Origin of the sequence: Kibdelosporangium persicum, assembly GCF_013280595.1 — a bacterium.
GTDB lineage: Bacteria > Actinomycetota > Actinomycetes > Mycobacteriales > Pseudonocardiaceae > Kibdelosporangium > Kibdelosporangium persicum.
This window is the reverse complement of sequence record NZ_JAAATY010000043.1, coordinates 1-56,686: the sequence shown is the minus strand read 5'-3', so window position 1 is coordinate 56,686 and position 56,686 is coordinate 1. Positions and strand designations below refer to the sequence as shown.

57 protein-coding genes, 1 tRNA gene and 1 pseudogene (1 of these 59 cut by a window edge) are annotated in these 56,686 nt (G+C 66.6%); 33 read left to right on the top strand and 26 right to left on the bottom strand.

All coding sequences use genetic code 11. The annotated features are described in order from the left end of the window. The 3 genes in view from GC106_RS42530 to GC106_RS42520 are tightly spaced (each overlapping or abutting the next) and all read left to right on the top strand, a layout consistent with a single transcriptional unit that may run on beyond the window. Window positions 1–166, top strand: partial view of a class I SAM-dependent methyltransferase gene (locus GC106_RS42530; RefSeq protein ID WP_312873338.1) — the final stretch only. The gene continues 437 nt to the left of window position 1, outside the view; the window shows 166 of its 603 coding nt (coding positions 438–603); the start codon falls outside the window, past its left edge; it ends in the stop codon at window positions 164–166. After that, window positions 163–1,227 (top strand): molybdopterin-dependent oxidoreductase, encoded by a 1,065-nt coding sequence (locus GC106_RS42525; RefSeq protein ID WP_173141868.1) that lies wholly within the window; start codon window positions 163–165, stop codon window positions 1,225–1,227. The genes GC106_RS42530 and GC106_RS42525 overlap by 4 nt, the downstream gene beginning before the upstream one ends. Next, on the top strand, window positions 1,224–1,616 hold the full coding sequence (locus tag GC106_RS42520) for a hypothetical protein (RefSeq protein WP_312873337.1): 393 nt from the start codon (window positions 1,224–1,226) through the stop codon (window positions 1,614–1,616). The genes GC106_RS42525 and GC106_RS42520 overlap by 4 nt, the downstream gene beginning before the upstream one ends. A 317-nt stretch (window positions 1,617–1,933) precedes the next feature. Here GC106_RS42520 and GC106_RS42515 read toward each other — a convergent pair whose 3' ends face one another. The 3 genes from GC106_RS42515 to GC106_RS42505 all read right to left on the bottom strand — a co-directional run bounded on the left by GC106_RS42515 (window position 1,934) and on the right by GC106_RS42505 (window position 5,338). Continuing rightward, window positions 1,934–3,355, bottom strand: coding sequence for a S1C family serine protease (locus GC106_RS42515; protein WP_173141866.1), 1,422 nt, complete (start codon window positions 3,353–3,355; stop codon window positions 1,934–1,936). 82 nt (window positions 3,356–3,437) lie between these two features. Beyond that, window positions 3,438–4,529: a galactose-1-phosphate uridylyltransferase gene (galT, locus tag GC106_RS42510; RefSeq protein WP_173141865.1), complete on the bottom strand. Its 1,092-nt coding sequence runs from the start codon at window positions 4,527–4,529 to the stop codon at window positions 3,438–3,440. Continuing rightward, on the bottom strand, window positions 4,526–5,338 hold the full coding sequence (locus GC106_RS42505; protein WP_173141898.1) for a DeoR/GlpR family DNA-binding transcription regulator: 813 nt from the start codon (window positions 5,336–5,338) through the stop codon (window positions 4,526–4,528). Before GC106_RS42505 ends, galT begins: the two co-directional genes overlap by 4 nt. Window positions 5,339–5,626: 288 nt before the next feature. Here GC106_RS42505 and GC106_RS42500 point away from each other — a divergent pair, with 288 nt between their 5' ends. Genes GC106_RS42500 through GC106_RS42490 form a run of 3 tightly spaced genes read left to right on the top strand, consistent with a single transcriptional unit; the run spans window position 5,627 to window position 8,801 of the window. Continuing rightward, window positions 5,627–6,931: an ABC transporter substrate-binding protein gene (locus GC106_RS42500; RefSeq protein ID WP_173141864.1), complete on the top strand. Its 1,305-nt coding sequence runs from the start codon at window positions 5,627–5,629 to the stop codon at window positions 6,929–6,931. Then, the gene (locus tag GC106_RS42495) at window positions 6,931–7,881 is read left to right on the top strand and encodes a carbohydrate ABC transporter permease (protein WP_173141863.1); all 951 of its coding nucleotides are present in this window, start codon (window positions 6,931–6,933) and stop codon (window positions 7,879–7,881) included. Before GC106_RS42500 ends, GC106_RS42495 begins: the two co-directional genes overlap by 1 nt. Further along, window positions 7,878–8,801 carry a carbohydrate ABC transporter permease gene (locus tag GC106_RS42490; protein WP_312873335.1) on the top strand — a complete coding sequence of 308 codons (924 nt, stop codon included), beginning with the start codon at window positions 7,878–7,880 and terminating at the stop codon, window positions 8,799–8,801. Before GC106_RS42495 ends, GC106_RS42490 begins: the two co-directional genes overlap by 4 nt. Window positions 8,802–8,865: 64 nt before the next feature. On the opposite strand, the gene GC106_RS42485 is transcribed toward GC106_RS42490, so the two are convergent. Next, the gene (locus tag GC106_RS42485) at window positions 8,866–9,774 is read right to left on the bottom strand and encodes a serine hydrolase (RefSeq protein ID WP_173141862.1); all 909 of its coding nucleotides are present in this window, start codon (window positions 9,772–9,774) and stop codon (window positions 8,866–8,868) included. 173 nt (window positions 9,775–9,947) lie between these two features. Here GC106_RS42485 and GC106_RS42480 point away from each other — a divergent pair, with 173 nt between their 5' ends. Continuing rightward, window positions 9,948–11,399, top strand: coding sequence for an aminotransferase class V-fold PLP-dependent enzyme (locus GC106_RS42480; protein WP_217281643.1), 1,452 nt, complete (start codon window positions 9,948–9,950; stop codon window positions 11,397–11,399). Window positions 11,400–11,415: 16 nt separating this feature from the next. Here GC106_RS42480 and GC106_RS42475 read toward each other — a convergent pair whose 3' ends face one another. The 7 genes from GC106_RS42475 to GC106_RS42445 all read right to left on the bottom strand — a co-directional run bounded on the left by GC106_RS42475 (window position 11,416) and on the right by GC106_RS42445 (window position 17,812). Further along, window positions 11,416–12,219 (bottom strand): ABC transporter permease, encoded by an 804-nt coding sequence (locus tag GC106_RS42475; RefSeq protein WP_173141861.1) that lies wholly within the window; start codon window positions 12,217–12,219, stop codon window positions 11,416–11,418. Further along, window positions 12,216–12,356, bottom strand: a complete 141-nt coding sequence (locus tag GC106_RS42470) for a hypothetical protein (protein WP_173141860.1) — start codon at window positions 12,354–12,356, stop codon at window positions 12,216–12,218. Before GC106_RS42470 ends, GC106_RS42475 begins: the two co-directional genes overlap by 4 nt. Further along, entirely contained in the window at window positions 12,353–13,312 is a 960-nt protein-coding gene (locus GC106_RS42465; protein WP_173141859.1) for an ATP-binding cassette domain-containing protein, read from the bottom strand. Before GC106_RS42465 ends, GC106_RS42470 begins: the two co-directional genes overlap by 4 nt. 114 nt (window positions 13,313–13,426) lie before the next feature. Continuing rightward, a complete protein-coding gene (locus GC106_RS42460) occupies window positions 13,427–15,034 on the bottom strand; it encodes a hypothetical protein (protein ID WP_173141858.1) in 1,608 nt (535 codons plus the stop codon). 19 nt (window positions 15,035–15,053) lie between these two features. After that, complete coding sequence (locus GC106_RS42455) at window positions 15,054–16,457, bottom strand: sensor histidine kinase (RefSeq protein ID WP_312873333.1); 1,404 nt, start codon at window positions 16,455–16,457, stop codon at window positions 15,054–15,056. Then, window positions 16,454–17,152: a response regulator transcription factor gene (locus tag GC106_RS42450; RefSeq protein ID WP_173141857.1), complete on the bottom strand. Its 699-nt coding sequence runs from the start codon at window positions 17,150–17,152 to the stop codon at window positions 16,454–16,456. Before GC106_RS42450 ends, GC106_RS42455 begins: the two co-directional genes overlap by 4 nt. A gap of 48 nt (window positions 17,153–17,200) precedes the next feature. After that, complete coding sequence (locus tag GC106_RS42445) at window positions 17,201–17,812, bottom strand: trimeric intracellular cation channel family protein (RefSeq protein ID WP_173141856.1); 612 nt, start codon at window positions 17,810–17,812, stop codon at window positions 17,201–17,203. A gap of 74 nt (window positions 17,813–17,886) precedes the next feature. Here GC106_RS42445 and GC106_RS42440 point away from each other — a divergent pair, with 74 nt between their 5' ends. Both GC106_RS42440 and GC106_RS42435 read left to right on the top strand, forming a co-directional pair. Further along, window positions 17,887–18,873, top strand: a complete 987-nt coding sequence (locus GC106_RS42440; RefSeq protein ID WP_312873332.1) for an SGNH/GDSL hydrolase family protein — start codon at window positions 17,887–17,889, stop codon at window positions 18,871–18,873. Window positions 18,874–18,888: 15 nt separating this feature from the next. Further along, window positions 18,889–19,533 carry a histidine phosphatase family protein gene (locus tag GC106_RS42435; RefSeq protein ID WP_173141855.1) on the top strand — a complete coding sequence of 215 codons (645 nt, stop codon included), beginning with the start codon at window positions 18,889–18,891 and terminating at the stop codon, window positions 19,531–19,533. Here GC106_RS42435 and mrf read toward each other — a convergent pair. Further along, window positions 19,523–20,650 (bottom strand): ribosome hibernation factor-recruiting GTPase MRF, encoded by a 1,128-nt coding sequence (gene mrf, locus GC106_RS42430; RefSeq protein WP_173141854.1) that lies wholly within the window; start codon window positions 20,648–20,650, stop codon window positions 19,523–19,525. The two genes, GC106_RS42435 and mrf, sit on opposite strands and share 11 nt — an antisense overlap. A gap of 65 nt (window positions 20,651–20,715) precedes the next feature. On the opposite strand from mrf, the gene rpmB reads away from it, so the two are divergent. The 3 genes from rpmB to GC106_RS42415 all read left to right on the top strand — a co-directional run bounded on the left by rpmB (window position 20,716) and on the right by GC106_RS42415 (window position 22,950). Beyond that, window positions 20,716–20,952: a 50S ribosomal protein L28 gene (gene rpmB, locus GC106_RS42425; RefSeq protein WP_173141853.1), complete on the top strand. Its 237-nt coding sequence runs from the start codon at window positions 20,716–20,718 to the stop codon at window positions 20,950–20,952. Further along, window positions 20,952–21,116: a 50S ribosomal protein L33 gene (gene rpmG / locus GC106_RS42420; RefSeq protein ID WP_173141852.1), complete on the top strand. Its 165-nt coding sequence runs from the start codon at window positions 20,952–20,954 to the stop codon at window positions 21,114–21,116. The genes rpmB and rpmG overlap by 1 nt, the downstream gene beginning before the upstream one ends. 325 nt (window positions 21,117–21,441) lie before the next feature. Continuing rightward, complete coding sequence (locus GC106_RS42415; RefSeq protein WP_246368078.1) at window positions 21,442–22,950, top strand: GGDEF domain-containing protein; 1,509 nt, start codon at window positions 21,442–21,444, stop codon at window positions 22,948–22,950. Here the strand turns inward: GC106_RS42415 and GC106_RS42410 are convergent. After that, window positions 22,926–23,573, bottom strand: a complete 648-nt coding sequence (locus GC106_RS42410; protein WP_173141851.1) for a response regulator — start codon at window positions 23,571–23,573, stop codon at window positions 22,926–22,928. The two genes, GC106_RS42415 and GC106_RS42410, sit on opposite strands and share 25 nt — an antisense overlap. 228 nt (window positions 23,574–23,801) lie before the next feature. Between GC106_RS42410 and GC106_RS42405 the strand changes: the two genes are divergently transcribed. From GC106_RS42405 to GC106_RS42395, 3 genes are all read left to right on the top strand, one after another. Then, entirely contained in the window at window positions 23,802–27,023 is a 3,222-nt protein-coding gene (locus GC106_RS42405) for a penicillin acylase family protein (RefSeq protein ID WP_173141892.1), read from the top strand. 59 nt (window positions 27,024–27,082) lie between these two features. Then, window positions 27,083–27,155, top strand: a tRNA-Arg gene (locus GC106_RS42400). A gap of 138 nt (window positions 27,156–27,293) precedes the next feature. After that, window positions 27,294–28,865, top strand: coding sequence for a tyrosine-type recombinase/integrase (locus GC106_RS42395; RefSeq protein ID WP_173141850.1), 1,572 nt, complete (start codon window positions 27,294–27,296; stop codon window positions 28,863–28,865). Here the strand turns inward: GC106_RS42395 and GC106_RS42390 are convergent. Further along, a complete protein-coding gene (locus GC106_RS42390) occupies window positions 28,834–29,340 on the bottom strand; it encodes an NUDIX hydrolase (protein WP_217281642.1) in 507 nt (168 codons plus the stop codon). The two genes, GC106_RS42395 and GC106_RS42390, sit on opposite strands and share 32 nt — an antisense overlap. A 468-nt stretch (window positions 29,341–29,808) precedes the next feature. Here GC106_RS42390 and GC106_RS42385 point away from each other — a divergent pair, with 468 nt between their 5' ends. Beyond that, a complete protein-coding gene (locus GC106_RS42385) occupies window positions 29,809–30,180 on the top strand; it encodes a hypothetical protein (protein WP_173141848.1) in 372 nt (123 codons plus the stop codon). Window positions 30,181–30,197: 17 nt separating this feature from the next. Beyond that, window positions 30,198–30,686: a hypothetical protein gene (locus GC106_RS42380; RefSeq protein WP_173141847.1), complete on the top strand. Its 489-nt coding sequence runs from the start codon at window positions 30,198–30,200 to the stop codon at window positions 30,684–30,686. A gap of 83 nt (window positions 30,687–30,769) precedes the next feature. Here GC106_RS42380 and GC106_RS42375 read toward each other — a convergent pair whose 3' ends face one another. From GC106_RS42375 to GC106_RS42355, 5 genes are read right to left on the bottom strand one after another with little or no spacing between them, the layout of a single operon-like run. After that, window positions 30,770–32,992 (bottom strand): cell division protein FtsK, encoded by a 2,223-nt coding sequence (locus GC106_RS42375; RefSeq protein ID WP_246368076.1) that lies wholly within the window; start codon window positions 32,990–32,992, stop codon window positions 30,770–30,772. After that, window positions 32,989–33,858, bottom strand: coding sequence for a hypothetical protein (locus GC106_RS42370; RefSeq protein ID WP_246368074.1), 870 nt, complete (start codon window positions 33,856–33,858; stop codon window positions 32,989–32,991). Before GC106_RS42370 ends, GC106_RS42375 begins: the two co-directional genes overlap by 4 nt. Then, window positions 33,855–34,187: a hypothetical protein gene (locus tag GC106_RS42365; RefSeq protein WP_173141846.1), complete on the bottom strand. Its 333-nt coding sequence runs from the start codon at window positions 34,185–34,187 to the stop codon at window positions 33,855–33,857. The genes GC106_RS42370 and GC106_RS42365 overlap by 4 nt, the downstream gene beginning before the upstream one ends. Further along, entirely contained in the window at window positions 34,184–34,552 is a 369-nt protein-coding gene (locus GC106_RS42360) for a WhiB family transcriptional regulator (RefSeq protein WP_173141845.1), read from the bottom strand. Before GC106_RS42360 ends, GC106_RS42365 begins: the two co-directional genes overlap by 4 nt. Then, complete coding sequence (locus GC106_RS42355) at window positions 34,552–34,830, bottom strand: helix-turn-helix domain-containing protein (protein WP_173141844.1); 279 nt, start codon at window positions 34,828–34,830, stop codon at window positions 34,552–34,554. Before GC106_RS42355 ends, GC106_RS42360 begins: the two co-directional genes overlap by 1 nt. A 168-nt stretch (window positions 34,831–34,998) precedes the next feature. On the opposite strand from GC106_RS42355, the gene GC106_RS42350 reads away from it, so the two are divergent. The 3 genes from GC106_RS42350 to GC106_RS42340 all read left to right on the top strand — a co-directional run bounded on the left by GC106_RS42350 (window position 34,999) and on the right by GC106_RS42340 (window position 36,603). After that, a complete protein-coding gene (locus tag GC106_RS42350; protein ID WP_173141843.1) occupies window positions 34,999–35,385 on the top strand; it encodes an XRE family transcriptional regulator in 387 nt (128 codons plus the stop codon). Between the two features lie 299 nt (window positions 35,386–35,684). Next, window positions 35,685–36,194: an NUDIX hydrolase gene (locus tag GC106_RS42345; protein ID WP_217281641.1), complete on the top strand. Its 510-nt coding sequence runs from the start codon at window positions 35,685–35,687 to the stop codon at window positions 36,192–36,194. Next, window positions 36,187–36,603, top strand: coding sequence for an NUDIX hydrolase (locus GC106_RS42340; RefSeq protein ID WP_173141841.1), 417 nt, complete (start codon window positions 36,187–36,189; stop codon window positions 36,601–36,603). The genes GC106_RS42345 and GC106_RS42340 overlap by 8 nt, the downstream gene beginning before the upstream one ends. Window positions 36,604–36,649: 46 nt before the next feature. On the opposite strand, the gene GC106_RS42335 is transcribed toward GC106_RS42340, so the two are convergent. The 4 genes from GC106_RS42335 to GC106_RS42320 form a co-directional block, all read right to left on the bottom strand. Continuing rightward, entirely contained in the window at window positions 36,650–36,958 is a 309-nt protein-coding gene (locus GC106_RS42335; RefSeq protein ID WP_217281640.1) for a hypothetical protein, read from the bottom strand. Between the two features lie 43 nt (window positions 36,959–37,001). After that, complete coding sequence (locus GC106_RS42330) at window positions 37,002–37,511, bottom strand: nucleoside-diphosphate kinase (protein ID WP_173141839.1); 510 nt, start codon at window positions 37,509–37,511, stop codon at window positions 37,002–37,004. A 61-nt stretch (window positions 37,512–37,572) separates the two neighbouring features. Beyond that, window positions 37,573–39,363 carry an AIPR family protein gene (locus GC106_RS49590; RefSeq protein ID WP_173141838.1) on the bottom strand — a complete coding sequence of 597 codons (1,791 nt, stop codon included), beginning with the start codon at window positions 39,361–39,363 and terminating at the stop codon, window positions 37,573–37,575. 485 nt (window positions 39,364–39,848) lie between these two features. Further along, window positions 39,849–40,844: a hypothetical protein gene (locus tag GC106_RS42320; protein ID WP_173141837.1), complete on the bottom strand. Its 996-nt coding sequence runs from the start codon at window positions 40,842–40,844 to the stop codon at window positions 39,849–39,851. Between the two features lie 129 nt (window positions 40,845–40,973). Here GC106_RS42320 and GC106_RS42315 point away from each other — a divergent pair, with 129 nt between their 5' ends. Both GC106_RS42315 and GC106_RS42310 read left to right on the top strand, forming a co-directional pair. Beyond that, complete coding sequence (locus GC106_RS42315; RefSeq protein WP_173141836.1) at window positions 40,974–42,107, top strand: sensor histidine kinase; 1,134 nt, start codon at window positions 40,974–40,976, stop codon at window positions 42,105–42,107. Next, window positions 42,104–42,760, top strand: coding sequence for a response regulator (locus GC106_RS42310; protein ID WP_173141835.1), 657 nt, complete (start codon window positions 42,104–42,106; stop codon window positions 42,758–42,760). The genes GC106_RS42315 and GC106_RS42310 overlap by 4 nt, the downstream gene beginning before the upstream one ends. A gap of 99 nt (window positions 42,761–42,859) precedes the next feature. Here GC106_RS42310 and GC106_RS47235 read toward each other — a convergent pair whose 3' ends face one another. Next, window positions 42,860–43,741 carry a helix-turn-helix transcriptional regulator gene (locus GC106_RS47235; protein ID WP_217281639.1) on the bottom strand — a complete coding sequence of 294 codons (882 nt, stop codon included), beginning with the start codon at window positions 43,739–43,741 and terminating at the stop codon, window positions 42,860–42,862. Between GC106_RS47235 and GC106_RS42300 the strand changes: the two genes are divergently transcribed. The 8 genes and pseudogenes from GC106_RS42300 to GC106_RS42265 all read left to right on the top strand — a co-directional run bounded on the left by GC106_RS42300 (window position 43,696) and on the right by GC106_RS42265 (window position 50,900). After that, window positions 43,696–45,267, top strand: a complete 1,572-nt coding sequence (locus tag GC106_RS42300) for an MFS transporter (protein ID WP_312873328.1) — start codon at window positions 43,696–43,698, stop codon at window positions 45,265–45,267. The genes GC106_RS47235 and GC106_RS42300 overlap by 46 nt on opposite strands. Window positions 45,268–45,369: 102 nt before the next feature. Beyond that, window positions 45,370–45,705, top strand: coding sequence for an EthD domain-containing protein (locus GC106_RS42295; protein WP_246368088.1), 336 nt, complete (start codon window positions 45,370–45,372; stop codon window positions 45,703–45,705). Window positions 45,706–45,966: 261 nt separating this feature from the next. Further along, window positions 45,967–46,044, top strand: a pseudogene (locus GC106_RS49090) (NUDIX domain-containing protein); the annotation flags it as partial. Between the two features lie 117 nt (window positions 46,045–46,161). Beyond that, window positions 46,162–47,052, top strand: a complete 891-nt coding sequence (locus tag GC106_RS42285; RefSeq protein ID WP_246368072.1) for a carboxymuconolactone decarboxylase family protein — start codon at window positions 46,162–46,164, stop codon at window positions 47,050–47,052. Window positions 47,053–47,086: 34 nt separating this feature from the next. After that, the gene (locus GC106_RS42280) at window positions 47,087–47,476 is read left to right on the top strand and encodes a MerR family transcriptional regulator (RefSeq protein WP_173141831.1); all 390 of its coding nucleotides are present in this window, start codon (window positions 47,087–47,089) and stop codon (window positions 47,474–47,476) included. A 284-nt stretch (window positions 47,477–47,760) separates the two neighbouring features. After that, the gene (locus GC106_RS42275) at window positions 47,761–48,885 is read left to right on the top strand and encodes a hypothetical protein (protein WP_173141830.1); all 1,125 of its coding nucleotides are present in this window, start codon (window positions 47,761–47,763) and stop codon (window positions 48,883–48,885) included. A gap of 24 nt (window positions 48,886–48,909) precedes the next feature. Further along, on the top strand, window positions 48,910–50,085 hold the full coding sequence (locus tag GC106_RS42270; RefSeq protein WP_173141829.1) for a DUF5624 domain-containing protein: 1,176 nt from the start codon (window positions 48,910–48,912) through the stop codon (window positions 50,083–50,085). Window positions 50,086–50,375: 290 nt separating this feature from the next. Continuing rightward, window positions 50,376–50,900, top strand: a complete 525-nt coding sequence (locus GC106_RS42265; protein ID WP_173141828.1) for a hypothetical protein — start codon at window positions 50,376–50,378, stop codon at window positions 50,898–50,900. Window positions 50,901–50,954: 54 nt separating this feature from the next. On the opposite strand, the gene GC106_RS42260 is transcribed toward GC106_RS42265, so the two are convergent. Further along, window positions 50,955–51,533, bottom strand: a complete 579-nt coding sequence (locus tag GC106_RS42260; RefSeq protein WP_173141827.1) for a TetR/AcrR family transcriptional regulator — start codon at window positions 51,531–51,533, stop codon at window positions 50,955–50,957. Between the two features lie 81 nt (window positions 51,534–51,614). Between GC106_RS42260 and GC106_RS42255 the strand changes: the two genes are divergently transcribed. After that, the gene (locus tag GC106_RS42255; protein WP_173141826.1) at window positions 51,615–52,496 is read left to right on the top strand and encodes an SDR family oxidoreductase; all 882 of its coding nucleotides are present in this window, start codon (window positions 51,615–51,617) and stop codon (window positions 52,494–52,496) included. A gap of 53 nt (window positions 52,497–52,549) precedes the next feature. Here GC106_RS42255 and GC106_RS42250 read toward each other — a convergent pair whose 3' ends face one another. Continuing rightward, window positions 52,550–53,446 carry an aldo/keto reductase family oxidoreductase gene (locus tag GC106_RS42250; protein ID WP_281368779.1) on the bottom strand — a complete coding sequence of 299 codons (897 nt, stop codon included), beginning with the start codon at window positions 53,444–53,446 and terminating at the stop codon, window positions 52,550–52,552. Between the two features lie 97 nt (window positions 53,447–53,543). On the opposite strand from GC106_RS42250, the gene GC106_RS42245 reads away from it, so the two are divergent. After that, window positions 53,544–54,407: a LysR family transcriptional regulator gene (locus tag GC106_RS42245; RefSeq protein WP_312873325.1), complete on the top strand. Its 864-nt coding sequence runs from the start codon at window positions 53,544–53,546 to the stop codon at window positions 54,405–54,407. Window positions 54,408–55,284: 877 nt separating this feature from the next. Beyond that, entirely contained in the window at window positions 55,285–56,667 is a 1,383-nt protein-coding gene (locus GC106_RS42240) for an IS1380 family transposase (protein WP_312872492.1), read from the top strand. The last annotated feature ends 19 nt before the right edge of the window (window positions 56,668–56,686 follow it).

Below are 56,686 nucleotides of genomic sequence, written 5' to 3'. Positions count from 1 at the left end.
GGGACTTCGCCGCCAGCAGGTCCGGGTGAACGGCTCGGGCACGTGGTTGCCGTGGGCATGGCTGGGCGCGGACGCCGTTGACGAAACGGCTGGTGCCGCTGGTTTCCGGCCGCGCTGGATAGCCGAAGGCGGCGACCGGTGGTTCACGGAGCTGGTGCCGCGATGAAGTTCACCAGTACGGCTCATCACGAGAAAGCCACGTCACGGATCGGGCTCTGGCTCGGGATCGCCTTCCTGGTCTGCTTCGTCACCGGGCTGGTCAGCCACGCCATCCAGCACCCGCCGTCGTGGTTCTTCTGGCCGTCCCGGCCCGTCAACCTCTACCGGGTCACGCAGGGCCTGCACGTCGTCTCCGGTGTCGCGGCCATCCCCTTGCTGCTGGCCAAACTGTGGTCGGTCTACCCGAAGCTGTTCGAACGTCCGCTGATCAAGTCGTTGCCGCACGCGCTGGAACGCGGCTCGATCCTGGTGTTGTCCGGGGCGGCGTTCTTCGAGCTGGTGACGGGCATCCTCAACGTCGGCCAGAACTACCTGTGGAGCTTCTACTTCCCGGACGCCCATTACGCGGTCGCCTGGGTCGCCGTGGGATCGATTCTGGTGCACATCGGCGTCAAACTGCCGATCATCCGCCGCGCGCTCCAGCGCGATCCGCTGCCGGATGCGTCACGCCGGGCTTTCCTGAGGACGACGTGGCTCGCTTCCGGCGCGGCGGTCGTCGCGACTGCCGGTGTGACAGTGCCTTTCCTGCGTGATGTGTCCGTGCTGGCGTGGCGGTCGAACAAGGCCCCACAGGGCGTTCCAGTGAACCGGACGGCCGTCGCGGCCGGTGTCGTCCGGGACCCGTCGTGGACGCTGGACGTGGCGGGGAAGCGGTTCACGCTGGCCGAGTTGACCGCGATGCGGCAGACCACTGCCGACCTGCCGATCGCCTGTGTCGAGGGGTGGAGTCAGTCGGCGAGCTGGACCGGTGTGCCGGTGGTGGACCTGCTGGCGGCCGCCGGTGCCGGCCCTGGTGTGTCCGTGAAGGTGCATTCGATGGAACAGAACGGGTTGTACCGGACGAGCGTGTTGCCCGGTGCGCACACTCGCGATCCGCTGACATTGCTGGCTTTGCGCTGCAACGGTGAAGTCCTGGACCTGGATCACGGGTATCCGTGCCGGATCATCGCCCCGAATCGGCCGGGCGTGCTGCAGACCAAATGGGTCAACCGGCTGGAGGTGCTGTGAGGACACGGCTTCTGCTCGGCGCGGCCGGGCTCGTGATGATCGTGTGGGGAGCTCTGCTGGCGATTCAGGTGCCGCAGATCGTCGAGTTCGGCGCGTGGTTCGTGGCCGGGCCGATCCTGCACGACTTCGCGCTGGCTCCGGTCGTGGGTCTGGTGGGCTTGGTGCTGAAGGGCCCGGTCAAAACCGGCGCCGTGGTCTCCGGGGTGCTGGTGCTGATCGCGGTTCCCTTGGTCTGGCAACCACAGGTGCCGGTCAACCCGGGTCTGCACGACCGGAACTACTGGCTTGACCTGGCGATCAGCATCGGTGTCGTGTGGCTGGTGGTCCTGGCCGCGTTCCTCGGCCGACGGATGCGCCGCCGGGCAGCGACCGGCGCGGGCCCTGAGTAGGCATCTCGGGGTGCCGGAAAGTACATCTCGGGGTGCAGGAGTGGTGGACACGGGGTGCAGGAGTGGTGGACACGGGGTGCAGGAGTGGTGGACATGCCGGAGCCGCACGACGACGGACGAGGGGAAATCCGTCGTGTGCGGCTCGGCATGTGCCGGCTCGGGGGCAGCGAGCCGGGGCCGATCTCCCCGAGAGAATCGGCGTTCCGGCCCACCCGACTGGGCCGGAGTTGTCCCTCCCCGCGAGGCCCGGGCTTGCCCTGCCCAAGCCGGGACCTGCGAGGAGAGCTGGTCTCGGTCGCCTGAAACGACCGAGCGTTCTAGTTGATCGGCACCGGCTGGCCGCCCAACGTGGCGGTCACCGTCTTGGTGCCGTTGCCGATGGTCAGCGTCACCTTGTCGCCCGGCGCCAAGGACCGGACCGCCGCGACGAGCGCGTCGGAGGTGTCGATGCGGCGGTCGTTCAGCTTGGTCACCACGTCGCCCGCGGCGATGCCGGCCGCCGCCGCGGCGCCGCCTGGCGTCACTTCGTTCACGCGGGCGCCGCCGTTCGGGTCCGTCTGCACGGACACGCCAAGCACGGTCTGCGTGGCCTTGCCGGTCTTGACGATCTCGTCCGCCGTGCGGCGGGCCTGATCGATCGGGATGGCGAAGCCGATGCCGACCGAACCGCCCTGCTGGCGGGAGGAGCTGCCCGGGCTGTAGATCGCCGAGTTGATGCCGACGACCTGCCCGGCCATGTTCACCAGCGGACCGCCGGAGTTGCCCGGGTTGATCGCGGCGTCGGTCTGAATCGCGTCCATCACCGTCGCTTCAGAGCCGTCGTCGCCGCCTGCCCTGGTCGGGCGGTGCAGCGAGCTGACGATCCCGGACGTCACCGTGCCGGACAGCTCGAACGGCGAGCCGATCGCCACCACAGCCTGGCCGACCTTGAGATCGTCGGAGCGGCCGAGCACGACCGGGGTCTTGCCGGAGGCCCCCTTGGCCTGCACGACCGCGAGGTCCGAGGACGGGTCACGGCCGACGACCGAAGCGTCCGCGATCTGCCCGTCCTGGAAGACGACCTTCAGCGTGCCGCCGTTCGCGGCCTCCTCGATCACGTGGTTGTTCGTCACGACCAGGCCGTCCTGCCTGATCACGAAGCCGGAGCCCTCACCGCTGCGGGTACGCAGCTGCACCACGCTCGGCAGGAGCTTGTTCGCGACGGCCTCGATCGTGCCGTCCGGCGCGTTGGTCGACGCCTGCGCGGCCGGCGGCGGCACGTCCAGCGCGGACGGCGCCGTGGCGGCGTTGTTCTCGGCGACCAGGTAGCCACCGAGAGCACCCGCGCCGCCACCGGTGAGCAGCGCCAGCACCGCGACCCCGGCGACGAGGCCGCTGGCGCGTCGTGGCGGCGATGCTTGACCCAGCGGTGGCGGCGTCGGGTACGTCTGCGTCGAGCTCGGCGGCACGTACACACCGGGCTGACCCTGGCCGGACACCGCCGAACCGAACAGCACCTGCTGCTGTTCCTGCGTGGGCTGCTGGTGCGCCACCCACGGGTCGGACTGCGCGGTCGTGCGCGATTCCTCCTGCGGAATCTCCCGCGTCGCCTCCTGCTGAGGCTGCCACTGTGAATGCTCCGCATCCTGGGCATCCGCCTGCTGAGCCTGGTCCTGCCGGGCAGGCTCCTGCGGACGCCAGTACGCGTCCTGCGGGTCCTGCCGCGGCGGCTCCTGCGGGCCGGGGGTGTTCTCGGTCATGACGCTTAGCTTGCCGTCAACTCCTGAGAACCGCCTGAGACGAACCTAGGACTTGCCCGCAGAATCTCGGCCGGCCCGGTTCTCACCCAGCACTGCGCAGGCGCTCGGCCACGGCCTCCGGGGTCACGTCGTTGATCCACACGGCCATTCCGGACTCCGACCCGGCCAGGTACTTCAGCTTGTCCTTGGTCCGCAGGACGGAGAACACCTCCAGGTGCAGCCACGCCAGGTCACGGCCTTCGCGCACCGGCGCCTGGTGCCAGGCTGCTATATAAGGAAGCGGACGGTCGTACAGCGAGTCCAGGTGCTTGAGCACACGGGAGTACAGGTCCGCGAAGTCGTCACGCTCGGCGGAGGTCAACGCGGGCAGGTCCGGGACCTGCCGATGCGGCACCACGTGCACCTCGACCGGCCACCGCGCGGCGGCGGGCACGAACGCCGTCCAGTACTCGGACGCCTCGACCACGCGGGTGCCCGCGGCACGTTCGGCGGCCAGCACGTCCCCCATCACCGGACGGCCGTGTTTGTCCAGATAAGACGAAGCGACCTCGAGCATGCGCTCGGTGCGCGGGGTGATGAACGGGTACCCGTAGATCTGGCCGTGCGGGTGGCTCAGCGTCACGCCGATCTCCTCGCCCCGGTTCTCGAACGGGAAGACCTGCGCCACGTACGGCAGGGCGGACATCGCCTCGGTGCGGTCGGCCCACACGTCCACGACCGTACGAATCCGGGGCACGCTCAGTTCACCGAACGAGCTGTTGTGGTCGGAGGTGAAGCACACGACCTCGCAGCGGCCGTCGCCCGGCGCGCGCGGGACCATCTCCATGCCATCCACAATGGACAAACCGTGGCCGTCCCCGTTGGTGTGCGAGAACGATGGGAAACGGTTCTCGAAGACCACCACGTCGTAGCTCGACTCGGGGATCTCGGTCGGCCGTCCCGGCGCGCTCGGGCACAGCGGGCACGTCTCGACCGGCGGCCTGTACGTCCGCGTCTGCCGGTGCGTGGCCATCGCCACCCACTCGTCGGTCAGCGGATCGCGCCGGATCTCCGAGCTCGGGTGGAACGGCGGCAGATCCCGGGTGTCGGCCGCGGTCCGGGCCGGCGCGTCCGGCGTGTCGTCGAAATACACGATCTCCCGGCCATCGGCCAGCCGGGTCACGGTGCGCCTCACGCGGTTTCCCCTCCGGTGGTGGACATCCCATCCTCGTCCACGTCGGCGATCATCAGCTCGCCGACGCGTTCGGCCAGGAACTCCCGGCCTTCCTCGCTCAACCCGTCGTCGGTGACCAGCACATCGGCGTCCTCGAGGTCCGCGATGGTGGAAATCCCGACCGTTCCCCACTTCGTGTGATCGGCCAGCACGACCAGACGGCCGCCCGCCTCCACGAGAGCGCGGTTGGTCTCGCTCTCGTTCAGGTTCGGCGTCGTGTAGCCAGGCCCTGCCGCCATCCCGTGCACACCGAGGAACACCATGTCCAAATGCAACGACCTCAACGTGTGCACGGCAACCGGACCCACCAAGGCGTCCGACGGCGTGCGGACGCCACCGGTCAGCACGACTGTCCTGTCCGAACGGCCGGTCCGCTGTAGGACGTCGGCGACCTGGATCGAGTTCGTGACCACGGTCAGCTCGGGCACGTCGTCGAGATAACGGGCGAAAGTCCACGTCGTCGTGCCCGCGGACAGCCCGATCGCGGTGCCGGGTTTGACCAGCGTCGCGGCGAGCGCGGAGATCGCTTCCTTCTGCGGCAGCTGCTGGACGGACTTGGCCTCGAACCCCGGTTCGTCGGTGCTGCGGCCGACGACCGCGGTCGCTCCGCCGTACACCTTCTCGACCAGGCCGCGGCGGGACAGAACCTCGAGGTCACGGCGCACGGTCATGTCCGACACGCCGAGCCGGTCGACCAGGTCGCTGACCCGGACCGCACCGGTCTTCTTGACTTCTTCGAGGATCATCGCCTGCCGCTGCCGCGCGAGCACCGCATACCCCTTCCAGCCCATGCCTGTCGCCCGTCACGACGACCGCACTCGCGGTGAGCATAGGCGACAACACAACATACTCAAACATCCAGTCCGGGCGAATCTGTTCGATGTGCCGCCCGACGAGCGGGTCACGTCGTATCGATTAAGCCCAGCTCCACCTCCTATTCTACTCGCCCCAGGGTCATCCGACCGGGTTAACAGGTCCGTAACGGGGCTTGACAGGACGTGTGACCGCTACAAGATTGTGAGCACTCTTGTTTGAGTCCGTGGGGTTTGGAGCGACATATGAACCGCATCGATGCGATGATCGGGCGCCGGACGGCCATGAAGGGCCTGTTCGCCACCATGGGTCTCGCGGCCGTCCCCGGTCTGGCCGCCTGTGGTGACTCCGGGTCCTCCGGTGGCGGTGGCGGCGGAACCGGGACCGTCAGCCTCGGCTCGAACTACTCCGACGCGGTGCCCAAGGGCGCGCTCGACGAGGTCATCAAGGCCTTCACGCAGTCCCAGGGCGTCCAGGTCAACATCAACACCAAGGACCACGAGGCGTTCCAGCAGCAGATCAACTCGTACCTGCAGGCCGGCGCGGACGACGTGTGGTCGTGGTTCGCCGGGTTCCGGCTGCGGTTCTTCGCGTCCAAGCAGCTGGTCGGCGACATCTCCGAGCTGTGGAAGTCGCTGGAGGGCAACTACACGCCGGCCCAGAAGGAAGCGTCGACCGGCGACGACGGCAAGCAGTACTTCGTGCCGTTCTACTCCTACCCGTGGGCGGTGTTCTACCGGCCGAGCATCTTCCAGCAGCGCGGCTACACCGTGCCGAAGACGTTCGACGAGTTCATCGCGCTGTCCACCAAGATGAAGGCGGACAACATCGTCCCGCTGGCCGCGGGCCAGAAGAACGGCTGGCCGCAGCTGGGCACGTTCGACCAGCTCAACTTCCGGACCAACGGCTACCAGTTCCACGTCGACCTGATGGCCGGCAAGGAGGACTGGGCGGGCCCGAAGGTGCGCGCCACCTTCGACAACTGGAAGCGGCTGATGGAGTTCTACCAGCCCAACTCGCTCGGCCGGGACTGGCAGGAGGCCGCGCAGTCGGTGCTCAAGGGCGAGGCCGGGATGATGGTGATCGGCTCGCAGCAGATCGGCCAGCAGTTCAGCGCCGGCGGCAAGCTCGACGACCTGGACTTCTTCGCGTTCCCGCAGATCGACGCGGCGCACGGCCAGGACACCATCGAGGCCCCGATCGACGGCTTCTGCCAGGCGGTCAAGCCGCGCGACAAGGCCAACGCCGACAAGCTGCTGACCTACATCTCCACCGCGCAGGCCCAGCAGACGTACCTCAAGTCGGACCCGACGAGCATCGCGGCGAGCAACAAGGCGGACTCCGCCTCGTACAACAAGCTCCAGCAGAAGTGCGTGCAGTTCGTCAACGAGGCCAAGCACATCACGCAGTTCCTCGACCGCGACACCGACCCGGGCTTCGCCAGTGAGGTCGCGATCAACAGCGTGAACGACTTCATCAAGAACCCCAACGACATCGACGGTCTCGTCCGCAAGATCGCCGACCAGGCCAAGCAGTACTTCCAGAAGTAATGACCGTTCTGCAGACATCCCGCACGGACCCGACGCCGCCCGCACGCAAGGGGCGGCGCCGGGCCACGGCGCTGTCCGGGACCGACCGGATCGTGCTGCTGCTCATGGTCGGCGTCCCCACGCTGCTGCACGTGGCGCTGGTGTGGGTGCCGACGTTGTCGTCCGTGCTGCTGTCGTTCACGTCGTGGGACGGCATCGGCGACCTCGACCAGATCACGTTCGTCGGCACGCGCAACTACGTCGACATCTTCACCGCGTACCCGCGGTTCTGGCCCGCGGTCCAGCACAACCTGATCTGGCTGGCGTTCCTGATCCTGCTGCCGACCAGCTTCGGCCTGCTGCTGGCGGTGCTGCTGGACCGGCAGCTGAAGTTCACCAGGATCTACCAGTCGGTCCTGTACCTGCCGGTGGTGCTGGCGCTGGCCATGGTCGGCTTCATCTGGCAGCTGATGTACGAGCCGAACCTCGGCCTCGTCAACAACGTGCTCGGGATCGCCCAGTCGAGCCCGGTCGACTGGCTCGGTGACTCGGACATCAACATCTACGCGGTGCTGATAGCCGCGGGGTGGAAGCACACCGGGTACGTGATGTTGTTGTACCTGGCCGGGTTGAAGTCGTTCGACCCGTCGCTCAAGGAGGCCGCGGCGCTCGACGGCGCCAACGGCTGGCAGACGTTCTGGAAGGTCACCTTCCCGGTGCTCAAGCCGATCAACGTGATCGTGCTGGTGATCACCGTGATCGAAGGGCTGCGCGCGTTCGACATCGTCTACGCGATCAACCGCGGCCGCAACGGGCTCGAACTGGTCTCCGTGCTGATCACCGACAACATCATCGGCGAGTCCAGCCGGATCGGCTGGGGCTCGGCGCTCGCGGTGATCCTGCTGGTCATCTCGCTCGGCTTCATCATCACCTACCTGGTCCAGGTGTTCCGTCGGGAGGAACGAACGTGACCACGACCTTGGACCGGCCGCCCGTGAACACCCCGGGCGCCGGCGAGCGGGAGAAGAAGACCGCGCGGCTGCGTGCCAGCCGGATCGCGCTGCACACGTTCCTGATCGCAGTGTGCCTCGTCTGGCTGGCTCCGTTGCTGTGGACGGTTTTCGCGTCGCTGCGGACCTATGAGGACACTGCGGCCAACGGTTACTTCTCGCTGCCCTCCGAGCTGACGCTGAGCAACTTCGGCAAGGCGTGGGAGACCGCCGACCTGCCGAACTACTTCTGGAACACGCTGGTCATCACCATCCCGGCGGTGATCGTCACGCTGCTGTTCAGCTCGTTCGTGGCGTTCGGCGTGACCCGGTTCAGCTTCAGGTTCAACCTCGCGCTGCTGATGCTGTTCACGGCGGGCAACCTGTTGCCGCAGCAGGTCATCATCACGCCGCTGTACCGGTTGTTCCGGCTGATCCCGGTGCCGGAGTGGATCAACTACAAGGAGACCCTGCTGGACACCCAGCTCGGGCTGATCCTGATCCACATCGCGTTCCAGATCGGGTTCTGCACGTTCGTGCTGAGCAACTACATGAAGACCATCCCGAACGAGCTGACCGAGGCCGCCAGGGTGGACGGAGCCGGGGTCCTGCGGCAGTACTGGCAGGTCATCCTGCCGCTGTGCCGCCCGGCGCTCGGCGCGTTGGCCACGCTCGAGTTCACCTGGATCTACAACGACTTCTTCTGGGCGATCGTGTTGATCCAGACCGGGGACAAGATGCCGATCACGTCGGCGCTGTCGAACCTGCGTGGGCAGTTCTTCACCGACTACAACCTGCTCGCCGCGGGTTCGCTACTGGTCGCGATCCCCTGCCTGGTGGTGTTTTTCGCGCTGCAACGGCAGTTCGTCGGCGGTCTGACCCTGGGTTCGACGAAGGGCTGACATCCGTGCGGCCAGGGACCCAACCCTCGTGAGTGTTTATCAGGGTTAGAACACCGATAAACACTCACGAGGGGGAGGTGGCGGGCATCGCGCCCATGACGGCCGCGGCGATCGCGGACACGTTGGCGCGGGCCACTCCGGACGACGATGCCTGGCTCGTCATGAGCACGACCACGTACCGGTCGCTGCCGTTGGCGACAACACCCGCGCTGTGCAGGTAAAGCTGGTTGCCGTAGTACATCCAGCCCTGCTTGGCGAATGCCTTGGGGGCCGCGTCGAGCAGGCCGTAGGACTGGTTGAACCCGTCCGCCGCGGCAGGCGGTGCGCCGCTGAGCGCGGTCACGATGACGTCGCGGTCAGCGGGGTCCATTTCGGTCATGATGTGCTGGTACAGCCGGGCATACCCGGCGGGCGAGACCTTGACCTCGCCCCACTGGCTGCGGTCGTCGGCGGTCGCGGTGGCGGCCATGCCGAGCGAGTCGGCCACGCGGGTCATCGCGTCGGCTCCGTCGAACTTGACCCACAGGACGTTCATCGCCTCGTCGTCACTGGGTCCGAGAGCGCGCGTGATCAAATCGTGGACCGCCGGGGTGATTTCGACGCCACGGTCGATCATGTCCACGACGAGCATCAGTTTGCTGAGCGAGGCCGAGTAGAACTGTTCCGTCCCGGTGACCGCGAGTTGCCCGGTCCGTAAGTCCAACACGGACACACCGAAGGTGACCCCCTTGGGTACGGCCGCATGCGCCGCGCCGACCATCGCGGCGGCGTAGTTCGTCGCCTGCGGTGCCTGCGCGAGCGCTTCCCTTGACGGCTCTGGTTCGGGTGACGGCCCGACCGTGACCAGCGGCGACGCCAGGTCGGCGCTTGCGGGGCCGGCCGGGGTAACCGACGTCGCCGAGGCAGGCGCCACCAGCACGATCGCGGCCACCAGGCAGCCGCCAAGGAGGGATCTTCGACCCAAGGGGGACACGAATCCACGCTAAGGACCCCGGCTGGGAATTGGGTTAGAACAACCTGTCGATTTAGTTTCGACCGTGCTCACAGGCCGTACGGTCACGTCACCCGCGGCACCCGGGTGACCATTTCTTGCCGTATTCCCGATTTCCATTGCTCGCCATGGAGGTCACGCGTTGACATGGAGTGGTGACCACCAGTCGGGAACCCCCTTCGAGCCGCCTGTACGACGAACCGGCGGCGTTTCTGATCGACTACCCCGAATACGCGGGAACACGTGTGCTGGACGATCTACGCGCCAGCGAGTACGCGTACCTCGACGAGCAAGACCACGTCTACCTGGACTACACCGGCGCGGGTCTGGCCGCCATCAGCCAGTGGCGAACACACGTGAATCGCCTGCGCGGCAACGTGTTCGGCAACCCGCACTCGGTGAACCCGAGTTCACGGGCCTCGACCGAGCTGGTGGAAAGCGCGCGGGCGCGCGTACTGCGGCATTTCAACGCGGCCCCGGACGATTACGTCGTCATCTTCACCGCTAACGCGACCGCGGCCGCGCGCATGGTCGGCGAAGCGTATCCGTTCTCCCGCAAGCGACGACTCCTGTTGACGTTCGACAACCACAGCTCCATCGTCGGTTTGCGCGAGTTCGCTCGGCGACGGCACGCTCGCACTGAGTACATCGCTTCGGTCCCACCTGAACTACGCGTGCCACGGGAATCGGTACGCATGGCCCTCGCTCGCGGTCAGGGACTGTTCGCCTACCCGGCACAGAGCAACTTCACCGGCGTACAGCACTCCCTCGACTGGGTCGGGATGGCACAGGACCAGGGCTACGACGTCCTGCTGGACTGCGCCGCGTTCCTGCCGACGAACGTGCTCGATCTCAGTGTGGTCCGGCCGCAGTTCGTGATCGCCAGCTGGTACAAGGTTTTCGGCTACCCGACCGGGGTCGGTGTGCTCGTCGCCCGCCGGGACGCCCTTGCCGAGTTGCAGCGGCCATGGTTCGCCGGCGGCACGATCCGGGCCGCGAGCGTGCAAGGCGACTGGCACACCATGGCGCCCGCCGAGACCGCGTTCGAGGACGGCACGGTGAACTTCCTCGCCATCCCGGACGTCGAAGCCGGTCTCGACTGGGTGGCCGGCATCGGCGTGCCGAACATCGGCCGCCGGGTGCGGTGCCTCACCGGCTGGTTCCTCGACCAGGCCACGTCCTTACGCCACACCAACGGCGAACCGATGGTCCGCCTCTACGGTCCCGGCTCCACTCATGCCCGTGGCGGCACGATCGCGTTCAACCTGCTCACTCCGGACGGCGACCTGGTCGACGAACGGCTGGTGGCGACCGAAAGCGCTCAGGCCGGGATCTCGTTGCGTACCGGATGTTTCTGCAACCCGGGCGCGGGTGAGAACGCGTTCGGCCTCGATCCACGCTTGCTGCGCGAGCTGGGCGACAGCCCCGCGATGACGGCGGACGACTACATCCGGTTCCTCGGAATGCCCACCGCGGGCGCGATTCGCGTGTCGCTCGGGCTCGCTTCGAACGTCCATGACGTGGACCGGTTCCTGGCCTTCGTCGAACGTACTTATCGTGACCGCAAACCTGACACGTCCAAGCTACCGCCTCGCGACTGGTGCTAGGCCGGCATCGCGCGGCCTATCTGCTCACCGCCTTTCGGTAGCGGTTGATGGCGAAGGGCACGAAGATCAGCAGGATGATCGCCGTCCAGGCGAGGGAGGCGAGGACGGGGTGCTGCAGGGGCCAGGCGTCGGGGGCGGGTAACTCGGGGTGGGTGTTGCCGAACAGGTCGCGGGCCGCCTGGGTGATGGCGGAGACCGGGTTCCACTCGGCTATCACCTTCAAGGGGCCCGGCAGGTTGTTCGACGGGACGAAGGTGTTGGCGATGAACGTCAACGGGAAGATCACCATGAAGCTGGCGTTGTTGAACACCTCGGGACTGCGGATCCACAGGCCGATCACGGCCATCATCCACGACAGCGCGTACGCGAAGAGCAGCAGCAAAGCGAAGCCTGCCAACGCTTCCGGCAAGGACGTGTGCACGCGCCAGCCGACCAGCAGGCCGGTGACCGACATGACCACGAGGCTGATCACGTTGTTCACGACATCGCTCGTGGTGCGCCCGATCAACACGGCCGACCGCGCCATCGGCAGCGAGCGGAACCGGTCGATGATGCCCTTCTGGATGTCCTCGGCCAGCCCCAGTCCGGTCCACGTCGCGCCGAAGACGGCGGTCTGCACGAAGATCCCGGCCATCAGGAACTCCCGGTAGGACACTCCGGGAATCGCGATCGAGCTGCCGAACACGTACGCGAACAGCAGCACGAACATGATCGGCGACAGCAGGGTGAACACCAGCAGGTCCGGGACCCGCTTGATCTTGATCAGGTTCCGTCGCGCGATGGTCATGCCATCGCTGAAGGCCAGCGCGATCGTGCTCATTTCCCCTCCTCCGCACCGAAGATCGCGGCCACCGGGCCACGAGGACCGCCGACCGGGAGCACGAGCCACTCCCCCCGAGCGTCACGAACAGCGAGTTCACTGCCGGGCACGACATCGACCACTACCGGCTCGTTCACTTGCCCTCCTCCTCGACCTCGGCCTCATGACCGGTCAGTGCGAGGAACACGTCGTCGAGCGTCGGCCGTCGCAGGCCGACGTCCTGCACTTTCACCGACAGCTCGGACAACCTGCCGAGCGCGTCCACGAGCACGGCCGAACCACCCGTCACCGGCACGGTGATCCGCCGGCTGCCCCGGTCGGTCTGGATCTCGCCGACCGCGATCGGGAGCAGTGCGCTCCGCGCGGTCTCCAGGTCGTTCGCGTCGGCCAGGACGAGTTCGACTCGTTCGCCGCCGACCTGGTCCTTCAACTCGTCCGCCGTTCCCAGCGCGATCACCTTGCCGTGGTCGATCACCGCGATCCGGTCGGCGAGACGTTCGGCCTCCTCCATGTACTGCGTGGTCAGCAGCAGTGTCGTGCCGCCCCGCACCAGGTCCTCGACCACGTCCCACAGGCCGAACCGGGCGCGCGGGTCCAGGCCGGTGGTCGGCTCGTCGAGGAAGAGCACCTTGCCGCTGCCGACAAGCGCTCCGGCCAGGTCCAGGCGGCGCCGCATACCGCCGGAGTAGCCCTTCACCGGCCGGTCGCCCGCCTCGACCAGGTCGAAGGACTCCAGCAGTTCACGTGCCCGCTCGCGGCTTCGCCGGGCGCCCAGGTGGTAGAGCCGCCCGACCATGTCGAGGTTCTCGAAGCCGGTCAGGTATTCGTCGACGGCCGCGTACTGCCCGGAGACTCCGATCTCCCGGCGTAACGCACGGGCGTCGGCGACGACGTCGAGCCCGGCGACGGTCGCCTTACCGCCGTCCGGCGGTAACAGTGTCGTGAAGACCCGTACGGCCGTTGTCTTGCCCGCCCCGTTGGGGCCGAGCAGGGCCATCACGGTGCCTTCTGCCACCTCCAGGTCCAGCCCGTCCAGCGCGACGATCGAGCCGTAGCGTTTGACCAGGCCTTCCGCGAGGATCGCTGGTGCCATATTCGCTCCCCAAGGCGTTTCGGTGTGACGCGGGCCATCCTGCACCCGGCCACCGACAGAAATCGCCGCGGTTTCGCCGCCCGGCCCGCTGTCCGGCCGCTGGACCTGGCCGGATCACCCTCGCGAGTGAAGTGTGGTGGCCTTGTGCGCCACCTTGCGGGCGTGCTTGGCCACCGCCTTGTCCGGGTGGTACTTGCCCAGCAGCGTCAGGGCCGCGATCACGTCCGGGTGCGGCAGCCGCCACATGGCGTCGAGGAGTTCCACCTCGTTCCCGGCGGGCAACAACGGCGCCACGACCTGCCCGATGTCGGGCACGCCCTGGTCGTCCGCCTCGACGAACAACGTCAGCCCGTCGAGGGTGATCCACCCGAGCTCGGCCAGCTCCAAATCGGTCTCGCCGAGCGCGTACTTGGCGTACGGCCGCAACGTGTCGACGTCCTGCACGGAACGCCAGACCTCCGGCACGTCGAGCTCGGTCACCACGCCAGTGGCCCAGACCCGGACCCGCGCCGGCCCATCCGCCGCGACAGCGAGGAGTTCCCGCGCGGCCGACGCCGGTTCACGCGACGACAGCCACGCGTCCTGCTCGGCGGCCATCTGCGGTCCGCTGAGGCCCACCGAGAGCGCGGCCAGGTCCGCGGCCGTCATCTCGGCCGCGGGCGGCAGCAACGGAACCTCGACCCCGTTGTGCTCGAAGTGCTCCCGCACAGCGCTCAGCGCGAGCGGCGTGTACCTGACGTTCTCGTCGGCCTGCTCGAAGGCGCCGAGCTCGGTCATCACCCGGATCAGGAAGTCCGCCGGATCACCGTGTTGTTCGACGTAGCCGGGCCACTCGTCCTCGGTCAGCTCGTGGATCAGCTCGCTGATCTCGGCCCGCGGCATGCCGACGTCCCGCGCCAGGAACAAAATGATCAGCAGGTTCGCCGGGACGTCCCCGAAGTCGATGGCCGAGCCGCGGAAGTCGGCCGCGCGGTCGAGGGCGAAGCCGAGGGCCGAGATGAACCCGGCCTGCCAGATGTCCGCGACGTGCTCGCCGTCCGGCCATTGATCGAAACCGCTGTCGAGCCGCGCGAACACACCGGACTGGGTCGTGGCGAACCCGGCGAACTCGGCCAGGTCCGCCAGCACCCTCAGGTCGAGCGGATCCTCGACGCCGAGCGCCGCGGCGGCCTCCGCCACGGCCTGCTCGGTCAGCTCGTCCTCGTCGTCGATCGGTTTGCCGTCGCCTGCCCACGCGGCGAGCTCGTGCGCCTTGGCCATCAGCTTGCTTCGCTTCGCGGCGGCAAGCAGTTCGTCCGCCGACGGCAGCCGCACGCCGGGCAGCCGGTCCGCCGGCAACCCGAGTTCCTCGAGCATCTCGGCCAGCCCGTGGCCGGCCGGCGCGTTCTCCCGGACGATCTCGATGAACTCCGGCACCACGTCTTCCAGCTCGGTCAGCAGCTCGCCGGTCGTCTCCGTGGTCTCCTCGATGAAGTCCACCAGGTCGCGCGCGGACTCGACGATCATCGCCGCGTCGAACTCGGTCGGGATCTCCACCCGCTGCGGATAAATATCCAGCAGAAGCTCGTCCAGGTCACCGGACTCGAACGCGCCCGGCGTCCGGTGCCCGAGGTGGTCACGGGCGAGCTCCAGCATCAGCCGTAGTTCGTCCCGGTTGACCGGCCTGCCCGCCGCCCACTTCTCGATCTCGTCGAGCTTCGCCTCGATCGCGTCGACCACCATGCCGCAGGAGACTAGTCGCTCACCCCGGCATACCCGGCAGCCGCAAGCTGAACAGCGCGCCGCCCTCCGGCGACCGGCCGGCGAGCACCTCGCCGCCGTGCCGCAACGCGGCCTGTTGCACGATCGCCAGGCCGAGCCCGGAACCGGGCAACGTCCGTGCTTCCTGCGAACGGTAGAAGCGGTCGAACACGCGCGGCAGGTCCTCGTCGGCGATGCCCGGCCCCTGGTCGGCCACTTCGAGCACGGCGAACCCGTCGCCCGCGGATCCCAGCCGCACCCGGACGATCCCGTCCGGCGGGCTGAACTTCACCGCGTTGTCCAGCAGGTTCAGCACCGCCCGTTCCAGCGTGCCCGCGTCACCGATCAACCGCCACGGCTGCAGGGAGACGTCGAACTGGATCTCCCCGGCCCGCCGTCGTGCCCGGTCGAGCGCCTGCTCGACGACCTCGACCAGCTCGACGGGTTCCCATACCGCCTGCGTGCCTTCTTCCCTGGCCAGCTCGACGAGGTCGCCGATCAGCGTGGTCAGCTCGTCGAGCTGGCCGCGCAGGTCGTCCTGGATCTCGGCTTTGTCCTCATCGGACAGTGTGGGCGCACCGGGCGCCTCGGAGGCCATCAGCAGTTCCAGGTTGGTACGCAAGGAAGTCAGCGGGGTCCGCAACTCGTGCCCGGCGTCCGCAACCAGACTGCGCTGGCGGTCACGAGCATCCGACACCGCGCCGAGCATGGTGTTGAAGCTGTGCGTCAGCCGGGCGAGCTCGTCGTCTCCGCTCACCTGGATCGGCCGCAGATCACCTGTTCTGGCAACACGTTCGGTCGCCCGGGTGAGCCGCTCCACCGGCCGCAGACCGGTTCTGGCGACGGCCGTTCCGGCGAGCGCCGCCACGACGACCCCGGCGCCACTGATCAGCACCAGCACCAAAGCCAAGTCGTTCAACAGTTGTTTGGTCGGCTGGAGACGTTGCGCGACGACCAGGGCCGCGGGCCGGTCGCCGACGGCGATCCGGATCGAGAACACCCGGCTGTCGGACCGCGGATCCGTGCGGAAGTGTTCCTCGCGCACACCCGCCGCGACCGAGCGTTCCTCGGCACCGTACGACGGCAACATGCCCGGTGGCTTGATCAGCTGCCTGCCGGACGCGTCGATGATCGTGAACTTCACGTCGCTCAACGCCTGCACCAGGGCGTCGACCGTGGTCTGGTTGGTGTCGCCGAAGTCCAGGCTCGGCGCGTTCAGCGCGTTGGTGGCCCGGTCCCGCAGGTTCTGGTCGACCTGGTCGTAGAGGTTCTGCTGGACGGTCAGGTACGCGCCGAACGAGACAAGCGCGACCGCCCCGGCCACACAGATGGCGGCCAGGAGGGTGACTCGACTTCTCAGCGATATGCGTTGCCGGCGCCTCGGTTCGTGCGGCGCGAAGATCACGGTGGCGTCTCCCGCAACACGTATCCGACGCCCCTGACCGTGTGGATCAACCGCGGTTCACCGGCCGCCTCGGTCTTGCGCCGCAGGTAGCCGATGTAGACCTCCAGCGCGTTGCCGGAGGTCGGGAAGTCGTAACCCCAGACCTCTTCCAGGATGCGGCTGCGCGTGAGCACCTGCTTCGGGTGCGTCAGCAGCAGCTCCAGCAGGGAGAACTCGGTACGGGTCAAGCTCATCGACCGGTCGCCGCGGCGGACCTCCCTGGTCCCGGGGTCCAGTTCGAGGTCGGCGAACCGCAGCGACGGCTCCTGCTTCTCGGCCGCGACCGCGTCGGCCTGGGTGCGCCGCAACAACGCGCGCAGCCGGGCGAGCAGTTCCTCCAGCGCGAAGGGCTTCGGCAGGTAGTCGTCCGCCCCCGCGTCAAGACCGGCCACCCGGTCGGACACCAGATCCCGCGCGGTCAGCACGAGGATCGGCAGGTCGTCACCGGTACCGCGGAGCTGGCGGCAGACTTCGAGGCCGTCCAGCCGGGGCATCATCACGTCGAGCACCATCGCGTCGGGCCGGTCGCCGCCTTTGATCGTGTCGAGTGCCTGCTGGCCGTCGCTCGCCGTCTCCACCTGGTATCCGTTGAACTGCAGCGACCGCCGAAGGGACTCACGTACAGCCCTGTCGTCGTCCACTACGAGTATGCGCATGCGGCCAGTGTGTCTGGTCGGACTGAGATATGCCTGAGAAAGCACTGATCAGGTGCCAATACCTCGCGCGATCGGCGCGTTCCACCTGCGCCAGAGCGCGATCAACCGGATGGTCACGATTAGGGCAGCGCCCACGACGGCCGTCGGGACGGCCGGCATGTCGAACCGTGCGCCGAGAACCACCACCACGCCGCCGGCCAACGCCGCGAGGGCGTAGATCTCCTTGCGCAGCACCATCGGGATCTCGCGAAGCAGCACGTCACGAAGGGCGCCGCCGCCGATGCCCGTGGTCATCCCGATCAGGCACGCGGTGTACGGCGGTACTCCGTGCGCGAGCGCGGTCGCGGTCCCCGACACGGTGAACAGTCCCAACCCGACGGCGTCCGCGAGCAACACGCCTCGCCGTAGCTTGGCGAACGCCGGGTGCATCCAGAACACCACAAGCGACGTGACGATCGGCACGAGCAGGTAGCGCCAGTCCCGCAGGGTGGCCGGCGGGTGGACGCCCAGCAGCACGTCGCGGATGATGCCACCGCCGAGCGCGGTGGTCACGCCCAGCACGGCCACGCCGAAAGCGTCCAGCCGCGCCCTCACTCCAGCGAGTGCACCCGAAACGGCGAACACCGCGATACCGACGAGGTCGAGAACTACCAAGAGCACGACACGAGAGTCTAAATAGCTTCGACCGGGCGACTGACCTGGACAAACACTACATCCGGTGCTGGAGTGTGACCGTGAGCACACTCCGCGTGACCATGGCGGTCCTGGTCGCCTCCGTGCTGGTGGCCCCGGCCGCGACAGCCGCCCCCGAAGCCCGCGCGTTCGAGAAGTACGTCGCGCTCGGCGACTCCTACACCGCCGGACCAGGCATCCCGTCGCCGAGGCTGGACCGGCTCATGTGCTTGACCTCGACCAACAACTACCCGGCGCTGCTGGCCGACAACCTCGGGCTGCGGTCGTACACCGACGCCAGCTGCAGCGGCGCGGAAACCAAACACATGCTCAAGGCGCAGCCGCCCTTGCCTTTGCTGCCGTTCGGTGGCAACCCGCCGCAGTTCAGTTTCCTGCGCACGGACACCGACCTGGTCACGATCGGCATCGGCGGCAACGACTTCGACGTGTTCAGCGACCTGACCACCATGTGCCCGGCCCTCCAGGCCCTGGACCCGGCCGGTTCGCCGTGCCGCACGTTCTACACGGCGGGCGGCGAGGACACGATGAAGCAGAAGGTGACCAAGACCGGTGAACGCGTCCGCGCGGTGCTAGCGGGCGTGCACGAACGGTCCCCGGACGCCAAGGTCCTGCTCGTCGGCTATCCGCGGATCGCGCCGCCGACCGGCACCTGCCCGGACGTGCTGCCGTTCGCCGACGGCGACCTGCGCTGGCTGGACGAGGTCGAACAGGCGTTGAACAGCGCGCTGAAGAGCGCCGCCGAAGCCGACGGGAACACGACGTTCGTCGACATGTACCCGGCTTCGCTCGGCCACGACGCGTGCGCCGGGCAGGACGCGTGGATCCAGGGCAAGGACAGCGACATTTCCGAAGCTATCCAGTATCACCCGTTCAAGTCCGGGATGGTCGGTGTGGCCAACGAGATCAGCAAGGTTCTCGGTGCGCGGACCGGTACGCACAAGCGGGACGTGCCGCGGTCGATCGACCGGGCCGTCGTCGGTGACGCGTCGACCGTGACCCTCCTCACCAGGTCGCGCCATGGGCGATGACGGCACGATGAAGGGGTGCGGATCATCCTGTTGCGGCACGCCGAGAGCCTCGGCAACGTCGACGAGCTCGCGTACTGCCGTATTCCCGACCACGCGTTGCCCCTGACCGCGAAGGGTGAGGAGCAGGCTCGTGCGGCCGGCCCGGTCGTGCGCGAGCTGCTCGGCACCGGGCCGGTGGCGGTTTATGTCAGTCCTTACGTGCGAACCCAGCGAACGCTGCGGCTGCTCGCGATCGACGACATGGTCACCCGGGTCGTCGCCGAACCGCGGTTACGGGAACAGGACTGGGGAAACCTGCAGGACCCGGTGGAGCAGGAGATCCAGAAGCTCAAGCGGCACGAGTTCGGGCACTTCTTCTACCGGCTGGCGCACGGTGAATCCGGTGCGGACGTGGACGACCGGGTGGCCGCGTTCCTCGCCGAACTCAAGGACCGGATGAAGGAGGACCCCGAGCACCCGACGACCGTGCTGCTGGTGACGCACGGACTGACCATGCGCTTGCTCTGCCGCCGGGTGTTCTCGTGGAGCATCGACCTGTTCGAGTCACTGTCCAATCCGAACCAGGTCGAACCACGCATCCTCACGCTGGACAACGGAACCTGGAGCATGGACCGCCCGTTCCCGCAATGGCGCCCGTCACCGGACGGGACTACTCAATAGCCACAAGGGGATCCGGGTAGCGCAGCCAGGCTTCCTCGCCTTCGGCCAGTTCCTCGTCGCTCAGCAGTGCCGCGTGCAGCGCGGCCGTGAGCTCGTCCGGATGCGCCTGGTGCGCGACGATCGTCAGCTCCTGCACCCGATCACCGAACCTGGGGTGCCACTCCAGTGATGCCTTGACGGTCCGCTGCGGGCACTCCGCGGACCAATCGTCCATTGTGGCCAGCCATGGTCCGCCCTGGCCGATCCGCAACGCACCGCCCGCGGATTCGAACCACAGTGCCACGTCCGGCTGGCTGGCGAGCCAGAATCGGCCGCGGACACGGACAACGCCTTCCAGCAGCACGCCGATCGCGTCGTGCAGCCGGTGCGGGTGGAACGGGCGCCGTTCGGTGAAGACCGTCAACGACACCCCGCAGTCGGATTCCAGCGGCGGTTGTCCGTGCAGGAGCGGATCGAACCAGCGGTCCACTCTGCCACGCCGCGCTTCCTCTGGCAGGTCACGCAACGCGTGCACCGCGTCCGTGAACGCGACCTTCTTCGCCAGCGGCGCGATTCGTTGCAGCACAGCCGACGTACGAGCGTCGGTCCACGCGTCGGCGCCGGCTCCGGTGAGCACGATCGCGTCGGCGAACTCCGCCTGACCGACGGCGACCTGCGCGACCGTCCGGTCATCCCCCTCGGCCACACCGAATCCGCGCTCGGCCAGTTCCTCGTCGCCGGTGGCGTCGGCCAGCCAGGTCGTCATGTCGACAACGGTGACCACACCGGTCACCCAGACCGGCAGCGCGCGGATCGCCCAGCAGACCGGTTCCGGCTCGATGGTCGGATCAAGGTGGACGATCACCCGGTGCACACCGTCCGATTCGGCCAGTTTCGCCAGCAACGGCAGCAAGTCCTCCCGCAGGGTGCAGGAGACGCAACCATGGGCCAGTTCCAGCCGGGTCACCTCCTCGCGTGCCGCCGACTTTTGCCTGCGCACAACGAAACCCTGGGCGATATCGCGCAGATCGTGGTGCACGACAACGCTGCCCGGCGCGGCGTGCATCAGTCTCGTGGCGACAGCCGACGCCTGCCGTCTCGGCAGTCCGGCGACGATGACCAGTCCGACCCGTGACATGACGCTCCCTTCTCCCGGCGGCATGCTATCTTAACTGAAAACGACTGTCATTTTCAGGAGGACGGATGTCGGCGATCTGCCAGCTCACCGGGCGCAGGCCGGGCTTCGGCAACCGGGTTTCGCACTCACACAAGCGATCCAAGCGGCGCTGGGACCCGAACGTGCAACGGCGTCGCTACTGGCTGCCGTCCGAGGGACGCACCATCACCCTCACGGTGTCCACCAAAGGCATCAGGACGATCGACCGCAAGGGCATCGAGGCCGTGGTCGCCGAACTGCGTCGCAAGGGGGTGCGTGTCTGATGGCCCGCAACGAGGTCCGGCCGATCGTGAAGCTCAGGTCCACCGCGGGCACCGGTTACACGTATGTGACCCGCAAGAACCGCCGCAACGATCCGGATCGGATGGTGCTGCGCAAGTACGACCCGGTCGCCCGACGGCATGTCGAATTCCGCGAGGAGCGGTGAGGTCGCGACCTCGGCATAGGAACGCGCCACGCGAAAATCTCCTGCCGCACGCGGGCTTGTCCACAGTAGATGGGAAGAACCCCGCCCCGGCACGGAAATTCCTCTGAAGACCGTGGCAAGTTCCGGCCAAGCCGGGCGACCGTCCGGACACCCCGCCAGCAGCCGGAGGTTGCCACCGCAATCAGAAACACCCCGGAGACGGCCTCGCCATTGGCCCCGTCGCCGCGCCGGCGTTAGTCCGAAAGAGTTATAGATCAAGCCCAATGGGCCGTGACGGTGCCGATCGCACGGCTTACCCGGGTAACCTCGCGTCGGGGTGCGTGCGATGGGGCTACAGGTTGCCGAGGCCGGGTTGGACCACGACGAGCAGGACAAGGCTGGCGAGATTCTCCAGGAGATCCAGGAGATCCGCCTGTTACTGAACACTGACCGGCACGCGGAGGCGACCGCCCGTTTCGAGAAGTCCCTCGAGGTCATGCCCACCGACGTGGACACGTGGTCACGGGCCGCGATCCTGACCGGACGGGCGGTCATCGCGTGGCGGCTGCGCCAGATCCCGCTCGCGCTCGAACTGGCCGCCGAGGGCTGGACCGACATCGACAGCGAGGCGCCGTCCGGTTCCCGCGCCGCCGCCGCGATCGGCCTGCTCGGCTACCTGCTCAACGGCATCGGCCACATGCGAGCCGCACTGCCGATGCTGCGCCAGGCCGTCAAGACGGCACGCCAGAGCGGTGACTCGTTCGAACTGGCCGTCGCGTTGCAACGGCTCGGCGGGACGCTCAACTTCGAGGCGATGGACCGGCCGCCCGCCGAGGCGCTGCCCATGTTCACCGAGTCGCGCAGTGTCCTGGCCGAGGGCCTGACACTGCAAGCCACCGCCCGGACCCGGCGGACGCTGCTCGCCGCGTACGGCGCGGCGCTGGTCGGATGCGGAGAGTTGAGCGACGGCGAGAAAGCCGGGCAGGCGACGCTCGACGCGGGACTGTCCGACGGCGACCGGTGGAGCATCGGCGTCGGCAACTGGGTGCTGTCCAGAGTGCGCAGCCAGCAGGACCGGCTCGTGGAAGCGCGGACGCACGCGAGCGACGCGGTCGCGCAGGCGGAGATGATCAATGACATCTCGCTGCTGCAACGGTTCTCCGCGGACCTCGCGGACATCTGCGCACGGCTCGACGACTCCGCCGGAGAGGCGGCCGCGCTGCGGTGCAACGTCAACGCCCGTACCGCGGCGATGGCGACCATGCAGGAAGGCCTCGGCCAAGCACTGGAACAACGACGTTTCGCCATCCAGGCGCAGCGCCTGGCCACCGCGGCGCAGGAAGCGGCGGTGCGCGATCCGTTGACCGGCCTGACCAACCGGCTCGGGCTGGAACGCACCGCGCCCGAAGTCCTGGCGCACGCGGCGGCGACCGGCGCGACGCCGTGGCTGATCGTGATCGACGTCGACTGGTTCAAGGAGATCAACGACGACGCCGGGCACGCGGTCGGCGACAGCGCGCTGCGGGAGATCGCCGAGCTGCTGCGCGGCGAATGCCGGGCGAACGACCTCGTCGCGCGCTGGGCCGGCGACGAGTTCATCGTCCTGCTGGTCGGCGAAGGCCGGCTCGGCTTGGTCGTGGCGGAACGGATCAGGGCGTCGGTGGACGCGCACGACTGGCGCTCACGGCTCGGCGCGGCACGGCGGCCGACCGTGAGCATCGGGGTGGCCAGTGGCCGCGGCAGCCTCGAACACCTCTTCGCCGCCGCGGACACCGCGCTGTACCTGGCGAAACGAAACGGCCGCAACCGTGTCGAATGGCCGGACCTGAATCAGGCGATGAGCCCGCCGCGGTAGGCCACCAGCGCGGCCTGAACCCGGTTGACCGCGCCGATCTTGCCGAGCACCGCGGAGACGTACCCCTTGACGGTCGCCTCGGACAGGTGTAACGCGCTACCGATCTCGGCGTTGGACAGGCCCTGGCCGATCAGGCCGACGACTTCCCGCTCACGCTCGGACAGCGACGCCAGCAGCCGCCGGGCCGGCTCCGCGGCGCGTTCACCGTCCGCGACCTGCGAGAGCACCCGGGCGGCGACACCCGGGTCGAGCACCGCGCCGCCGGCCGCCAGGTCCCGGACCGCGCGTATCAGCACGGCCGGCTCGGTGTCCTTGAGCAGGAAGCCGCTCGCGCCGATGCGCAGGGCTTCCGTGACGTACTCGTCCACGTCGAACGTGGTGAGCATGGCGACCTTCGGGGGTTCCGGCAGGGCACGCAGCCGGCGCAGCGCGAACAGGCCGTCCGCCGACCGCATCCGGATGTCGAGCAGGGCCACGTGTGGCCGGTGCTGCCTGGCGAGGTCGGCCACGTGCAGACCGTCATCGGCCTCGGCGACCACCTCGATGTCCCCCGCGCTGGTCAGGATCGTCCGAAGTCCCGAACGAACGAGGTCCTCGTCGTCCGCGAGCATCACCTTGATCACCTTTGGCGCCTCCCCGGTCGGGTCCAGTCGAGCCGGTTCCCTCGGCCAGACTGGAGTCCAATGGCCCTTTTTCTCACCCAATAGGCTGAAGGTCAATCCCTAACGGGTCACAGTTGTCTACTGAGTGATCGTAGCCCGTTGCGGTCCGTTAAACGTGAGGCTCTTTCGCGATATTGCTACTCAGAGGTAACGTGGCGTGGGTCACGCCCTGAGAGGAGCCCTGCAATGATGCGTGGACGCCTGCTCGCCGCCTTGTCCGCTCTCGCCACCGCCACCGGACTCGTCGCCGCGGCGCCGTCCGGAGCGGCGGAACCGCAGGTGGCGGCGGCTCCCATCGACTTCTGCCTCGGCCAGTGCGGGGACGTGCTGCCGCCAGGGGCCAACGGCAACGCGACACTGGCCGACATCCTGGCGCACCGGGTGCTGGGCACCCGGCCGGCGCACTCGGCTGATCAACTGGGCAAGTACGACACCCTCGCGTCCGGTTACAGCACGCTCACGACCGAGAAAATCGGTCAGTTCTTCAACGACTCCTCATTCGGGGTCCCGGCGGACCAAGTGGAGAGCACGACCAAGCCGCGCGCGGACGTGACGATCGTGCGTGACAAGAAGCTGGGCCTGCCGCACATCACCGGCACGACCAGGGCGGGCACCATGTTCGGCGCCGGATACGCGGCCGCGCAGGACCGGCTGTGGCTGATGGACCTGTTCCGGCGGGTGGGACGTGGCCAGTTGACACCGTTCGCGGGCGGCGCACCGTCCAACCGTCAGCTCGAGCAGGACTTCTTCAGGTCGGCCCCGTACAACGAGGCGGAACTGCAGGCGCAGATCGACCGGGCGGCGGCCTCCAGCCCGCAGGGCGCCAAGGCGCTGGCGGACGCGCGTGCGTACGTCGACGGCGTCAACCTCTACATCCAGCAGGCACACAGCGGCCGGTACTTCCCGGGCGAGTACGTGCTGACCGGGCACATCGACTCGATCACCAACGCGGGCAGGATCGACCCGTTCACCCTGCCCGACCTGGTGATCCTGGCGACCGTGGTGGGCGCGCAGTTCGGCGGTGGCGGCGGCGGTGAGGTGCAGTCCGCGATCGCCCGCATGGCGTTCCACGAGCGTTACGGTGCCGTGGAAGGTGAGAAGGCGTGGCAGGCGTTCCGGTCGCAGAACGACCCGGAGACGGTCAACACCCTCCACAATGGCCAGAGCTTCCCGTACGGCCAAGCTCCGGCGAACCCCGCCGGCCTCGCGTTGCCCGACAAGGGTTCGGTGACGCGACAGCAGCTGGTGTTCGACCCGACCGGGTCCGCGGGCTCTGCTTCCGCTTCCACCGTCCCGGTTCCCGCGCCCGCCGAGCTCGAACCCGCCCGTGGCATCTTCAACTCCGGTGTGCTGCCAGGTGATCTGGTGAGTGAGAAGCACGGCATGTCGAACGCTCTCGTGGTTTCGGGGCAGCACACGGAAAGCGGCAACCCGATCGCGGTCTTCGGGCCGCAGACCGGGTATTTCGCGCCACAGCTGCTGATTTTGCAGGAACTCCAAGGCCCGGGCATCAGTGCGCGCGGCGCCTCGTTCGCCGGGATCAGCTTCTACGTGTTGCTGGGCCGCGGCCAGGACTACTCGTGGAGCGCGACGACCTCGGCACAGGACATCATCGACACGTACGCGGTGGAGCTGTGCGACCCGACCGGCAAACCGCCGGCAAAGGACTCGACGCATTACCTGTTCCGCGGTCAGTGCACGCCGATCGAGACCATCGAGCGCAAGAACGCCTGGAAGCCGACGATCGCCGACGGCACGCCGGAGGGTTCGTACCGCCTGGTCAGCTTCCGCACGGCTTACGGCCCGATCACGCACCGCGCGACCGTCGGCGGCAAACCGGTGGCGTACGCGAGTTTGCGGTCGACGTACCAGCACGAGATCGACTCGATCATCGGCTTCCAGGCGTTCAACGACCCGGACGTGATCAAGTCCGCGCAGGACTTCCAGCGGGCGGCGTCGCACGTGAACTACACCTTCAACTGGTTCTATGTGGACTCGCGGGACACGGCGTACTTCAACTCGGGCGCCAACCCTTCGCGCAAGGCGAATGTCGACCCGAACATGCCTGTTCTCGCACAGCAGGCCTATGAATGGAACGGCTGGGATCCGGCGACGAACACCGCGGCGTACACACCGTTCGAGCAGCACCCGCAGGCGGTCAACCAGGACTACTTCATCTCCTGGAACAACGGGCAAGCCAAGGACTACGCCAACGCCGGCTACGACAAGAGCTCGGTCCACCGTGGTGACCTGCTCGACTCACGGGTACGTGCCCTGATCTCCGGCGGCAAGAAGGTCACCCGCGTCAGCCTGACCCAGGCCATGGCCGAAGCAGGCCTGGCGGACCTGCGGGCCGAACGCGTACTGCCCTATCTGGTGCGTGTGCTGGAAAGCCAGCCCGTGGGTGACGCTCGGCTCGCCCAGGCCGTGGCGTCGTTGAAGACGTGGATGGCCAGCGGTTCCCTCCGCAAGGAGACGGCTCAGGGAAGCCACAAGTACGCGCACGCCGACGCGATCAAGATCCTCGACGCGTGGTGGCCGCTGCTGGTGCGGGCCCAGTTCCAGCCCGGTCTCGGCGACACGACGTACAACGCCCTCGTGAGTGTGATGGGAATCAACGAATCCCCGTCCGGCTTCCAAAACGGACAGCCCGACTTCCACAGCGGCCAGCCGCACAAGGGCTCGTCGTTCCAGCAAGGCTGGTGGGGTTACGTGCAGAAGGACGTCCGCTCGGTGCTGGGCGACCAGGTCGCAAGCCCGCTGTCCCAGAAGTACTGCGGCGGCGGCACCGTGTCCGGTTGCCGCCAGGTCCTGCTGACCACCCTGGACCAGGCGATCGCCGCACCGGCGAACCAGGTCTACCCCGGCGACTCGAGCTGCGCGGCGGGCGACCAGTGGTGCGCGGACAGCATCATCCACAACCCGCTCGGCGGCATCACCCACGACAAGATCACCTGGCAGAACCGCCCAACCTTCCAGCAAGTGGTGGAGTTCCCGGCGCGCCGCGGCGACAACATCGCGAACCTGGCCCTCGGCCGGGCGGCCTCGGCCACCAGCGCCGAGACCGGCGCGTACCCGTCGCCCGCCCGCCACGCGGTCGACGGTGACCTGCGTACCCGCTGGGCCAGCGACTGGTCCGACAACCAGTCCCTCACCGTCGACCTGGGCTTGGTCCAACCAGTTTCCCGGGCAGTCCTGCGCTGGGAGGCCGCGTACGGCAAGTCGTACCGCCTGGAGACCTCGGCTGACGGCAGTTCGTGGCGGTCCGTCTACTCGACGACCGCAGGTGACGGCGGCGTCGACACTGTGACATTCCCGCCGGTTGACGCCCGGTATGTCCGCTTCGTCGGCGTCCAGCGCGGCACGAACTGGGGCTACAGCCTCTACGAGCTGGAGGTCCACGCCCACTGACAACCCGCTGGACCGGACAGGCTAATCTGGTGCTGGACCACTGCGGTGGCCCAGCACCAGCCCTCGTAGCTCAGGGGATAGAGCAACGGTTTCCTAAACCGTGTGTCGCAGGTTCGATTCCTGCCGGGGGCACTCGTCTTTCACCGGGCGAAGAACGGCTCCTGACCAGTGCAAACAGGTCAGGAGCCGTTGTCTATCCCGATCACCGAGTTGATCACTCTCCGTCTTCATGGGGCTACCCATGGTGCGAACCGGGTCTACACTCGCCCCATGGGCACGTCGAAGGCAGCGCCCAGACGGCGCACACGCGGCGAGATCGAGACGCTCCCGAGCGGCTCCCTCCGGGTGAAGGTCTACGCCGGTAACGACCCACTGACAGGTCGACGGCACTACGTCAGCGAAACCGTTCCGCCGGGTCCGCACGCTGAAAAAGAAGCCGAGAAGGTTCGGACGAAGCTGCTCAATCGAGTCGACGAGCAACGCACTCCACGTACCAAGGCGACCGTGAACCAACTCATGGACCGCTATCTGGAGCTCCTCGACGTCGACGTGACCACGCGGAAATCCTACGAAGGCTACATCCGCAACCACATACGTCCGGTACTCGGCAAGCTTCAAGTGGGCAAGCTGAACGGCGAAGCCTTCGACTCGTTCTACGCAGTCCTGCGCAAGTGCCGTGCTCGGTGTGGCGGACGGAAGTTCATCGAACACCGGACCAAGAACCCGCACGAGTGCAACGACAAATGCAAGAACCACACCTGCAAGGGCCTTGCGACATCCTCCATGCGACAGATCCACTGGATACTGAGCGGGGCACTGCAGCGCGCCGTCCGCTGGGGATGGATCACCGTCAATCCGCTTGACCAAGCAAAGACACCAAGTGCCGTCAAGCCCGATCCTCACCCACCCACACCGGAGCAAGCAGCCGCAATCGTCAACGAGGCTTTCAAGGATCTCAGCTGGGGAATGCTGGTCTGGGTCGCCATGACGACAGGAGCACGACGAGGAGAGCTCTGCGCGCTTCGCTGGGATCTACTTGATCTCGACAACGGTGTCCTTTCGATCCGTACAAGCATCGCTCAGGACGGCGCCGATACTTGGGAGAAACCCACCAAAACGCACCAACAGCGGCGGATCACTCTGGACACCGAGACCGTTTCCCTGCTCCGCGCCTACAAGCACCAGTGCGAAACCAAAGCCGCCGAATTCGCCCGGGCGATCAAGGCACACGGACGAGTGTTCTCACCCGACATTGATCACAACAGCTGGCTGAAGCCTGACACAGTCTCTCAGCGCTACCGGCGGATGTGCGAAAAGCTCGGCTGGGACATGAACATCCACGAACTACGCCACTACTCCGCGACCGAGCTCATTTCGGCCGGTGTGGACGTGCGCACAGTCGCTGGTCGGCTGGGTCATGGCGGCGGAGGATCGACCACGCTGCGGGTTTACTCGGCATGGGTGTCGGAAGCGGACCAACGAGCGGCGGGCACCATTTCCGGCCGCATGCCACGCCCACCGGTCGTCATTGACGAATCCGGCACCCCTATGTCTACTACGGAATCTACCAAGGACAACCCATATCAGAAGATTGCCGCCGATCTGCGCGGCGCGATCGACTGCGGTGCCCTACCCATCGGCGCACCATTGCCGACAGTCGCAGATCTGGCCAAGCGCTACCACGTCGCGTTCGGAACTGCGCAGCGCGCGGTGGCAGAGCTAAAGACGGCTGGCCTGGTGTCGGTCAGCCGTGGGAAACGCGCGGTCGTCGCCGATCGCTCGAAGTCCGGTCCAACAGTGGCTGAAGTGGTCAGCTTGCACTCGAAGCGAGTAGGGACGTAAGGCGTAGCGCTTCGAGCACAGGCGGGTATACCTGATCAGCTGGTATGAAACGGCCCAACTGATCCCTGTCAATCCAGGCCACACCAACGTTCTCAACAACATCCACGTTCTGCGCATCACCCGTCAGATAGTCACACAGAATGTACTCGCATACGACGTTGGTGACGGGATGTACGCGGCTACCAAGTTTTCGCGCCACTGAGCAGTGCACGCCGGTTTCCCCTAGAGTCTCCCTGATCGCAACGGTCTCCGCCGACATTCCCGGCTTGACTATCCCCGCCGGAAACTGCCATGAAATCCCGTTGCCGTCGTCGCCTCTCCTGCACACTACGAGCACCTTGGAGTCCCTCACAACGACAGCGACCGCGACTCTGAGTGCATACGAGAGTTGAAACTGAGGATTCCCCGAAACCTCATGCGGCGCCGAAAGAAGTTCATCGATACCAGTTTCGAAGATTCTTTCGAGCAGGCGCACGGTAGCAGGTCGCAGACTTTCCGCCGACATTCGACCAGCCACAAGCCGTTGCACGTGACGATGACTCAGCGTGCCTGGTTCGTCGTGCTCGCGAGCGAAGGTCTCGGCATACTCTGCGAACTCTTCGAACGTCTGCCTACGTTCTCTGATCCGCTGTTCCAGCACAGTCCGCAGTGGTCCCGTAGCGCCGACACCCTCTGGCATCCGTCAGCCCTCCCGAAGCTCTCGATATGTCGTGCCCAAGTCGTCCGCACGGCGTGGGCACGTCGTTTCCTCGTGAGTCCGAAACTCTCGATACTGATTTCAGTCTTACATGACCGATATTAACCAGTTCCACAGGCTACCCGGCGGCGATGATTCTTCCTTCGTGCCATCCCCGCCGGGCTACGCCGTGGCCGGAACCAGGCACCGCTCACCCTGGTTCCGGTCACGGTCTCCAGTGGACATCCCAACTGAAGGAGTTCGGCTTTGCGAATCGCAACCGGGCAGACCGACGAGACCCACAAAGTTCTGGAGATAGGTATCCCTGACCCTGGCGGCGAGCCGCCGCTGTGTGGTGAGGAGGAGTTCGCCGCGCTCGTGGCGGAGGTCGTAGCCAATGATGCGCCTCGGTTGTTCGCCGTTGTGGCTGAGTACGGCGAGCGGGTGGACGCGATGTGCGTGGCGTGGGGGATGGCGTTCGAGAAGGGCGCCTACGCGGTGAGTGTGGATGGTCGCAAGCAGTTCGTGGTCTCACGGCCTGATCTGGTTCTGCCGCACTTCCGCGTCCGGGGAAGTGTCAGTGCCCGATTGGTGTGGCCTGATTCCGCGAAGTCCAGTCCACCGCCCATTGAGGACTAGCGCAGGGATGGTTGGTGATGGCCAGGAATCGGACGTCGACTCACGCACGCGCGAAGCTGTGCTATGTCTGCGGTGTTGAGTTGCGACGTAGGTACCTCGACGCGGATTATCCGAGCGACGGTCCGCTGCGCGCGGCAACGCCATACCTCAGGATGGTCGCGCTCGCTGCGGACAGTGGGGTGGATGTCTTCGAGGTATCCGCAACGGTCGCTGAGGGCCTTGGTGGCGCGGTTGGTGTCGGGTTTGACTCGTCGGACGCAGTGCGCGGGACGATCGGTCTCGCTGAGGATCTTGACGAGGATCTGCGGACGGACATCCTCGCTTTTGGCTTCGCGGTGTTCGCCGACATCCCTCGTGAGATAGCCGCGATGCCGAACCGCGCTGTTGGCATCAAACGTGAGCGTCGGGCACGCGCGCGGCACGGGCCGGGGCACCTGGCGTGGCACATGCTCTACAGCTGCGGCAGGGATACGGAATCGGCCACCTTCACACTGGTGCGGCTTTAAACGCGCTCCGTAGGGGAGACAGTGACGGGTGTGACGGGTCATGCAGCGACCCGTCACACCCGTCACGTCGTTGTTTTTCCAGTTCAACGGGGCTTTCTACCCGTCACGGCGGATGGGACAGGTTCGGTCCGCTGTGACGGGTTGTCCCGTGCCCTGTGACGGGTTCGCTCGGCACCGTCGGTCGCGCCATCGTTGCGGGCGGCGGCGCGGATGTCGGCCGTGAAGTACCCGCGCACTTGGCGGACCGTCCCGTCATCGGCCGGGATGCGCTCGCGTCGCGAGCCGCATCCCAGCTCGGCCATCTGCCGACCGAATGCGGTCGGCTCCACTCCTAACGCGTCGATCAGCTCGGCCGTGGGCACAAACGCCCGGCTGTCGATGTCGTCGCCGAGATACGCCACAACGGACGCGAGCGGCTCAGCCAAGCCCACCATCATGTCGGCTTCGTCGCCTGTGCTGCTGCCGATGGCCTTGACCACAGCAGCGTGGTCCAGCTCCAGTGCGGTGTCGTGTCCGGCGGCGTGCCCGGTCAATGTTCCGGCGGCTTCGCGTAGTGCCCGGCCGCGTTGGCAGATGGTCTGCCAGTCGTGGTTGGACATGTAGTAGGTGCGCAGCGTCATCGCCAACACGTCGCCTTGGCTGGTTTCGCCGTCCGGCCGGAGAATCCCGACACCCTTGTGGGAAGCGAGCAGAGTGGAGGCGTCATAACCTCGGGTGTTCATCTGCTCGCCGAGGATGATGTTGGAGTCCCGCCAGTCCATCACCCGCAGCGCGAACCGCGAGCCCAGAACCGCCCGCAGCCGTGACGGGATGGTGTTCGAGTCCGGCCGCTGGGTGGCTGCGATGACCACGATGCCCGCCGCCGGGCCCTTGCGCACCAACCATGTCAACAGGTCTCCGATGTAGTCGCCCAGTTTCACCTTCTTTCCATCGACTTCTACGGTTGTCGTGTCTTCCAACGGGATATGGGCTTCGTCGATGATGACCGCGGTGACCGGCATGTCCACACTAGAGTCGCGGCTGATCGCTGGGGTGATCTTCGATTCCGGGCAGATCTGGTCGTCCAACTGTTGCATCCGCGCGTACCGGCCTTGCACGTCGACTACGAGCGATTCCAGCCACGCCTTGAACATCAGGACGTGGTCGGTGTCGTCGCCGGAGAAGAACCGGTGCGCGCACTGCTCGCACGCCTTCCAGTCCTTGCCGCCCTTGAAATCCGCCACATACAACCGCGCGTGCGGGTCGAGGATCAATCCGGCGGCGGCCAACCGTTCCGCCATAGTCTTGCCATGCCTCGGTAGCGCACCGATCAGCAGCGAGGTCCACACCAGCGGCAGATCAATCCGCCGGTCGCGGGGATCAAGGCCGAACGGCACCGGCCGCCACGCGTCCCACGACTCGACCCGCAGCAGTGGTGTCGGCGGCGAGTCCTTGGCGTACGGGTCGGAGTCGGCTACCCACATCGCCACCCGCCCGGCATGACCACCCGCGCCGCGCACGCGTTCCACGATGAGCTGCACTTCGTCCACGGCGAGCGCGGACGCGAGTGCTTCGCGGTGTTTGATCACGTCGGCGGCTTTGCGGGTGGCCGGGAGATCCACGGTCATCGCCCACCCGTCACCGGAGCGGGTGGCGCGCTCGACCAGCCGCAGGGTTTCGTCCTTGCCGATCAGCTTCGCGTCCCGGAATGCGTCCACGAGGACTTGAGGGTCCATCGTCCACGTCAGCGTGCGCGGCCCGGCCAACGCGGCTTTACGTCCCGGACTGCCGTCCTTACGCCGTCCCGCGATCGCCAACGTGACCGCACCGGCCAGACCGGTGATCCACAGCGCTCGCGCTCCGTAAAGCACGTCAGCCACCAGCATTACGACGACCGCAGCGACCGTGACGGCGGTGGTGACCTTCCAGCGGAACAGCGTCAACGCACGGATGTCCGTGAACTTGTCCGCCAGCTTGGCCGCCTCTTCGGCCGCCGTGCGGTAGTCCCGCACGGTGACCCACCGACGCCACGCCCGGACCACGACCACCACGCCACGCGCCACCGCGCTCAAGAACCGGAACGGGGACCGCAGCACGGCCACCACGGCGTGCTTGAGTGCCTGAACGGCCTGCGCGCGGGACTTGAACGCGCGTGGCACGCGCGGTGAACGCTGCCACCACGACGCCAGCCGGTGCCGCAACGGCGGCCGGAGAACACCCGTTGGAGCGCCACCGTCCACCAGTTCCGCGTCGTACACCGGACCGACATGCACCACGTCGTGAACGTCGGTGTGCACGAGATCACGTGACTCATGGTCGAGTGTCATTGCGGTGCCTCGCTTTCCGGTGTCTCACCAGAGTCAGCAGGCGACTCCAGTTCGGACACCAGCGCAGCCGCCAACCGCGACGACAGACCACGCGAGCACGTGGTGACCTGACGAACCCATGCCGGGGTGACCACCACGCCGGGCTGCCACGCGGCGCGAGCTTCCGTCAAGTAGTCATCGAACAACTTGCGCCGACGTGCGGCCGGTTGACGGGTCGCAGGCGGCTTGTCGGCACTAGGCTCGTGAACAGGCTGCGGTTCGGGTGGCGTGTTCACGACCGCTGCGTTGGTGAACGCCGCCGTGACCGCCTCGGTGAGCTTGTCCCGCAGATCGGTGATCGCCTCCGCCGCGACGAACACCACCAGCGGCGGCACCGAATGCAACACGATCCCCGACAGCGACCCGGCCACATAAGACGACCACGTATTCATCACGTACGTGGCGGCAAGCGTGAACCACTTCGCGCGCCGCACCCACACTCCCGTACTGACCTGGTACCGCGCGGTGACCTGCTCCGCCCGCAGAATCGCCAGCAACACCAGAGACACTGTCGGATCGAGCACCCACGCGGCCAGCCACGGCAAGGACCAAGCGGCCGCTCCAGCGGCGGCGAACTGCTGAACATTGGTCATCGTGAACGCCAGACCGAGCATGATCCCCGCCCAGCACAACCGGTCCACTTGCGCCCGGACCTGCTCCACACGCAACGCGACCACATCCGGATGCGTCTGGTACGCGCGCAACTCCGCCGCTTCGGCCGCGTCCCGCGCCAGTCTTTCGGCACGGTTGCCAGATCGGCCGGCTGGCCGCCCGAAGGCGACCAGCCTTTCCGATCCCTGTTGCTGCGCAACATGTTTCGTGCTCATCGTCGCTCACCGCCGCTTCGCCGGTGTCCATCCATGGTGGACACGGTCAGCGCCTTGGTCAGGACGTACCCGGCGAGCAGATCCGGCACCGCGAGCACCACCAGAAGCAACGTCAGGTTGCCCGGATGCGTGATCACCAGCCACTGCACACCCACCAACAACGCGGCAGTGAACGCCACCCGACCAGCCAACGACACCAGCCGCGCACCGGCCCGCGCCGCCTCAACAGCCGCCCGCGCCCTCTTCGCACCAACTCGCCAAACCAGGAACAACGCGAGCAAGATCCCGACACCAGCGAGAACCTGGTGCGGCGTAAGGCTGATCGTCATGTCGACTCACTCCCATCAGGGTGTTCGCCGGGACGGTCACCACGTGCCCGCCACAGCGGGTAGAGCGCCCGCCGGTCGTCTTCCGGCAACGCACCCCAAATCCCCACCGTGTCCCATCCGTGCAGGCGCAGCTCCCACTCCAGGCACTCGTCCTGAACCGGGCACCCCGCGCAGTACCGCGCCGCCAACTCACGGTCTGGAGTGTCGAAACCGGTCAACACGTCCGCCGGGTCATCGTCGGCCCAGGCCCACATGCACAAGCCATGCGACCGGACAATGTCGGCAAGCGCGTCCGTCGGGACATTCCGCAGCCGATCCAGGCGAGCGGCAATCTCCGCCAACCGCTTGCGATCATCTGGGGTCATTACTGCGCGCCCCCGTTTCGCTGCTCGAACTCCCGCGCCGCGCGACGTTCGGCCGCCATCTGCGCCACATCGACGCAACCGCCCGACTCCGCCGCCTCCGCGAGCAGCCGCTCAATGGCCACCGCCGGGATGACGTACCGGGTCCGCAGGCGAACGGCAGGAAACGCGTCCTCCCTGATCGCGCGGTAGAGCGTGGCCGCGCCGACGCGGAGCATCCGCGCCGCTTCACGGACCGTGTAGAACGCCGGAGGACCGGCGTTGGGCATAGCTGTACTCATTGAAGAATTCCCATCGGGAGAAGTTTGATTGATTTCGCCAACGTGTTGTTAATTTCAACATCGATTGGCACGCAATGGCCCGGCCGCGCCGCCACAAGCGGGGGCAACGAACACTCAAATCACATAGACGCGCTAATCTCGGTTGGCAGGCGGAGCGCGGAGGAATATGTGTCCGAAGATTGGGCGGCAGTCGCGAAGGCCATCAACGATCGCGTGAGCGAACTCGGATGGCAGCAGCGCGAGCTGGCCAAACGGTCGCATGTATCGCAAGCCATCGTCCGCGAACTCCAGCACCACGTCGTTGAACGGCGTCGTAGCGCTCGGACGCTTGAAGCGCTGTCCCTGGCCCTTGGCTGGCATCCCCAGCACCTGGCGGCCGTTGTGGCCGGTCGGCGGCCGCCCGAACTCAGCGAACCTGTCAGCGACGACGGAGACACCATGTGGTCCCGCATGGACGCGCTCGAAGAGCGGTTGAGCGAGGTCACTGATCGGCTCACTGAAATACAAACCGATCTGGCGACAGTGGTCGACTACGTCCGACAAAATCGGAAATAGTTCGTCCGCGGAGGGGGCGGAATGACTGCGTTTCATGTCGAACAGTCAACTTCGATCCCGCTACGCAAACCATGCATCAACAGTGCACAACCAGTGCATCAGCAGTGCAGTTCCGATGCACTTCCCCGATTCAGGGGGTGCCATCGGTGGCCTCGGTAGACGAATGGAATGGCCGGACCGCGTGCGTCCTCCAGGCAGCATTGCGGCTATCGAACGACGCTTTCGCTGCTCATCTGGGTGTCGCTCCTCGAACCGTGGCCACGTGGCACCAGAAGCCAGACCTGATCCCCAGGTCCGACATGCAGCAGCTCCTGGACACCGCACTTGATCGCGCATCGGAGGCCGCGCAGGCCCGGTTCGCGCGACTTCTCGGTGACTACGATGGCCACTCGTCCACTGTGGCCGGTGAGCCACAAGCGCTACGCATCGCCATAGCCGTCGTGGTCAAAGACACTGAAGTCCTCATCGTCTGCCGACGTGGCGACGATGGCGGCGGCATCTCGTGGCAGTTCCCGGCCGGGATGATCAAGCCAGGCGTCCGTCCGGACACTGTGGCAGTTCGCGAAACCCTTGCGGAGACCGGTGTCCACTGCGCAGTCGTCCGTCACCTGGGGAACCGGGTGCACCCCGTCACGAACGTCCTATGTGAGTACGTGCTCTGCGAGTATCTGTCGGGAGAGGCAGAGAACAAGGACGTGGTTGAGAATGTTAGCGTCACGTGGATCGACAAAGAGAATCTGATCCGCTTCATTCCAGCCGATCGAATCTTTCCGCCGGTTCTAGAAGCCTTGGAGGTCCCCAGTGAGTGAAGCGACTCCTGACAGTCCGCGTCCCGCGATCGCAGCGGCGGTTATCGTCAAGAGTGGAACATTGCTGCTCGTCCGGCGGCGGGTCAAGGAAGGCAGTCTCTCCTGGCAGTTCCCAGCGGGTGAAGTCGAATCCGGCGAATCAGGCAGCGAAGCCGCTGTACGCGAAGCCTTCGAGGAAACCGGCCTGACTGTCTCTGCCGACAAGGTCCTTGGCGAACGTGTCCATCCGGCGACCGGTCGCACGATGGTCTACGTCGCGTGCAGCGTCGTCTCAGGCGATGCGCACGTGAAGGACGACGAAGAGCTCGTCGAACTCGCTTGGGTCAAGCGCGACCAACTGACCGAGTATGTCCCGTACCCGTTCTACGAGCCCGTCCAGCAATATCTCGATGAAGTCCTTACGGCTTAAGGGAAGCGCAAAGCCCCGGCCTGAACCCGCCGGGGCTGTTCCGCGTCTACCAGTCCGACTGCAACAGATCGGCCAGTCGCTCACGTACTACACCGGAGTGCAGCAGCTCCGGTAAATCGACTCCACCGACCGACATGCGTGTACTGGTCACCTGGTCTATGTGCTCCGCCGGTAGTTCGTCGAGAATCTTGATCGCACGAACCGCCCATTCCTTGGCGACCTTGAACGGATGCTGACCACTGCCGTCGTACTCCGTCCTATGTCGACACGCCAATGCATAGGCAGTCTCCGCAGCCGCTCGCTTGTCCGTGAGTAACTCACGCTCGAATGTTGCTTCTAGCTCTTCGAGTGACACAGGTCGGCTGCTCATGCAATCGACTCACATATCGTGTTTGAGGTCAGTAAGCGAACTTCTCCACGAGTGTCTCATACTCGAAGAGCTCACCTTCACCGAACCACAAATCAACCTCGTAATTTGCCTCGTCCGAGTTACCGGACGCGTGTACGAGGTTCATGACCGCTTTGCCGCTGGCTTCCGACGATGCTTTGGTCTGATGCGCAAAGTCACCTCTCACGGTTCCCGGAGTCGCAAGGTTCGGATACGTAACTCCTATGACCTGACGAACCTTCGCTACAGCGTCCACACCTTGCAGAACCAGGGCGATCACCGGCCCACTCTGCATGAACTTCGCCGTCGTGTTGTAGACCTCCGCTCCGAGACGTTCCTCAAGATCGAAGTAGTGCTTTCGAGTGAAGTCGGCGTCAAGGTGCGCCATCTTCACACCAACGATCTTCAACGCAGCGTCCTCAAACCGCGTAGTGATTCGTCCCACGAGCCCGCGAGCAACAGCGTCAGGCTTTAGTAGGACGAGCGTACGCTCTACCCCCAAGGACGTCGAATCATCCATGCGTGTTCCTCTTTCTAGTAACCGTCTAGAGGAGCTAGCTCCCGATTACACAAGGTATACTTCACTTCGAACTGACAGAAATTTGCTTCGGCCAACGACCTTTATCTGTATAGCGACTCAGCCTGCGATTAATTTCGTTCGCCCACTCAACACTCTTCGCTAGGACGCTGGTGTCGCTTGTGCCCACCGCCTTTGCCGCAGCCTCGCGGGCTGTAATTACCCAGTCTTGAACCTTCTTCAAGAATGTGTCATCAAACACACTCAGATCGATCTTAGCCAAAGCTTGCGCCCTAGGCCTTGACGAGGTGAGCGCAAAAGCAGCTGCCGCACGCGCAAGGTGAAATCGAATATTCGACCTATCATGTCGACCGCTTGCGACGCCCAGTCGCGATAGATAGCTATCAACCATTCTCACTACTTGCAAACAATTATAATAGGCATCCAACGGAGTCTTGTCGCTAAACACGCGTTCGTACAATTTTCCGCGCACAAGCGATGAAGGCATGCCCCGAGCAGTGTTAGGTTGCTGGAGCAAGATCGACCCTACGGCCTGAGCAAGTTCGAGAACTTCGACTATGTCAGCCCGAGGTTTTCCAAGGTTTTTGTAGTGATTCTTCTTACGCTCGTAATAGAGGTTGTGCCGCTGAAAATATTCCTCTATATCACGTTGAAAAGGTTCGGCGGAGCGCAGATTCGCAGCCGAAACTAGATTCTGACTGTTGGTTGCCTTGATAATCTGAGAGGCCACCGTGTCGTCCTGTGTCTCGATAACTCGGACCAGAAGTTGACGAACCTTCCCTTCTTGCGCAGCAGCCGAGCTAGCTTTGCTTTGCCGAGTTAGATTGTGAAAGTACTGATAGATAGTCCGAGAGGTCTGCAGTCCATTCACAATCTGCGGATCCTCGATGTCGAGTCGCTTGCCAGACGGCTGCAGTCTCTTGCCAATAACCGTCACACCATTGTTTAGCCACCAGAAGTCAGCATTAGCGGCGTCACCTTGCCGGAGCGAATCAGATATCCCTCTATTTACAACGGTGTAGCCTTCATAGTCTCGCACATTCTCTTCAAAGATCGCGTCTCGAAGCCGACGTTCCTCGTCAGTAATGAAATCGAAGTAATCAGAAAGGCTGACAAGGCAAATGAGACCACCCTTCTCTGGCGACATGGGGCTTTCCGAAAGACGCAGCGTCAAAGTGGAGGATTTCCGCTCACGCGCCAAGGCGTTCAAAGCTGCCGCGCCGACTAGATCGACGTCGACTGTTGCGTTTGGAAACTCGTTTCCTATGACAGTTCGAAGACGGCCCACCTTCGCTTTCACTTTATCATTTGGCGGATCAGCCGCCTTGGTCGCATACCTAACGGAAACAACTAGCTCAGGCATCCGATCGGCGGCAGCAAGGTAGACAGCCCGAAAAGACTCGAATCGTTCCCTTACGCGAGCATTGAACTCTTTCGCAAGGTCGGTCTTCGGGTCAAGTTGCAATAGAAGTGGAAGATGATCGAGGAGTTTCTGGATAGCGACTTCCTTGAAACCGCTTTCCAATTTCGCTTGAATTACTTCAAGCTCAATCTGGGGCGAATCACTGACAACGATATCCGACGGATCCTCTACCAGGCGGCCGTCGACAAATACATATACTGCATCAATTCCTCCGTCGTCAGCACCTTCTACAATGCCGTCTTCGATCTGGCGACTAGACAAGTTCCGCGACCGCAGTACGGTGTCGATAGAACTGATAAGAAAATAGTCTTCGTTTGATATTTCCGGGTAAGTGGTCGCTTTGCGCTGACTCAGGCGAGTCGTTAGTAGCAGGACTTCGTTGGGTATAGCTGAAGTGGGCTTTGTCGCCACCTGGTCGCATCTCCGATCGAAGGCGTATCGTCATGATCAAAATGAAGGGCTCTGACTATTGTGACGCCTCTCACGCTCTCGCATGACGCGACCCCCATGTAGAAGTTCGGGACAGTGGCGTGGTGCGGGTCGTGGCGCGAACTGGGGACCAACCGCGGCTCTGGCGACCGTGGTGCGAGCTGACGTGTCACGAATGCCCAGGTAGAGACGGTCAGTGTAGCAGAAACACGCATTCCTAAACGTGTGTCGCAGGTTCGATTCCTGCCGGGGGCACTCGTCTTTCACCGGGCGAAACGGCCCCCTACCAGCGGAAACGCCGGTAGGGGGCCGCTAACGTGTTCTCCGGCCGAGACCGGCCGAATCCGGCTGTCCGTTCCGAATACGTTCCAGGCGACGACTATCGGGACAACGGAAGGGTGCGGGCGTGAAACCGGTACGAGGCACGGGTACTGAGCGGGCCGCCGAAATCCACAACAGTCCACCGACTACTGAGCGGTCTTCTCCGCGGTGAGCCGCCGTTGGCGGTAGGCCAGTGCGGCCACGAACAGTCCCAGGCCCCAGAGCGGCCAGAGGGTTTCGGGCATGTTGGTCACCCACTTGCCCTCGACGCCGGTCCCGAAGGCGAGGCGGATGTACATCACGCCGGCCGACGTCACGAGGATCGCCACGATCGTCGCCGGGACCACCGCGAGGTTGACGGGCACGCGCTTGCCGGCCAGGCCGATCATCCAGCGCGGGAAGCGCTCGCCCCAGGGCCGCACGAGACCGACGGTCAACAGCGCGCCGACCGCCCCGAGGCTGGCGAGGGCCGCCCCGGCCAGCCAGAGGCCGCTCTCCAGGCCCTCGCGGTACATCTGCTCCTCCAGGCCCAGGCTCCAGCCGAGCGCCCACGCCCACCGGGTCGCGCAGTAGATAAGCGGGACGACGACGGCGACGACCACGGCGGGTTTGCCGAAGCGGACGAGGTCCGGCTCGCCGCTGCGGCGGCCGTACCGCAGCGCGGTCAGCGCCCACCCGATCCCGGCGAGCAGCAGCAGTGTCAGGTTCGCACCCGGCCACTGGATCAGCTCCCCCCATCCGGCGTTCCGCGGGAAGTCGAAGAAGGTCTTGCTGACCGCCAGGATCGGCGCGTAAGCGACGATGGTGAGCGGGCGGTAGTCCTGGATCACGAACATCAGACCGACGGCGTAGATCCAGGCCGGGACCATCAGGGCGTACCGCCACCTGCCTAGGCCGACGCCACGCGCCATCAGCAGGGCGACGACCCCGCCGAGGAAGCCCAGAACCGCGATGATCGGCCCGGCCGCCTCGGGTGTCGACAGCCCCAGCAGGTTCGCGTGGATCGCGTCGGTTCCCGCGTCGACCATGATGGGATCACCGACGCCGAAGGGGTAGGCCCTGCCGGTGAGGGCCCAGAACAGGCCCGCGAAGCCGTACAGGAACGAGAAACCCGCGGTGAGGTATTCGATGTTCTTCCGCATATCCACAGCCTGGTGAACAGGAGCGTGGAGGCACATGTGCCGACCGGCGCATCCCCGGACGCCTCGCCGGCGTCGATAGGCAATTCGGCACATCGCGGGCTTCCGCGGCCGCCGCCTAGGCTTGTGATCATGCACCTCCGCCGTGCGGTCGCCGCGGGCGGCGTGCTCGCCCTCGGTATGGGGACGCTGCTGGTCCCGGCCCCGCTCATCGACGTCGTCACGCCGGTCGCGCTCTGCCTCGAACTAGCCGTCCTGCTCGCCCTCTGGCCCCGGGCGCGGGCCGCTCTGCCGTGGATGGCCGGAGCCGCCGCCCTCCTCTCCATCACCGTCACCACGATCTACCTCGTCGTGCGGCCGGGCGCGTCGAACGAGGGCCAGGGCCTGTGGGTCCTGCTCGAATCGGCCCTCCTGGCCGTCCACGTGTACCTGGCGTTCCGCTGGTCGCCGCCACGCGCCGCGTTGACCGGCGGCGGGGCCGCCGTGCTCGCACTGGCCCTGACCGTGCAGCGGTACCTGCCGCCCGGTGCGATCGTGGAGGCGGTCGCCGGGAGCCTCATCTGGCTGGTCCCGGGCGTCGTCGCCGGTCTGGTCGCCTGGTACCCGCGGCACATGGACGAGCTGCGGGACCGGGCCGTCGCCGAGGCCCGCCACACCCAGCGCCTGGACCTGGCCTCGGACCTGCACGACTTCGTCGCCCACGACGTGAGCGAGATCGTCGCCCAGGCCCAGGCGGCCCGCATGGTCCTGGCCGGTGACGACCCCCGGGTCGCCGAGACCTTCGGGCGCATCGAGACCGCGGGGCTACGCGCCCTGGCGTCGATGGACCGCACCGTCCACATGCTCCGCGACCCGGGCGGGGCGGCCCGCGCGCCCGTTGGCGTCCTCTCCGATCTGCCCGAGCTGGTCTCGCGCTTCTCCCAGGGCGGCGTGCACGTCCGGCTCGACGCGACGCCAGCCGAGGTCCCGCGCGAGGCCGCCGCCGTCGCCTACCGCATCGTCGTGGAGGCCCTCACCAACGTTCGCCGCCACGCGCCCTCGGCGTCCTCTGTGGACGTCACGGTCGCGGTGGACGACCGCGTCCTGCACGTCACCGTCGCGGACGATGGCGACGGGGATGCCCGACCGAGTGACCGGACGCACGCGGGCCTCGGCCTGACCGGTCTCACCGAGCGCGTGGAATCCCTGCGCGGCACGCTCACCGCCGGTCCGCGGGAACCCCGCGGCTGGGTCCTGTCCGCACACATCCCCTTGGACGGCCGATGATCCGCATCCTGATCGCCGACGACCAGGAAGGCATCCGCGCCGCCTTCCGGATGGTCCTCGACGCCCAACCCGACTTCACCGTGGTGGCCGAGGCCGCGAACGGCGAGAGCGCCCTCGCCCAGGCCCGGCACCTCAAGCCCGACGTGGTGCTCGCCGACATCCGCATGCCCGGCCTGGACGGGTTGGAGCTCACCAGGAAGCTGGCCGGCCCAGGCGTCCCCGACCCCCTGCGCGTCATCGTCGTCACCACCTTCGACCTCGACGAGTACGTCCACACCGCCCTGCGCGACGGGGCCTGCGGCTACCTGCTGAAGCGCTCGGGACCGACGCTGCTGATCGAGGCGGTCCGCGCGGCGGTGGCCGGGGACACCCTCATCAGCCCGCAGATCACCGTCCGGCTGCTCAAGCGGATGATCCCCGCCGTCCCTCCCCCGCCGGAACGCGATCCCCTGAGCGAACGGGAACTGGAGGTCGTGCGCCTGGTCGCCGAGGGCCGCACCAACGCCGAGATCGCCGCGGAGCTGTTCATCAGCGCCGGGACCGTGAAGAACCACCTCGCGAACGTGCAACGCAAGCTGGGGGTCGCCAACCGGGTCGGCATCGCCGCCTGGGCCTGGGCGACGGGACGGTCGGAGCCGCAGGCGGGACGGTGACCCGGACACGGCCGTCGTGGAAACGCTGACCGGCGAGGAGACGACCTCGGCTCGTCCTTGTCGGACAGCCCGATGTCGCGCGTTCGTCGGTCAGCGTCGTCATGTTGCCGGACGCAACTGCCGCACACTCGCCGGGCCGTCGACGGCGCCGCGGGCGATGCGGTTGGCGAGCTCTTCGAGCCGTTCCTGGGTCGTGCGATCCGCCGGTTGGTACACGACGACACGGGTGCGCGGGTTCTCCTCGACCAGCATGGTGATGGCGCGCACGTACAGGCTGCCGACGTGCAGTGACCGGATGCGCTTCACTCGTTCAGGTTCGGTGGACACGTCCGCCTGGTCCCACAGGCGCACGAACAGCGGTGACTCCTCGCGGAGCCGATCGAGCAACGGCGTCCACGCCGGATCCGTGACCGACTCGCCGTAGTACGCCCGCAGTTTGGCCACGACGGCTGCGCACTCCTGTTCGTGGTCGGAATGTCCGGCGATCCAGTCGGGGTGCGTGAAATGCAGGTAGGCGCAGTTGCGGTCGGCCGCCGGCAACGCCTCCAGGTCGTCGATCATGAACCGGAACGACGCGTTGTAGGCCAAGGGCTCGAACCAGGGATTCATCACCACCGCGGGCTGCGGAGAGAGGCTGTCCAGCAGCGCCTGCAACCGGCCACTTGCCCTGTCGGGGCTTGAGGGTTGTTCTGCGCCGGGGTGTCCGCCTAGGAGGAACAGGTGCCGCCGCTCGTCGCTTGAGAGCCGCAACGCGTCCGCGATCGCGGCCAGCACCTCCACGCTGGGCTGGACGTCACGTCCTTGCTCAAGCCACGTGTACCAGGTGGACCCGACGTTCGCGAGAACTGCGACCTCCTCGCGGCGCAGTCCCTTCACCCGACGCCGGCTGCCGCCAACGGGCAGACCCACGTCCGCGGGCGAGAGCCTGTCACGCCGTGCGCGCAGGTACGCGCCGAGTTCGCGAGAACGTACGTCCGCCATGGCAACGATCGTTTCACAGCGAGACAAGATCACGCTGGTGGTCCGAGCACCAGCATCACGGCACTCTGGGTCGTTGTCCGCCAGCCGCGCAACGTGAGTGCGTGCAACGGACTTGGCCGGTCTTCATCGCGGCATTCGGTGCTACGTACACGTTCAGCGTCGGTAACGTGACCGCCCCGCGCCTCGGACCGGAACTAAACGCCGGTCGTGGCGAAGTCGCGCTCGTGCTCGCCGCTTTCGCGGTGTCGTTCGCGGCCGGGCTGATCCTCGCGGGGCGCCTCGGCGACCGGTATGGCCGCCGGCGGCTGCTGCGCATCGGGCTTCTTGCGCTCGCGCTGACGTCGGCGCTGGCCGCTGCGGCTCCCAGTCTCTGGTGGCTGGTCGCCGCCCGCCTCCTGCAGGGTGCCGCCTCGGCGATCGTGATGCCCCAGACGCTGGCGATCATCCAGACCTCGGGCGGCGCGCCTGCCCAGGCACGGGGACTCGCGGCGTTCACCGCGAGTTCGGGGGTTGGGACCGTGGCGGGCCAGGTCGTCGGCGGCCTCGTCATGGGGCTCGGCCTCCCCTTCGCAGGATGGCGAGGAGCCGTCCTGACCTCCGCGATCCCCAGTGCGGTGGCGTTGCTGGGCGCGCACCGGCTGCATGTCCATCCGCCGAACAGCACCGAACGGCCCGACCTCGGCGGCGCGCTCGGGGTGGGTGTTTCGCTCCTGGCCCTGGTCGCCGGGCTGTCGCTCGGCCCGGCAACGGGCTGGACGTGGTGGACACCGACGCTGGTGGTACTGGGCTGCCTCGGGTTGTACGGCTTCTGGCTCGGCCAGGGCCGGCGCGAGCTTGCGGGACGTCCGGTTCTCGTCGCACCCTCCAGCCTGCGGCTGCCCACGCTTCGGCTCGGCCTGCTGATGGCCGTGCTGCTCTTCGCCGGCTACGGCGCGTTCAGCTACGAGTACTCGATGCTCACCCAGGTCGGCCTTGGGTTGACGCCGGTCCAGTCCGGGCTCGCACTGACCGCGTTCGCGGGAACCTTCGTCGTCGCCGGGCTTCGTATGCCGCGCATCACCGCGCGATTCGGCGACCGCACGATGGAGCTGGCCGCAGGACTGCTGACCGTCGGTCTGGTACTGCTCGGCCTGACGTCGTGGTTCACCCAGGGCAAGGGCGCCGCGATCTGGATCGGCTGCTTCCAAGTGCTCGGCGTGCTCCTCGGTGCGGCGCAGGCAAGCCAGTACGGCCCCCTCGTCGGGACGGTCATGGCAGCGGTGCCCCATCGAGTCGCGGGCCTGGCCGGGGGTCTGTTCACGACGGCGCAACAGGCCTCACTGGGGCTCGGCATCGCCACCATCGGCGGGGTCTTCGGAGCCCTCGTCCCCATGCTCGGCTGGGAACACGCCTTCGCGGTCGCTCTCGGCATACAGGTGGTCACCACCGTGCTGTTCTGGGTTCTCGCGCGGCGGCTCCGCAGCGGGCCGCACGGCTCCAGCACCCTCGCCCGGGGCGGACAGCACAGGACGGAGACGCTCGATTGACCAAGTCTCCACCGTCGGGCGCGGGTTCGATCAGGGCAGGCCCGATCACATTCCCGCCCAGGAACTCCCCAACCAGCAAAGGAAACATCAACCGTGATCAAGATGATCATCACGCTGAAGCGTCGCGAAGGCATGACGCACGACGAGTTCAAGCACTACCAGCAGAACATCCATCGTCCGCTGCTCATGTCCATTCCGGAAGCGAACCAGTACATCCGCCGGTTCGTCGTGTCGTACCCGATTCCGGCGCCCCGGTACCCCGAACCGGTATACGACTCGGTGGTCGAAGCTTGGTTCGACACCATGGCCGACCTCGAAGCCCTGTTCTTCAGTGACAACTTCCTGAGGATCGTCGACCCGGATCACGAGAATTTCATCGACCTGTCGACGTTCGGGCGAGTCATCTCCGAAGAGGACGTGGTCATCGACCGTCAGTAGGGGCTGTACGTCAAGCCGTCGGAGCCCGAGGACGATGGCCTGACAGCAGGCGGCGCGTCCGGCGCATCGGTGTGCGAGCCGATTGCACACCGCGACGCGACATCGCGCCGCTTGCATACCTCCGCGTCGAACGCCGTGCAGGCCCGGTCACCCGGCTCCGCGGTGACCACTCGTCCACTGTGGCCGATGAACCGTCAGCGCTACGCATCGCCATAGCGGTCGTAGTCCAAAGAGGTCTGCCGACCTGGTGACGATGGCGGCGGCATCTCCTGGCAGTTCCCAGCTGGTGAAGTCGAATCCGGCGAATCAGGTGGCGAAGCCGCTGTGCGCGAAGCTTTTGAGGAAACTGCCGCTGCCACGGCTCCCCACGCAGCACCTGCGCCAATTCGTGAGGTCGCCTCGTGCGACGAACTCGTGCTTGCGTTCGAGCGCGCTCTAATTCATACCGTCGTCGGCATGACGAACTCAGATCGCAGTCCGACCGCCAACCGCCGGACCATCCTGACCAAGGGTGTGCTTGTCGGCGCCGGTGCTCTCGGTGCCACGGTGGGAGCGGCGGCGCCGGCGTCGGCAGAGACCGACCGTTACGCCCGTGGCATGGCGGTCCTGCGCCGGATCTCCGGTGAGCGCGGCCCCGAGGTCATCGAGTCGCTGCGGGACATCGCCCCGGACCTCGGCCGCTACATCGTCGAGTTCGCGTTCGGCGACATCTACCCCCGGCGGGGACTGGACGCCCAGGAGCGACAACTGCTGACCATCGGGGCCCTGGCCGCGCAGGGCGACACCGCGCCGCAGCTCAACTTTCACCTCGACGCGGCGTTGCGGGTGGGCGTGCGCCCCGTGGAGATCATGGAGGCGCTGTTCCAGATTGTTCCGTTCATGGGTTTTCCCAGGGCACTCAACGCGGTGACCGTCGCAAGGGAGGTCTTCACCGAGCGCGGGATCACCTTCGAACCGCCCGTGCAGACCGACCAGCGCGACCGCTACGAACGCGGCGAGGAGAAGCTGGTGGAGATCGACGGGCAGCACGGGCTGGACGTGATCGGGTCGCTGCGGGACATCGCCCCGGACCTCGGCCGCTACATCGTCGAGTTCGCGTTCGGCGACATCTACTACCGGCCGTGGCTGAGCCCGCCGCGGCGGCAGTTGGTGACCGTCGGCGCGCTGACCGCCTTCGGGGACACCGCACCCCAGCTTCGGGTGCATCTGGCCGCGGCACTCAACGTCGGGCTGAGCCGCGCCCAGGTGATCGAAGCCCTCATCCACGTCGTGTCCTACGTCGGTTTCCCCCGGGTGCTCAACGCCATCACCGTGGCCAGGGAAGTGTTCGAGGAACGGCCGCATTGACCCCGGAACGGCTTGCGACACCTACGGTCATGGCATGAACGACACAAGCACGCGGTCCATCGCGGAGACGGCAGAGCTGACCGGGCTGACCGCACACACGTTGCGGTACTACGAACGGATCGGCCTGCTCGATCCGGTCGACCGCGGCCCGGACGGCCGCCGCCGCTTCCGGGACGCCGACCTGGCCTGGCTCGGCTTCCTGACCCGCCTGCGCGTCACCGGCATGCCCATTCGGGACATGCGGAAGTTCGCCGAACTGCGCCGGGCCGGCGACGTGACCACACCAGCCCGCCTGGAACTGCTGAGCCGCCACCGGGACACCGTGCGCCGCCGAATCACCGACCTCGCCGACTGCCTGGACGCGCTGGACAGCAAGATCGACCACTACCGGACGCTGATCACCAGCACCACCTCCCGAAGCTGACCGGCCAACCCGCCCGAGTCCGCGCCGCTCTCCGCAACATCCCCGAAGCCCCACCCGAACACTCGCCAAAGCCTGAACCCCGCCGTCACACATCGGCCCGCCGTGGACCGACGTGTGACGGCGGGGTTCAGTGCTATTGACCAGGACAACTGATCACCGTCATCGCGAAGCCCTGACGAGCCGTGCGTGCTCGCCCAGCGCGTAAGCCCCTTCGGCACGGTTGACAACTTATCTAAGTTAAGCCAGGCTTGCGGATGTCAATTTAACGTAGTTAAGGAGCTTCCGTGCCGACCACCGATCCGAGTCCCTCGACGGCGAAGATGCTGTCGGTCCACCAGCGTCTTGCCACGTCCGGCGCTCGTAGCGTGCACGTCTTCCGCGTCGGCGACAGGCTGCATCTCGTCGTCCCCCAACTGGCCGAGGATGTGCCTGGCCAGCCCCCCAACATGAACGGCGGCAACGCCGACGTGGACGCCCTGCTCTACCACTGGGAAGGGGGACAGTTCGTCGAGCGCGACCGCCTGCCCTCCCCGAGCGGAGAGGACGCGTTGAGCTTCCGCAGTGGCGGAACGACCTACCTGGCCTTCGCGAACCTCCGAACCGGAAAGGGCCCTTACGAAACCGACGTCGACTCGCTCATCTACCGCGAGGAGGACGGGAAGTGGATCGTCGACGAGACACTGCCCACCTTCGGCGCCAAGCAGTGGCACCACTTCTCGATCGACGACCGCGAATTCCTGGCACTGGCCCAGGGTCTGACCATGCCTGGCCTCACACCGCGGGGCCACGGACGTTCGGTCATCTTCGAGCGCGTCGACGGACGGTGGCAGGAGTTCCAGGTCCTGGGCGGGCGCTGGGGTTACAACTGGGCCTACTTCCGCGTCGACGGACACCATTTCCTGGGCTACGCCGACCAGGTCTCGCCCAGTGTCGTCTACCGCTGGGACGGGAACTCCTTCATGCCGTACCAGACGTTCGGCGAACGTTTCGGCCGGAGTTTCCTGCACTTCTCGCAGGACGGCGGGGAGTGGCTGGCCTTCGCGTGCATCAACGGCGATTCGACGCTCTACCACTGGAACGGTGAGCTCTTCGAGCCCCACCAGTCACTCGGCGGCCCCGGCGGCCGGGAGTTCGAACTCTTCCGGCACGGCGACGACCTGTTCCTCGTCCGTGTCTGCTTCATCCAGGGAAAACCCCCTGTCGCCAAGACCGATCTGATGTCGCAGCTGTACAGGTGGGACCACGGCAAGTTCGAAGTGGTCGAGGAGTTCCCCACTTTCGGCGGAACCGACGCGAGCTTCTTCGAGGCCGACGGCCGCAGCTTCCTGGTCGTCGCCAACAGCCTCACCCCGGACGTGCGGTTCCGTCAGGACAGCATCGTCTACGAAGTCTCATTCGACCACGCCTGACCTGCACCGACAGGGAGAAATTCGATGCGATACCAGCCCAACTCGCACTTCATGCGGCTGTTCGAGCTGTTCACCTCCGCTCCGGACAGCATCGGCCAGAAACTGCAGCGGCAACTGGGGGCGGCCCACTCCGACACACCGCTGCTGGTGGCGACGGGCACCGACCTGGTGCTGTTCCCGGGCGGTGGCCGCCCACCCGCGACCGTCGACTTCAGAAAGGGCACCCGGGGATTCTTCGAGATCACCGCGGTCTCCCACCTCGGCCTCGCGATCCCTTACTTGGCCCGGCTGCGGGAACTCGGCGACCGCGGCTGCAAGGCCGACGCCAGGGAGCTCATCGCGCAGTGCCGCGTCGTCCAGGATTTCAACTCCGTCTCGTACTGGCGTGACGAGGTCGCGGTCACCGCGTGGCGTGGGCACGAGGAGAAGATCACCGATCTCGTCGACTACACCTGTGCGACCACCGCGGACTACCTGGAACGCGCGATCAAGGACCCGGAGCTGCTGGACTTCGAGTACCTGCGCACGAACCTGCTCGAAGGCGACGGACCGAACGCGGTCCCCGTGCCGTTCAACGACATGATGGCGGCGACGTTCGCCCTCTCGGCACTGGATTCGGTTCACCGGACCTTGAAGTGGCTGCACGAGCAGCCCATCGACTGGGCTCAGCTGATGGTGATCGTCGCCGGTCGTGCCGGGCGCTTGAGCGCCGGCCTGACCTGGCAGACCAACAACGTGTGCCCGCTGCTGTACGAAGCGTCGGACCGGAAGCTCGACCCGGCGCGGCTGATCATCGCCCCGTTCGCGCCGACCGTCGAACTCGAGGAGCTCGCCGACAGCGAGGCCTGCGCCCGGGCCGAGGCGCTGTACCGCAGGATCTGGTACAGCTCCCTGTCTTCGGTGGAGATGAGCCGTCTGATGTGGCCGGACTACCCGGCCTTCGAGAAGAGGATCGATCCGGCGCCCGTGGTCGACGACGACACCGAAGTGGTCAACGCCATGCCGGTCGTCCGGTCAGTCCACGACAAACGCGCCATCGTGACCCGGCTTCGCTACGTCATGGAGGATCCGGCCGCACAGCTCGCGACCGCCGGCATGCAGTTCGTGCTCGACCAGTTGAGCGCCAACGGAAACCGGCCCGAACTCGTCGATCTTCCGGGGTTCACCTACACCACCTACCCGGTCGGGGCGCGGAGGTAGCACTTGCCCGCGCCGGAGCGGTCGGGGATCGTCGGACGAGCGGTGGGTGTCGCTCGCGGAGTTGTTGCGACACCCCCTTTTCCGGCAGTCTGTGGCCAGGGCGAGTTCGCGCAAGGTGACCGGCTCGTGCGGGCACGCCGGGGAGATCGGCGAGAGTGTGCCGGAGGCGTTCTCGGAGCCGGTGGCCGGCGAGGGGTGGCCATATTCTTGATCGACATGTCAGCGCCACGGATGAACGCCGCAGACCGGCAACCCGTAGGCGCGAAAACCGATCAAGAAAGCGAGTAGGCATGCACTTCACCAGCACCCGCACTGTCGACGACGCGTACTACGACGAACTGACGATCCGCACCAACGCCGAGCAGGGCGTGGTCGAGGTCTCCGGGAAGCAGGTTCCCACGGTCGTCCTGCGGCGTTCTCCGGATGCGGAGCTGAACAAGTTCGTGCCGATCGGCTCCAGGAACGCCGACCACTTGACCATGTCGGTCGACGGCGTCGAGGCCGAGTTGCGACCTGGGCCAGGAAAACTGACTCGTCGCTCGCACCGAGTCGAGCTGACTCTCGCCGGAACACGCTACGAGTTCACGCCGGACGACGATGACGCCACGCAGCTCAGGCGGAATGGCGCCACGATCGCCTCGTTCCACATGGATGACGACGGTAAGTTCACCGTGCACTGGCTGGCCGAGCGCGACGACTCGCAACCCGCCGACGCCGCCATCGGATACGCCTTGTCGGTGGGCTTCCGCACCGGCGCCAAGGGGGTCTTCACAGTGCTGTTGAACGGCTCCGAGAACGTGCCGTGGACGCCCTGACCTCCGAACCTCGCTGACCGGCTGACCGTGGCGGGCTGACAGGCACGCCGTGGATCAACCCAGCGATGCCGTCGCCGTGCGCAGATCCTGCAACGCGGCCAGCGCATGATGCGCGAAGTCTTTAGTGTCATCACGATCGGCTTCGGACCACTGGGCGTACCCCCGCTTGAAGGCAAGGACGCCCATCTCCGCCGCGAGATGGGCGGTCGGGTCGGGGACGCCGCGGGCGATCAGCGCGGCGGTCATGGCAGCAGCGAGGCCGACGGTCTTGAGGGCGTCGCGCTCCTGAAGCTCGGCGCTGGCGGCCACGGCTGCCTTCAGACGGGGGCCGAGTGCACGGTTCGTCGGCCCCATGGCGCTGGATGCGCGTTCGAGACCGGCCGCGACCGCATCGAGCGGGGTGGCGTCGGCGGGCGCCTCGGCGATCCCTTCGGTGAGCAACCGGCTCAGGGTCTCCTGACCGGCCACCAATATCTCGCGCTTGTCGGAGAAGTGCCGGAAGAAGGTGCTCTTGGTGACGCCGGCGCGCTCGGCGATCTGCGCCACCGTGGTGGCGTCGTAGCCCTGCTCGGTGAACAGGTCGACGGCCGCGACGATGAGTCGGTGGGTCGTCTCCGGTTGCCATCGGGCCATGACCTCATCATAGGTGATGGGACAAAGGTCCCGTCAGCCTGTAGAGTGATGGGACAAAGGTCGCATCACTAGGAGAGTCCTGTGCACGTTTTTGTCACCGGTGGTACCGGCACCATTGGCTCGGCCGTCGTCGCCGAACTGCTCGCCAACGGTCACACCGTTCTCGCGCTGGCCCGCTCGGACAAGTCCGCGCAGGCCCTTACGGACGCCGGAGCCCAGGTGCTGCGCGGACAGCTGGCCGATCTCGACGTCCTGCGGGCTGGTGCCGCGCAATCGGACGGCGTGATCAGCCTGGCCTTCGGCAGCGACTACAGCACCGCGGAGGCGCTGGCCCGGTCGATCGTCGAGGAGAGCGCCGCCATGGCCGCGCTGGGTGAGGAGCTTGTCGGCAGCGATCGTCCGATCGTCACCGTCTCCGGCACACCTTGGGCGCCAGGCCGTGCGTCCACCGAGGCCGATCCACTGCCGACCGACGGACCGGTCGCCGGTCGCAGCCGTTCGGTCAATGCACTGCTGGATCTGGCTTCCCAAGGTGTTCGCGCTACGGCTGTGCGCATGCCGCGTACGGTTCACAACCAAGGCAAGGGCGGATTCGCCGGTCTGTTGACCGATCACGCGCGCCGCACCGGCGTGGTCGGCTACCCCGGCGACGGCACCCAACGCTGGCCGGCCGTGCACGCGCTCGACGCGGCGGTGCTGTTCCGGCTGGCACTCGAGTCGGCACCGGCCGGGACGGCCTGGCACGGCGTGGCCGACGAAGGCGACGCGGTTCGTGACATCGCGACGGTGATCGGCCGACGCCTCGGCCTGCCGGTCGAGACTGTGCCGGAGGAGAGCTTCGGCCCGTTCGGGCCGATCTTCGCCACCGACCAGCCGGCTTCCAGCACCCACACCCGCGAGGTTCTCGGCTGGCGGCCCACGCACCCCAGCCTCATCGCGGACTTGGCGAACATCCAGCCCTGAGACTTCCCTGCCTGCCGTAGGGAACGGGCCCGAGAATGCCTTGGGACCGCAGGTCACCCGGCAGCACGATGCCCGGAGCCGATCTTGTCCAGTTCGGCCAGGTCGTCATCGGAGAGCCGGGTGCCCGCGCCCGCGACGTTCTCGGTCAGGTGCGCCACCGACGAGGTGCCGGGGATGAGCAGGATGTTCGGCGATCGCCGCAGCAGCCAGGAAAGGGCGACCGACATCGGTGTGGTGCCCAGCCGTGCCGCGACAGCCGACAGCACCCTGGACTGCAACGGGCTGAAACCACCAAGCGGGAAGAAGGGCACGTAGGCGATGCCCTTGCCGGCGAGCTCGTCGATCAGCCGATCGTCATGCCGGTGGGCGAGGTTGTACATGTTCTGCACGCACACGATCGGTGCGATCGCCTGGGCTTCGGCGACCTGGTCCGTGGTGGCGTTGGAAACGCCGAGGTGCCGGATCAAGCCCTCTTGTTGCAGCTCGACCAGGGTGCCGAACGCCTCGGCGAGCGAGCCGGGCTGCGTGCCCTGAGCGTCACCGAGCCGGAGGTTGACCAGGTCGAGCCGGTCGAGGCCGAGGGTTTCCAAGTTCTCGTGGACCGCGTGGCGCAGATCCGCGGGCCGCCGGGCCGGGGGCCAGCCACCCTGCTCGTCGCGCCGCGCGCCGACCTTGGTCACGATGTGCAGCGATTCGGGATAGGGATGCAGTGCCTCGCGGATCAGCTCGTTGGTGACTCGCGGGCCGTAGGCGCCGGACGTGTCGATGTGGGTGATGCCAAGGTCGACGGCCTTGCGCAGCACGGCAATCGCGCCGTCACGGTCGGCAGGCGGGCCCATGACCCCGGGGCCCGCCAACTGCATGGCGCCGTAGCCGAACCGGGTGACGGTCAGATCGCCCATCGACCAGGTGCCACCGGGCAGGGAAACAGCGGGTGCGTCAGTGCTCATGCCGTCGATCTTCGCTGGCGGACGGGCGAGGCGACCAACATCAATCCGGTGGCCTGTGATACTCGCGAGGTATTACAGCGAGGTAGGCTGCTGTGGCGTGGACACCTTGGAGACCCGCGAGTTGCGATACTTCATCGCGGTCGCCGACGAACTGCACTTCGGCCGGGCAGCCGAACGCCTCGGCATCGCCCAGCCCCCGCTGTCCCGGGCGATCCAGCAGCTCGAACGCCGCCTCGGCGTCACCCTGCTGGAGCGCAATCGCCGCGGCGTGTCGCTGACCGGCGCCGGGGAAATCCTGCTGCAGGAGGGCCGCGCGGCTCTCGACGCGACCACCGCCGCGGTCCGCCGCACCCGTCGCGCCGGCGGCGCCGGCAGTCCGGGCGAGTCCCGCGACCGGTTGGTGCTGGCGGTGAAGGCGGGCGCGTTCCACGAGCTGCTGAACAAGCTCCTCGACGCCTACGCGGCCGAGCCCGGCGCCGCCGAGATCGAAGTCCTGCCCAGCGGCATGTGCGAACAGGAAGCGATGCTGCGCGACGGTCGCGCCGACGTGGCGCTCATGCACGCGCCGTTCAACTCCCTCGCCGGGTTCGACAGCGTCGAACTGATGACGGAGGGGCAGGTGGCGATCCTGCCCGCGAGACACCCCCTGGCCGCGCGCAAGTCGTTGTCCCTGGCCGAGATCGCGGACGTGCCCGATCTCCCGCTGGCCCGCTGGCCCAGCCACGACACCTACCCGCCCGGCCCGGGACCCGAGATCCACGACCAGACGCAGCTGGCCCACCTGATCGCCCTCGGCCGCACCATGGCGGTCTACCCGGAGTCCGCCCGCACGTGGCTGTGGGACGAGCATGCCGCCGTCCCCCTGAGCGACGCCCCCGTGGTCACCACCCACATCGCTTGGCCCGCGCACAGCCGTTCCCGCGTGCTGGCCGGGCTGGTGCGGACCGCCTCGCAGCTCTGACCCGCCGAAGCGGTCCTGAAAACCTGTCGCACACTCAGCGCTGGACCGGCGGGCAGGTTCCGGTGGACGCACCAATCGAGTTGATTTCGACATTCGGCCGCGAATCATCCGCATAGTCGTACAAATTCGTACACAACTGACCCGGCTTCCCCGGCCCCGGCGGCGTATTCCCACCGGCCCGCTGGACCGGCGGACAAGTCCCGGTGGACGCACCAATCGAGTTGATTTCGACATTCGGCCGCGAATCATCCGCATAGTCGTACAAATTCGTACACAACTGACCCGGCTTCCCCGGCCCCGGCGGCTTGTTCCTTCCGGCCTGCCTCTGCTGCGCTTGTGCCTGAGTGCTGCCCGGAGTGGCGACACGCTGCGGCGAAGCGGTCGCCGTGGAACTGCCCGGCGATGCCGCCGTAGAGGTGGGCGTCGTAGAGGTGGGCGTGGCAGCGGTGGGCGTGGCAGCCGTGGAAGCCGGTGGCGGACTGCTCGCGGTGTTCGACGACTGCGTGCATCCGGTCAGCAAAGCTCCGGTCAGAACAGCTCCCGCCGACAGCAGAACGGCCGCGCGGAATTTTTGGAGTGATTGCGGAAACATCGGTCATCCCCTGCTTTCGGTCACGGCTGGCGCGTTTTCTTCTTTGCTCGTAGGACGCCCCGTTCGTGGCCGGGTTGCTTCGCTTTCGGGCATTGCCCGAAGAGACACGGGAAGTTGCCCTCGTCGCCGCAGCTCACCCCTCGTGAGTGTTTATCGGCGTTCTAACCCTGATCCACCGGTGAATGTGTTGGTGGTGGGTATGTCGTAGACGGGCAGGTGCCCTCTGAGCTGGGATGATTGTTCTTGTCTAGGGAACAAGCCATCACAGAAGAGGGCACCTGTTAAGTGAAAGCATCGCATACCCGTGGTGGGATTGACGCGAGGTTCGACCATCCGACGTTGGTGTCGCAGGCCGGGCTGGTGCCGGCGATGCGATTAGCGCAGGATGCGGGCCTGTCTGAGCTGGCCGATAGGCATGTCCGGCTGGGTGGCTCGATCGGCGCCAACGCCGGCGCGAAGATCGCGTCGATCGTGGCGGGCATGGTCTGTGGCGCGGACTCGATCGACGATCTGGACGTGATCCGCCATGGCGGGCTGCCGCTGCTGTTCGACGGTATCAGGGCACCGTCCACGCTGGGCAGCTTCCTGCGGTATTTCGGCATCGGTCACCTGACCCAGTTGCAGCACGTGGCTCACGGGGTGCTGGTCAGGCTGGCCGCCCAGACCCCGCTGCTGCCCGGCGTCGATCAGCTGGCCTTTGTGGACATGGATTCCAAAACCCAGCAGGTGCACAGCAAGAAACAAGGTGCCGCGTACGGGCACAAGAACCTGTTCGGCCTGGACTACCAACTCATCACGCTGGGCACCCCGCTGGCCGCTCCGGTGATCCTCGACAGCCGGCTACGCGGCGGCAACGCCCACTCCGCCCGCAACGCCGCCAGCCTGCTGCGCCGCTCGCTGACCACCGCCCGAGCCTGCGGCGCGACCGGCCCCATCCTGGTACGCATGGACTCGGCGTTCTTCAACGGCGAGGTCATCACCGAGGTGATCACGGCCGGCGCATGGTTTTCCATCACCGCACGCCACAGCGGCAACGTCACCGCCGCCATCCACGACATCCCCGAACCACACTGGCAACCGGTCACCTTCGCCACCCCCATCCGCGACCAGGACACCGGGCAGCTGATCACCCACGCCGAGATCGCCGAGACCAGCCTGACCGTTCTCACCAACATCACCCGGCACCCCACCGGACCAGCCACCCTCCGGCTGATCGTGCGCCGCGTGCCCATCACCACCCCGCACACCGACCAACAACCACTATTCCCCGCTTACCGCTACCACGCCATCCTCACCAACTCCCCACTCGAAAAGACCCAAGCCGAGGCCTGCCACCGCCAACGAGCCGGCAGCATCGAACACGTCCTGGGCCAACTCGCCACCAGCACCCTGACCCACTTCCCGTCACACGCCTTCATCGCCAACGCCGCCTGGCTGATCCTGGCCACCATCACCCACAACCTCCTGCGCGCCACCGGCTGCCTGGCCACCGGACGCTTCGCCCGCGCCCACACCACCACCCTGCGCCGCACCCTGATCACCGTGGCCGCCCAACTCACCCGCCAAGCACGCCGCACCACCCTGCGCCTGCCCACCCACTGGCCCCACCGCAACGCCTGGCTACTGCTGTTCGACCGGGCACACTCCCCACCCCCACTCCAGCATTGACCACCCACCAAGGCACCCC

Bases quoted from the DNA above. Each gene is read 5' to 3' on its own strand.
- GC106_RS42460 (WP_173141858.1), bottom strand. From the start codon at position 15,034: ATGGTGGTCGACGCGATCGAGGCGAAGCTCGACGAGATCGAGAAGTGG.
- GC106_RS47235 (WP_217281639.1), bottom strand. From the start codon at position 43,741: ATGGCGGACGTACGTTCTCGCGAACTCGGCGCGTACCTGCGCGCACGG.
- GC106_RS42310 (WP_173141835.1), top strand. From the start codon at position 42,104: ATGATCCGCATCCTGATCGCCGACGACCAGGAAGGCATCCGCGCCGCC.
- GC106_RS42375 (WP_246368076.1), bottom strand. From the start codon at position 32,992: ATGACACTCGACCATGAGTCACGTGATCTCGTGCACACCGACGTTCAC.
- rpmG (WP_173141852.1), top strand. From the start codon at position 20,952: ATGGCCCGCAACGAGGTCCGGCCGATCGTGAAGCTCAGGTCCACCGCG.
- GC106_RS42500 (WP_173141864.1), top strand. From the start codon at position 5,627: ATGAACCGCATCGATGCGATGATCGGGCGCCGGACGGCCATGAAGGGC.
- GC106_RS42415 (WP_246368078.1), top strand. From the start codon at position 21,442: ATGGGGCTACAGGTTGCCGAGGCCGGGTTGGACCACGACGAGCAGGAC.
- GC106_RS42270 (WP_173141829.1), top strand. From the start codon at position 48,910: ATGCGATACCAGCCCAACTCGCACTTCATGCGGCTGTTCGAGCTGTTC.
- GC106_RS42405 (WP_173141892.1), top strand. From the start codon at position 23,802: ATGCGTGGACGCCTGCTCGCCGCCTTGTCCGCTCTCGCCACCGCCACC.
- GC106_RS42370 (WP_246368074.1), bottom strand. From the start codon at position 33,858: ATGAGCACGAAACATGTTGCGCAGCAACAGGGATCGGAAAGGCTGGTC.
- GC106_RS42465 (WP_173141859.1), bottom strand. From the start codon at position 13,312: ATGGCACCAGCGATCCTCGCGGAAGGCCTGGTCAAACGCTACGGCTCG.
- GC106_RS42320 (WP_173141837.1), bottom strand. From the start codon at position 40,844: ATGCGGAAGAACATCGAATACCTCACCGCGGGTTTCTCGTTCCTGTAC.
- GC106_RS42250 (WP_281368779.1), bottom strand. From the start codon at position 53,446: ATGAGCACTGACGCACCCGCTGTTTCCCTGCCCGGTGGCACCTGGTCG.
- GC106_RS42260 (WP_173141827.1), bottom strand. From the start codon at position 51,533: ATGGCCCGATGGCAACCGGAGACGACCCACCGACTCATCGTCGCGGCC.
- GC106_RS42450 (WP_173141857.1), bottom strand. From the start codon at position 17,152: ATGCGCATACTCGTAGTGGACGACGACAGGGCTGTACGTGAGTCCCTT.
- GC106_RS42360 (WP_173141845.1), bottom strand. From the start codon at position 34,552: ATGACCCCAGATGATCGCAAGCGGTTGGCGGAGATTGCCGCTCGCCTG.
- GC106_RS42380 (WP_173141847.1), top strand. From the start codon at position 30,198: ATGGCCAGGAATCGGACGTCGACTCACGCACGCGCGAAGCTGTGCTAT.
- GC106_RS42525 (WP_173141868.1), top strand. From the start codon at position 163: ATGAAGTTCACCAGTACGGCTCATCACGAGAAAGCCACGTCACGGATC.
- GC106_RS42345 (WP_217281641.1), top strand. From the start codon at position 35,685: ATGCAGCAGCTCCTGGACACCGCACTTGATCGCGCATCGGAGGCCGCG.
- GC106_RS42330 (WP_173141839.1), bottom strand. From the start codon at position 37,511: ATGGATGATTCGACGTCCTTGGGGGTAGAGCGTACGCTCGTCCTACTA.
- GC106_RS42495 (WP_173141863.1), top strand. From the start codon at position 6,931: ATGACCGTTCTGCAGACATCCCGCACGGACCCGACGCCGCCCGCACGC.
- GC106_RS42365 (WP_173141846.1), bottom strand. From the start codon at position 34,187: ATGACGATCAGCCTTACGCCGCACCAGGTTCTCGCTGGTGTCGGGATC.
- GC106_RS42315 (WP_173141836.1), top strand. From the start codon at position 40,974: ATGCACCTCCGCCGTGCGGTCGCCGCGGGCGGCGTGCTCGCCCTCGGT.
- mrf (WP_173141854.1), bottom strand. From the start codon at position 20,650: ATGTCACGGGTCGGACTGGTCATCGTCGCCGGACTGCCGAGACGGCAG.
- GC106_RS42515 (WP_173141866.1), bottom strand. From the start codon at position 3,355: ATGACCGAGAACACCCCCGGCCCGCAGGAGCCGCCGCGGCAGGACCCG.
- GC106_RS42395 (WP_173141850.1), top strand. From the start codon at position 27,294: ATGGGCACGTCGAAGGCAGCGCCCAGACGGCGCACACGCGGCGAGATC.
- GC106_RS42285 (WP_246368072.1), top strand. From the start codon at position 46,162: ATGACGAACTCAGATCGCAGTCCGACCGCCAACCGCCGGACCATCCTG.
- GC106_RS42265 (WP_173141828.1), top strand. From the start codon at position 50,376: ATGCACTTCACCAGCACCCGCACTGTCGACGACGCGTACTACGACGAA.
- GC106_RS42295 (WP_246368088.1), top strand. From the start codon at position 45,370: ATGATCATCACGCTGAAGCGTCGCGAAGGCATGACGCACGACGAGTTC.
- rpmB (WP_173141853.1), top strand. From the start codon at position 20,716: ATGTCGGCGATCTGCCAGCTCACCGGGCGCAGGCCGGGCTTCGGCAAC.
- GC106_RS42355 (WP_173141844.1), bottom strand. From the start codon at position 34,830: ATGAGTACAGCTATGCCCAACGCCGGTCCTCCGGCGTTCTACACGGTC.
- GC106_RS42280 (WP_173141831.1), top strand. From the start codon at position 47,087: ATGAACGACACAAGCACGCGGTCCATCGCGGAGACGGCAGAGCTGACC.
- GC106_RS42475 (WP_173141861.1), bottom strand. From the start codon at position 12,219: ATGAGCACGATCGCGCTGGCCTTCAGCGATGGCATGACCATCGCGCGA.